The organism is Streptomyces sp. NPDC002573, from assembly GCF_042889625.1.
Lineage (GTDB): Bacteria > Actinomycetota > Actinomycetes > Streptomycetales > Streptomycetaceae > Streptomyces > Streptomyces gibsoniae.
The window spans coordinates 57672-115342 of sequence record NZ_JBIARC010000030.1; the positions used below are offsets into that span (position 1 = coordinate 57672).

Consider the following 57671-nt stretch of genomic DNA (forward strand, 5'->3'; position numbering starts at 1 on the left):
TCTTCTTGGCCGTCCAGTAGTAGACGTGGCCGTCGGTCTGCGACGTGTTCCCGTACGTGCCGTTCTCGTCGTACTTCTGGGTGGTCAGCCGCACCGGCTGCCGCATCAGCACATGCGCGCCCTTGAGCGTGGCCTTGCCGGGCTCGGCGGCCTCCTTGCCGTGCGGGAGGTCCGGGGGCGTGAGGGTGCGGGTCGGGACGCCGGGCTTGCGGGTCACCGGCGAACTGCTCTCGAACGTCTGGTCGCGGTCCACCTTCAGCGCGCTCGTCGGGAGGGGGACGACGACGGCCGGGTTCTTGGTGATCACGGGGACGGCCAGGGGCGTCAGGCTCGCGTTGAGGCCGTTGCTCGCGGTCGCGGACGACTCGTGCTCCGTGGAGACGGTGATCTCGTCGCTGCCCTTGTCCCGCGTGGAGATCTCCTGCGCCTCCCCGGTGGGCTGCAGATGGACTTCCAGGCCGGTCTTGCCGTCGGCGCCGAACGGGACCGTGCGGTAGCCGTTCGCGGCGTCCTTGAGCTGGTGGAACACCGTGGGCAGGGTGGACGAGGAGAGTGCCTGGCGCAGCGACACCTGCTGCTCCAGCGGCAGGCGCTGCTCCCTGACCAGGGCGTTGTCGGTGCCGTCCAGCCGGGGGTCGGAGATGAAGGAGTTGACCAGCTTGTGCGCGGCGTCGGGGGTCATGGCTCCGGCCCAGCGGCCGACCGTCGAGGCGGCCGAGCCCAGTCCCCAGGAGATGGCGGACCCTGCCTTGCCGAGTGCGCTGTCGGACCAGGGACGGGGCGTGGTGAGCACCGTCTGCGCATGGTCGAGCAGTGCGTCGGGGTGGTCGAAGCCCACGAGGTCGTGGGCGGAGTCCAGCGATGCCTGCCAGCGGTCCCGATCGGCCTGCGAGGCAGTGATCGGCTGCATCTCCATGGTGTTGCCGCCGTCGTGGACCTGGGGCGGCTGCGGCGGCTGCTGGGGCTGCTGCTCGTGTGCGGCGGCCTGTTCGGCGGTCTCGGTGAGTGACTTGGGGACGTAGGCGTGGACCGGCCACGACGGGTCGACGGGCCGGGGCTTGCCGAGGTTGACGAAGCGTCCGTACTCGGTGCGCTGGGTCACGGTGACCTCGAAGCGCATCCGGTTGGAGAACTTCACCGTGTCGCCGAACTTCGACGTCTTGTGCTCGACCTTGGTGGTGACACCGCTGTCGGCGCTCTTGGTCCGGCTGCCCTCTGCACCGCCGGACGGGGCCCACGCGATGCTGCCCAGGCCGGACTTCTTCTCCTCGGCCTTGACCTCGGCCGCGTCCTGGCCGGGCTTGGGCTTGACCACCGGGGCGTAGGACACACGGAAGTTGCCGTCGGCGCCCAGCGACCAGTTGTGACCCGCGCCGCCCTTGACCGTCTGCGCGATGCTGACCTTGCGGGTGGTGTCGCCGGTGGAGTGGTCGCCCTCGTCGGTCCATTTGCCCTGCGGGATGCCGCGTACCAGCACCTCGGTGATCACGCGCTGGGTGCGGGACTCGTGGACGTGGTAGTCGAGGATGCCCCGGCCCACCAGGTCCTCGTAGTTGGCCGAGAGGTTCTCCGGCGAGAACGTCCCCGCGAAGGGCAGCGCCGTCTCCGGTACGTCGGCGGGCGTGTCCAGCCGGCGGATCTGCCGGTCGATCTCGCCGAGGATCTCGTCGGACTTCGGGATGTCGGCGATGGCCCCGCCGAGCAGCCCGGAGGTCAGCAGCGGCGCCTGCCGTGTGCCCGAGGGGGCCGGGCTCGTGGTGTCGCTGGTCCCGTCGGTGCCGAGCTCGCGTACGTCGTCGTCGGAGAGCAGCACCACCACCCGGTGTTTGCTGGTCTGCGGGTTTCCGAGGGTGACGTTGCCCTTCGCGTCGGTGATGCGGCCCTGGACGGTGAGGTCCGCGTCCGCCTCGTAGACGTGCCAGGTGCCCTTGTACGCCGCCTTCCGCGACGTGGTCATCTTCTGCTTGACGTTCTCGCTGCTGTTGTAGCCGGCGCCGCCCTTGCCCTTGAAACCGCCGCGCACCTGAAGGGACGCGTCGGGGCTGTCCTTGGACGGGAATCGCCCGGCGTCGAAGCCGAGTCCCGCCTTGAAGGCCCGGGAGGACTTGTCCGCCACGGCGGTGGACCCGCTGGACTTGGTCTCGATCTCCAGCTTGCCCTCGCCGGGCAGCGTCTCGTGGAACCTGAAGTTGCTCAGACGGGTCCGGGCCGAAAGTCCGATGGTGTCGCGGTTGCGGCCCGAACCGACCTGCTCGTCGCCGCTGTTGGCCCACCCGCCGTGCGACGCGGAGACCATGGACCGCAGATGGTCCTCATCGGTGATGCCATCGAGCGCCTCCTTCAGGTCGGGCGTCGACGCGTCGTTCTTCTTCTCGAAGGCGCTGGTCAGCGACCGCTTCGCCGTGTCGCGGAAGTCGTCGGAGCCGGTGACATGGCGGATCGCGTGGCGCTGCGGCAGCACGTCCAGCTTGGGGATGGTCCGCGGCGGCGCGGTGTCGGTGCCGGTGGTCTCCGGTTTCCGCGCGACCTCGACCGTGAGGTGGCCGTCCGGCTTCACCTGCTTGGTGTGCTGCATGTGGGGCGAGGGCGCGTCGGTGGACAGATGTGTGATGGGCTGCTTCGGGTTCTCGACGCCGACCATGACGTGGTACGTCACCGGGTGGGCGTAGACGTCGGTGTCCGCCTCCAGGGAGAACTGCCGCTTGACCTCGGTCTCGGCACCCATGGTCAGACCGTGCGAGGGGTTGTGCGCGGTGATGTCGAGGCTGCCGATGCCGAAGCCGCGCGTCACATCCGGGTGGTCCAGTGAACTGCGCACGCTGCCCGCCAGGTTGACGACGTGCTTCGCGCTGCGTGTGACGGTCTTGTCGGCTCCGGTCGTCCGGGTGGTCACGGCCTTCGTCGTCGACTTGCCCGAGCGCACATAGTCGCCCTTGGACGGCTCGGCCTTGATCACGATCTCGTGGGTCCGGCCGTCGCGCAGTGGCAGATGCGAGCCTTTCAGCGTGATCCGGTAGGAGCCGTCGAGCAGCTTCGGACCGGAGTCGCGCAGCCGTGAGGGGGCGAGCTGCTGACGCAGCGAACGCAGGTTCTCCCAGGCCTCGGGGGTGATCCGGGGACGGTTCGTGGTGCTCGCACCGTCGTGTGCCGTGGTGGTGCTGGGGTGGATCGCCTCGGGCGGCGGCAGCACACCGGGCGAGCTCTTCCACATCTCGCGCACGATGTGGTCCTCCAGCTCCGACGAACCGGGGAAGTCCAGGAACGTCGTGCGCTGGGCCGTGACCGGGCCGGTCAGCCGGCCGGCGTCGAGCGGCGGGTGGTCTCCGGTGGTGGCAGGCGTGGACCCCTCGTGCGGGACGGCGCGGAGCACCTCGCCGTTCTGCGGGTTGATGGTGATGGCGACGTGGCCGGCGGCGTCCGTCGGACGCTGCTCGGAGGGCGGCGGGGTGTGGTCCCCGATCTTCGTGGTGCTGGTGCCGCGCAGCCCGTCGAGCCCCGGCCGCAACTGGTGCCGTATCAGCTGGACACGCAGCCGCACGTTGGTCGCGACCAGGTCGGCCTTGCCGGAGTGCTCATGGCTGGACTCGGTGCCGATGGCGTTCTTGCCCTTGGCGCCGTGGGTGAGGTTGCTGGAGCCCGTGTAGCCGGCGGTACCGGTCAGCCACGTGGACTCGGAGCTGTCCTTCGCCTTCCACACCTGGCCGGTGGCACCGCCGCTGAGGCCCAGTGACCAGGAACTGTTCTCCGTACGGTTCTGGCCGTGCTCGCCCGTCGACTTCGACCCCAGGGTGGCCTTGTCGTCCACGGTGTGCAGGGCCTGGGAGTCGTCCGGCTCCACCGTCAGATGCAGATGAGCCTTGCTGCCGTCGCTGAGCGTCAGCGGCTTCGACAGCAGACCCCAACCCGAGGCGTGCTCGAACTCGTTGATGACATTGGACGGCTGGAAGAAGTCCTCGATGTCCCGGTGCGCGGTGCCGTCCGGGCGCGCCTCGCGCGGCAGTGCCTCGTAGACCGCGTTCCGTGCCGTGTCGAGACCGGTGATCGACACCGGGTGGCCGGAGGCGGGCTTGGGGGTCCGGGAGGCCGGCGCGGCGGAGGTGTTCGGCCGGTCCGTGCGAGCGTGGTCCCAGCCCTGCCAGGTGCGCGGCCGGCCGTTGGCCAGGTCCTCCGGCCGGGGCACGTCCGCGCGGACCTTGCCGATGACGGCGTCATGGGTGCCCGTGGCGCCGAGCTGGGTGCCCTGATGGTCCGTGACCTTCACCTGGTACGTGAAGTCGGACGTGTAGCTGTCGGTCTTGCCGGTGAAGGCGATCTGGTTCGCCGTCTGGACCGACGACTTGACCGTGGTCTCACGGCCGTGCGTGGCGCCGCCCAGCTTCCCGGAGGGGGTGACGAGGACCGACAGCTCGCTGTTGACGGGACGGATGATGGTCGGCCCGAACTCCAGGCCCGCCTCCGAGGAGGTCATCTCCGTCTTGCGCGGGTCGGAGTCGCGCGTCGACTCGGACGGTACGCCGAAGCCCTCGCCGTCGTTGTCCTTGGCGGCATCGGTCGTGGCGTCGAGGCGCCAGGGGGAGGCGGTGGCCTTCACCTCGACCTCGTAGGGCCTGCCGTCCACATGGACGGTGAAGCGCCAGCCGCCGTTGACCATCGCGCCGTGCTGCTTGCGGAAGTTTGCGGGATCGAGGGCGGCGTCCAGGCGCTGCACGACGGACGTGTCCTTGCCGTGGCCGCCGAGCAGCGTCTCGACCCGGGTACGCACGCCCTCCGGACCCGGGTCCTCGGTGATCTTCTTGCCGGCGAGGGACTCCGTGTGCCGACCGTCGAGGACCGGGGCGGGGTCCTTCTGCGGGGGCGCGGGCGGCTTCTCCTGCTGTTCGTCGCCGGGGGTGCTGTCGTCCTTGGCGGGAGTGTGTTCCTTCGTGGGTGTGTGGTCCTTGTCGGACGAGTGGTCCTTGTCGGACGAGTGGTCCTTGGCGGAGGTGTGGTCCTTGGAGGAAGTCTCGTCCTTGTCGGACGCGTGGTCCTTGGCCGGGGAGTGGTCCTTCTCCGGCTCGGCCTTGGGAGCCTCCTTGGCGGGGTCCTCGGGCTCATGCAGGGTGTGCGCCTCGGGCGGCTCCTGGTCGAGGGGCTCCTGCTGCGGCTTCTCGCGGGGCTCTTCCTTGGTGAGGGTCCGACCCTGGTCCCCGTCCTTGTGCTCGTCACCTCGGCCCTTGCGCTCGTCACCCCGGTCCTGGTGGTCGCCGTGGTCCTGCCGGCCCTCGTGGCCCTCGTGGTCTTTGGGGTCCTGCTGGTCGCGTCCGCCGCCGGTGTCCTTGTCCGTGCCGCCGTCCGACGGGGCCTCGTCCTCGTGCGACTCCTCCGGACGCCGGGTCCAGGTGAGTTCGGCGTGGTCGTTCTCGGGGCGGAAGCGCAGCAGAGGTTCGCCGTCGGGACCGTGGTGGGAGCCGACGATCTTGTCGAAAATGGACTTGCTGAAGGGGGAGGGCGGGTTCCAGAACATATGGGCGCCGTGCATGACGGCGATGTCCTTGGCCTGCATCTCCTGGATCAGCGCGTCGTGCTCCTCCAGCGGGATGCGGGTGCCGCCCGGGGTGGAGATGTCGAACAGGTCGTGGTCGCCGGTGATGGGACGCTGGGTGCCGCCCTCACCGACGCCGTGGACCACGCCGTCCACGACGGTGAACTTGTTCTTCTTGTCCAGCAGCGCCATCTTCGCGGCGAGTTCGCGGTACTCGGTCGAGCGCTGGTTGTAGCGGGAGACGACCTTGTCCCAGTCGCCCGGGGGGACGGTGCTCTCGTCGGGCGTCCTGGGCTTGAAGTAGCCGACGAGTCCGATGTTCTTGGGGTTGGCGCCGAGGTGGACGTCGGCCTCGTTGATGGTCTTGGCCTTGATGTCCTGCGGTTTGGCCATGGCTCCGGCGTCGAGCCATTTGGGTGCGGTGGGGTTGGTCGGGCGGACGTCGATGACCAGGCCCTTGTCCCGCGCGATCTGGCGGAACCCCTTGAAGTTCTTCTCCGGGATGCCATAGGTCTGGCGCGCGGTGTACGAGTTGACCTCACCGGTCTTGAGCGGTTCGGTCCAGGTGAGTTCGGCGTGGTCGTTCTCGGGGCGGAAGCGCAGCAGAGGTTCGCCGTCGGGGCCCTGGTGGGAGCCGACGATCTTGTCGAAGACGGACTTGCTGAAGGGGGAGGGCGGGTTCCAGAACATATGGGCGCCGTGCATGACGGCGATGTCCTTGGCCTGCATCTCCTTGATCAGCTTGTCGTGCTCGGGATGCGGGATCCGCGTGCCGCCCGGGGTGGAGATGTCGAACAGGTCGTGGTCGCCGGTGATGGGGCGCTGGGTGCCGCCCTCGTCGATGCCGTAGACCACGCCGTCCTTGACGGTGAACTTGTTGTCCGTCTCGTACGCCGTCATCTTCGCGGCGAGTTCGCGGTACTCGGTCGAGCGCTGGTTGTAGCGGGAGACGACCTTGTCCCAGTCGCCGGGGGGAACGCTGGCCTGGTCGGGTGTCTTGGGCTTGAAGTAGCCGACGAGTCCGATGTTCTTGGGGTCGGCGCCGAGGTGGACGTCGGCCTCGTTGATGGTCTTGGCCTTGACGGCCTGTGGCTTGGCCATGGCTCCGGCGTCGAGCCATTTGGGTGCGGTGGGGTTGGTCGGGCGGACGTCGATGACCAGGCCCTTGTCCCGCGCGATCTGGCGGAACCCCTTGAAGTTCTTCTCCGGCATGCCGTAGGTCTGACGTGCCGTGTGTGCGTCGACCTCGCCGGGCTTCGGCGTATGGGACGTCGCCTGTTCCTCGTGCGGCGATGCCTGTTCCTTGTGCGGCGTCGTCTGTTCCTGGTGCGGTGCGGGCTGGTCCTCGTGCGGTGTGGTCGCCGGTTCGTGCTGCCGTGTGGGGTCGGAGACCGGGTCCACCCAGGTGTGCTGCCGTGGGACGGCGGGCGCCTGGTCACGCGAGTGCTGCCAGGCGGGGTCGTCAGCCGGATCGTCGTGCTGCTGCTGGTGCTGTCCGTGCCCCTGGCCGTCGGACAGCACCGGAGGCAGGTGCTGGGTGCCGTCGTGCACGCCGGCGCCATCGGTGGAGGAGCCGGGGAGCTTCGGCGCGACCTGGTCCGAGGCGCCCTGGTCGCCGGACAGGTGCGGCCGGCCGGTGTCCAGAGCGCCGTTGCGCACCAGGGAGTCGACCATCTCGTTCACCGAACGGCCGCCCTGGAACAGGCTGTACATGTCGTCCGGCACGATCGGCCGGTAGCCCTGCTCCAGCAGCAGCTTCGGCAGCAGGATCTGGACGTTGGAACGGAGGTTGCCGTCCTCGAAGGGGTGGATCACATGCAGTGAGCGGACCGTACGGGCGATCGAGGCGAGCTTCGTCCTGTCGTCGACGCCGGGCTCGTCGACCCGCTCGTAGTGCTGGTGGAACACCGTGTCGACGAGACCGGGCGCCTCGCCCTTGCGGTAGTTGGTCGACAACGCCGGGTTGTTGTGCAGGAAGCGCGTGAGGATGGTGGCCGGCTGCGGCTTGGGCAGGCCCTTGGACCAGTCGTGCGTCGTCATGTCGTAGACGAGGGCCCGGTCCCCGACCTTCTCGTCGAAGATGTCGGGAGCCAGCGTCTCGCCGCGCAACGGGAAGTGCGTCGGACGGCCACCGGACCAGTCGAGCTCGCGGCCGAGGTGGCTCGTCGCCAGACCGTGCAACGTCCGGTACGACGACGAGTCCATCGGCGTCTTGACGGTCTCGGGATCACCCAGGAACTTCGTGTAGGCCGCGACCATGCCCTTCTGGAACCCGGGAGAGCGGTCGTGGTCGTAGTACGAGCCGGGGTCGTGCGGGAAGGCGGCCTGTGCCTCGCCGTGGTTCTTGGGGTCGATGTAGAACTTCCACCACTCGTTCTGGGGCAGGTAGTCGTGCAGAGTGCCCTGCTGCGGACCCCTCGGCGCGACCGACTCGCCGGTGTGGTCCTGCGGGTGGTCCGTCCGGTGGTCGCCGGTGTGGCCCTGGTGGGAGAGCAGATCGTCGTGGCCCGCGGTGAGGGCGCCGAGGAGGTGGAGATGGCGGTCGCGCAGGCCGCCGTGGGTGAGTTCCTGGTGCTCGGGGCGCTGGTGGACGTCGCCCAGCAGACTGCCCGGGATGTGGGGGCGCTGAGGTGCGGTCTCGTCCGCGTACTCGTCGCGCAGCCCGAGCTGGTGGGAGATCTCGTGCGCGTACTCGACGGGCTTCGCCCCGGGCGTCCAGCTGCGCTGGTCCATGCCGTGGCCCGTGCCCACCAGGTCGACGGTCAGGTGCGGCTTGTCGCCGGGTCCGACGCGCTCGATGGTGACATGCAGCCGGTCGCCGTTGGGCAGCGTGTACTTCGGATCGTTGAAGTACTGCTTGACGCCCTGCTGCGCCCTGTTCCAGGTGTCGTCGGCGTCGTGCAGGCCCGAGCCGTCGTCGCGCAGTGCCACGCGCACCGTCAGATCGGTGTACGGGGTGTCGCCGACGGCGAACCGCCGCTGGTCGAAGCCGGAGCGCACCACATAGCGCGGGGTGCGGTTCAGCCTCATACGGGGCGGCGGGCCGGGGCGGCGCAGTTCGTCCAGCCCCTTGGTGCTGGGCACCGGATGGTGACGGGGATCGGTCGAGTCCTCGTGCGACCGGCCGGACTCGGAGCCGTCCTCGGAGGGGCGGTGGGCCACGAGTTGCTCGTTCCCCTGGTCCTGGCGGTGCGGCCTTTCCTCGTGCGGCGGCCGCGAGCCGGTGCCCGGCTTCGCTCCCTGCTCTCCAGGGGAGTGCTGGTCGCGGGCGGGGGAGTGGTTCGAGGGGACCTTGACCGCGTTCCCCTCCGCGGAGGTCCCGCCGTGCGCGGGCGTGGTGTGTTCGTCGGCCGGTGGGTGCTCCTCGGCCGGTGTGTGCGCGTCGGTGCCGCCGTGCTGGTCGGTTCCGGTGGTGATGCGGTCGAGGTGGCCCGGGGCCTCGGGGCTCCCGGTCTGCTGCGCCAGCTCCTGCCGTAGCGTGCTGGTGCGTTCGTCGTACGTCCGGTGCGAGGACAACTCCTCGCGCACCTCGTCGATTCGGCGCCCGGTGTCCTCGGCATCGCGGGTGTTGCCCCCGAGCAGCTGCTCGGTGCGCTGGTCCCGCAACTGCTCCAGCCGGTCCGTCAGTTCGCGCACCTGGTCCTGGCGGTCCTGCTCGCGCCGGCTCAGGTGCTGGTCCAGCTTGTCGAGGGCGTCCTTGGCCTCCCGCTCGGTGGTCGCCTCCTGCGCCTGCCGGCGCAGCTCGGCGGCGCGGGGATCCCCCTCGCCGTCGTGGAGCGCGTCGAGGCGGTCGCGCAGCTCCCGCTCGGTGGGGTGGTCCTCGGAAATGTCCGACTTGAGCCGCTCCAGTCGCTGCTGGAGCTGCTGCTCCTCGCGGTGGTCGTGGAGTTCGCGCAGCGCGCGGCCGGCCCCGTCGGCGGTGGCCGCCCGGTCCACCTGCTCGCGCAGTTCGCGCTCGCGGTCGTCCACACCGTCGTTGAGCGCGCCGAGACGGCGGCGCAGGTCCTCCTCGCTGCCCCGCGCCGGGGTGCGCCCCGGCGTCGGCTCGTCCGACTTGAGGTGATCGAGGCGCTGCTGCAACTCCTGCAGTTCCCGGTGTTCCTCCAGGTCCCGAAGCGCACGGTCGGCCTCGTCCGGCGTCCTGGCGTTGTCGAGCCGCTCGTGCAGCGCCGCGGTCTCGGGATCGGGCTCGGCGGTGGAACGCAACCGGGCCAGCCGGTCGTGCAGTTCGGCGTCCCTGCGCAGCTCGTCCAGCTGAGAGCGCAGTCGGTCGGCGGTGGGCCCGTCGGTGGTCATGGCGAGGCGCTGGCGTACGTCCTCGACGTCCTGGTGGAACGGGCGCGGCGTGTCCTGACCGGTCAGTGTCCCGGAGGGCACGTGGCTCTCGACGTACGCGGAGTACTCGTTGAGCCTGCTGTCGAGCAGGTCCGGGGCGCCGGAGCGCCGCGCCTGCTCGACCGAGTCGACCTTGCTCTGCCACTCCTCCTTGGAGCCGGTGAGGTTGGTCAGGCGCTCGAAGCCGCCCTGCGCGTGCGTGTGGAACGCCTCGTAGCGCTGGTTGGTGGTGCGCGTCTCCACATGGGCCCGGAAATCGGCGAGGTGCTCTCCGGCGCGATCCCAGTCGCCGGATGCGGTGGCCTCCTGGATGGCGCGGGCGTACGCGTCACGGTCGTCCTTGGACATCCCGGCGGTACGCGCGGCGCGGTCGAGATCGGCGGTGCGCTGCCTGATCCCGGCGTCGGGCGAGACGGGCCGGTTCGTCGGCGGCGACGGGGCCTGGTGCAACGGAGTCGGCGGGTCCGGGTCGTGCGTGGGCACGACCAGGGTGTCGAGCTGCCGGAGCTGCTCGTCCGTGATGACCGGGGAGTGGTCGCCGGGAGTGCCGTCCTGGTGGTCCTGCGGGTGACGTGTCGTACCGGGCTCGTGCTGCGGGACGTCCGGCAGGACGGGCGTGTGTCCGTGGCCGGTGGACAGCCGCACCGGAGGCGTCGACGGCTGGTGCTGCGGGGTGGTCGTCCCGCTCTCGGGGTCCGGGCGCGGACGGGGCGCCCGGGGTGCGACCTCGTCCGCGCGCGTGCCGTTGTTCGTGGCGGGGAAGTGGCTGGTGGCGGTGGACGGACGCGGCTGTGTGGCCGCGGTGGACTCCTGGTGCGGTGCGGACTCCGTCCCGGGACGTGGGGCGGACGACGACTCCACGCTCACGGTCGGGCGCGGGGTGCCCCCGGACTCGGTGGACGGACGGTTCGTCCCTGTCAGCGGGGCCTGCGGCCGGTTGGTTCCGGTGGTGGGCGTGTCCGGCTGGTTGGTTCCGGTGGTCGGCGTGTCCGGCTGGCCGGAGACGGGGCCGGGAGTCCGTTGGGTGTCCGTCGCGTTGCCGGAGGTCTGCGGACGGTCGGCCACGGTGCTCGGGGTCTGCGACTGGTCGACCACGGAGGCCGGGGGCTGCTGACGGCCCGTCACCGTATTGCTCGGCATCTGCTGATGGTCCGTCACGGAGCTTGGACCCTGGTGTCCTTGGGTCACCGTGTCGGGCGTCGGCGTGTGGTGCGTCGCGTTGCCCGGGGCCAGAGGCTCGTTCAGGCCGGTGCCCGGTTCCTGCGGGCGGTTCGGCACGGTGGTGGGCGTGTTCGTGTGCTGCGTGGGTGTGTTCTCGTGCGGAGTGGGCGCGCCCTCGTGTTGTACGGGCGTCACGGTGTCGGGCCGACCGCCGTGAACGGGCGCGGGCGCTCCCTCGTCGGGCGGCGTGACGGTGTGATCGGCCCCGCCGTGGCCGTTGAGCGTGGTCTCGAAACCGGGCAGCCCGCCGGAGGGCCCTGTCTGCTCCGGCACACCGGAGGACGTGTGCGGCGCGGGCGCGGACTCGGTGGGGGTGTGTGGCGTCGAGGTGGTCTCCCGGCTGCCGCCGGTGACGGGCCCCTCGGACTCGGTCGTGGGGATGTGCGGGGCGGTGTCGCCCGTGCCGCGCGTGGCGCCCTCGGTCGTGCTCGGGCCCCTCGACTCGGTCGTCGGCCGGGTGGTCCCGTGTTCGGTCGTCCCGCCGCGGTTGCCGCCGGTGGTGCTGCCGGTCGTGCCGGTGGTCCCGCGCGGTGTGCCGTTGCTCGCCGGGGTGCCGCGGCCCGAACCGGCCCCGGCGTCCCCGCGGGTCCCTCCCGTACGCGCACCGCCCGTACCCGTGTTGACGGTGCCCGTGTCGACCGCGCCGGTGCCACCGGTTCCGGTTCCTCGCGTGCCGCCCGTGCCCGAACTGTGGGGCCCGTCCGTGCCCAGGCCCTTGTCGAGGCCGGTCGTGCCGAGACCGTTGCCCTTGCCGAGACCGTCGCCCTTGCCCAGGCCGCCGGTGTCGAAGTTCTCCGCCCCGGAGAAGCCGGACCCGCCCTCGGAGGGGACCTTCGGGAGGCGGATGTCGGGCGTGGACGGCAGATGGATGTCCGGGGTGTGGATCTCGTTGTGCTCGCCGCCGCCGAACCGGCGACGGCCTCCGCCGCCGCCCATCGCGCCGATGATGCCCGAGGTCACGGCGGCGCCCATGTCGTTCTCGCCGCCGAAGATCTGTTCCATGACCTCGGTGGTGACGACGCTGGAGGCGCCGCCGATGATGCCCTTGCCGATCAGCGAGGCCGCGAACTTCGGCGCGAACGCCGAGCCGGCACCGGAGAAGATGCCGCCGATCGCGCCGCCGATCGCGCCGCCCTCCACGGCCTGCAGCGTGGCCGCGGTGTCCCACTTGGTGCGGTCGCCCTTGAGGAACTGGATCCCCTGGATCACCGCGTCCATGCCGACCATGAACCCGACACCGGTGGCGATCGAGATCAGCAGCCGTTTCAGCAGCATCTTGACGATCGCCCGCACGCCGGTGACCAGCGCCGGGATCACCTCGGGCGCCCAGAAAGCGAGTTCGGCGATCTCGACCGCCAGCCAGACCAGCTGCGCCAGGATCATGTACTTCGCATACTCGACCTGCAGCCCGGTGTTCTTGCCCAGCTGGCCCAGCTGACCGGCCGCGTCGGCCATGTCGGGGAGATTGGACTTCAGCTGCTGCGTGAAGTTGGAGAACTCGTCGGCGACCTGTCCGCCGATGCTGTGCAGCACACCGCTGGTCGCGGGATCGATCTCGCGACTGATGGCGGTCAGCTGCCGGGCAGCGTCCTCCCACGCCTCACCGAGGCTGCGCAGCTTGTCCTCGTCGCCCTTGGGCCAGTCCTGGCCGACGGCCAGCTTGGCGACCCAGCCGAGTTCCGGGGGCAGGTTGATGCTCATGACTTGGTGTTCTTCACCCGGGGCTCGGCAGGGTGGACCTCGGAGGTTCCCAGGCGCTTGGTCGCCTCGATGTTCTGGTCCTCCATGCGTTCGAGGTTGACGGCCATCGTCCGGATGCCGTCGTGCATGCTGTCGACCAGCTCGCCCATCTGCCCGGTGCTGTCGATGATCTGCTTCCTGGGCGTGGCGTACTGCTCGTAGAACTGCCGACCGGAGGCGTCGTCGCCCCAGCAGTCGCCCAGTTCGCCGAGCCGGCCTTCCAGGCTCTTGCCGATGTCACGGAACCGCGCCGCCAGCTGCTGCACATACGGCAGCTGGTTGCGCAGCCCGTCGGTGTCGACGTAGAACTCGCCGTCAGCCATGTGTTCCTCCCGAGGTCGTGTGGTCGTGTCGGGGTGTGGCGCCCGGGGTCACCGGGCGTTGTCGCGCCGTACGTCCGGCCGCCCGCCCGCGATGTACTCGCGCACCGACTCGGGCATACCCGGCTCGTCCTCCAGCACCGCCGTGGCGTCGACCCTGCCCTCCACCAGGTCGGTGATCTTCACCCCGGCCGGCAGCCCGAGCGAGCTGACCTCCGCGACCGCCTCCAGCGCATTGGCGCGGGCCTGCCGGATGGTCGTCAGCAACGCCTCGGACAGCTCCTTCGGCGTCATACGGTGGTAGGCGCCGGTGGGGAACTCGATCGCGGTGACCTCGCCCTGCGCGTTCACGGTCGCCTTGACGGTCTGCCGGGGGGCGGTCGCCGTGCCGGTCACCTCGTTGATCCGGCGCCGGGCCTCGACGGCCTCCGCGCGCTGCCTGCGGTACAGCGCGAGCAGGTCCTCGATCTCCTCGTCGTAGGGGCTGGTCACATGAGTCTCCTTGCGTGCGGCGATGGTGCGCAGTCGTACGGGCGCCACGGGGCGGGCGGCGTCACAGGACCGCTCCGGCCCCGTCCGAGGCCGCCGAACCCCAGGTGTCGCCCTCCTGGACCAGCAGGTCCGCGATGCCGCGGCTCGGCTGCTCCTGCTCCTGCTCGGTCTCCGCCTCGTCCTCCACCGGTTCCTGCGCGGGCAGTTCCGCGATGAGTTCCGAAGGGTCGCCGGAGAACGAGCGCAGCGGCACGGCGGGGATGACGGTCTCCCCGGGGGCGGTGGTCGCCGACCGGTTGGGTCGCCACGTGGACAGCCGGGGGCCGTCCGCCTCCTCCTCCAGCGGGGCGACCGCCTGGCCGGTCCAGGTCTGCTCGTCCTCCGTGGTGTAGCCGGGCGCCTGGACCTCCTTCTCCTCCTCGGTCGGCACGGACCACAGCAGCGGTACGAACGACGACCCGGCGCTGTCCCAGGCCTCGGTGTCCTCCGACTCCGGGTCGCCGGACGGTGCCGGCGCCACATGGTCGTCCGGCAGCTCCTGCTGGTAGGGGTCCCCGGAGACCAACTGCTGCGGCGGTACCGGACCCCTCGCCTCCGAGTTCCCGTCCTCGTCCGTCGGCTGCGGCGGTACGGGCTCCGTCGCCTCCCCGTCGCCGTCCCCGTCCGCCGGGTCCTCGGGGCCGGAGTCCGCGGACGCGGACGCCCCCTGGCCCCGGCCGCCACCCAGCGGCAGCAGGAGCACGGCCGCTCCGTCGTCGTCCCGGTGCCGGTGCCGCCGCTCGGCGGGCTCCGCACCGGAGTCCGCCGAGCCCGCGCCGACGGCGGTCCCGGCCGCCGCCACCGCTGCCGCGCCCAGCAGTGCGGCGGGCAACGCGCTCTCGCCCAGACCGTCGTGGGCGCCGACGACCGGACGGTCACCGTCGGGGTCCGCCTCCGGCGACCAGGGCAGCGTGTCGGGAGCGAGCAGGCCCGAGGCGTCGGACCGCTCCTCCTGCGGACCGGTGGAGGCGGCGGCCGTGGCCGGCATCATGCCGGGCACGGCGGTTTCGCCCACCGCGGGGGCGGCCGGCTCCTCGACCTCGGCGGCGGGCGCCACCGGGTCCGCCGTCGACTGCGGTGTGATGGGCAGCCCGTCCGAGCCGATCATCACGCCCTCGGGGAACGCCTGCGCCGCGACCGCGCCCGGCAGCACGAGGCCCTCGCCGCCCGCCTCGGCACCGCTGTCGATCTCGTCGGGTGCGTCGGGCTCGCCGGTCCATGGTTCGGCGTCCGGTTCGAGCAGTCCGGAGGCGTCGCTCGGGTCGGTGGTCCCCGCGTTGGCGGCGGGATTGCCCCCGGCCATGCCCGGCATCATCGGCATGCCGCCCGCGCCGAGGGTCTCGCCCTCCGCGGCGCCCAGTGCGCCGGGCAGCGCCTCGGCCTCCTCGTCGAGAGGCAGTCCCAGTCCCTCGCCGCCCGCCAGTGCACCGCGCCCGCCGATCTCCTCGGGGGTCTCGGGGTCGCCGGTCCAGGGCTCGGCCTCGGCGTCGAGGAGGCCGCTGGCGTCGCTCGGATCGACGGTGCCGTTGCCCTGAGGCATGCCGCCGGCGCCCATACCGGGCATCATCGGCATACCGTCGGCGCCCAGTCCCGTACCGGTGCCCTCGTCGGTGCCGAGGCCGCCGGGGAACGCCTCGGCCTGTTCGTCGAGGGGCAGCCCGAGTCCGTCGCCGCCGGCTTCGGCGCCCTTGCCACCGATCTCGTCGGCCACGCTGGGGTCGCCGGACCAGGGCTTGGCGTCGGCGTCGAGGAGACCGCTGGCGTCGCTGGGATCGGCGGTGGCGTTGCCGTGAGGCATGCCGCCGGCGCCCATGCCGGGCAACATCGGCATGCCGCCCGCGCCGGCGGCGGGGAGGCCCTCCGAGGATCCGGCGAGGTTCGGCGACTCCAACGCGTTGTTCAGCGACGGCATGTTGAGCCCGCCCGGCAGACCCGACTCCGTACCGAGGCCGCCGGGGAACGCCTCGGGGGAGACCGCACCGAGGCCGTCGCCCGCGCCCAGGCCGCCGGTGCCGCCGACGCCCGTGTCGCCGGGGAACCCCTCGGGAGTCACGCCGTCGGCCCAGCTGGAGGGGTCCTCGGCGAGGTTGCTGCCCAGCGGCAGTTTGCTCCCCGCGTCGGTGTTCAGACCGCCCGGGAAGGGGCTGGCCGCGAAGTTCGCAAGGCCGGGACCGCCGCCGAGGCCGAGGCCGGGGGCGCCGCCGAGGTTGCTGCCGCCCGGGAACGCGGTCGGGTTGAGCGCCTGGTCCAGCGCGCTGGGATCGAGGGTGCTGTTGCCCAGGCCGCCGTCTCCGAGACCGCCCAGATCGGGCGTGTTGCCGTCGACTCCGGTGCCACCGGCGAACGGGGCGGGGGTGGCGAGCGCCTCGTTCGGGTCCAGGCCCGGCAGGGTGGGTGCCTCGGTGCTCGGGGTGTTGGGGGCGGAGAACTGCTGCGGGTCCAGCGGATTGACGTTGGGCAGGTTGCCGGGGTCGGTCAGGTCCGGGTTGCCGACGTCCGGGATGTTGTCCGGCACATTGGGGTTGTTCGTGGGGCTGGTGACCGGCGGCGGGGTGTGCACCGAGTCGACGGTGACCTGGTACTCGCCCGCCAGGCTCTTGAGGACCGCGCGCATGTCGCTGGTCATCATCTCGACCAGCTCGGGCTTCTCGTGGATCGGGATCAGACCGTTGCTCATGGGCTTGACGCCCATCCGCACGGCCTGGTTGGCGTACCAGTTGTCGATGTCGGAGATCTTGACCTGGGCGTTGTACAGGTTGACCGAGTTGTCCGCGAGCTGCTGGGGAACGGAGTTGCCCGCCTCGCCGCCGGACAGCACGTCGGACGTCGCCTTCACCTGGCGGGAGAAGGTGTTGATCATGTCCAGGAAGGCGTCCGCGGCGTCGCCCTTCCAGGGGCCGTTGTCCCCGGCCAGCGCCTTCGCCTGCTCGGCGATGGCCTTGGCGATGCCGGAGAGCACCACCTGCGCGTTCAGGAAGTGGCCCGCCGCGTCCATCAGGGACTGCGGGTCGGAGATGCCCTTGGCGCGCTCCTCGTTCGAGGCGGAGCCGGTTCCGGCGGACATGCCGTTGATGGCCGCCATGATCTGCTTCCAGTCCCACGAGTTGTAGTCGTTGATCGAGCCCGGATCGGTTCCGGGATCGCCGAAGACGCCGTCGCCGCTGTCATTGAACCCGCCGGTGTTGTAATCCGGGCTGCCCATGTGTTCCCCAGTCTCCTGCTCACGCCTCTGTCAGTGGCCCCCGCCGTCCCCCGGTGCCCGAGGGCACCGGGGGACGGGAGGACCGCCGGTCAACTTGCTCCGCCGCCGGACCCGCCGGCGTCGGTCACCAGGCTGGTGAAGTCACTGGTCGTGGTCTGCATGGCGTTCTGCAGATCCGTGGCCTTCATCCGCCCGGCGTCTTCCAGAGTGGTGTACTGCTGCGCCAACGCCTTCACGCCGTCGCGCAGATCGCCCAGGCCCTGGGCGAGGTCCTGGAAGACCTTGATGTACTGCTCCTTGAGGCCGGCATCGGCGTTCGGACCGTTGACCTTGGTCCGGATCTGGTTCGCGTGGTAGAACGCGCCGGGTTCGACCTGCACCTTCTGCAGGACGCTGGCGGCGTCCCGCGTCGGCTGGATCAGCTTGTCGATGTTGTCGGCGAACAACAGCATCGACGGCGTGTCCACGCTGGTGCCACTGCCGGGGTTGCCCGAACCACCGGGCACATTCGGCGGGTTGAAGGTCGAGGCCGGGGGCACGGTGCCGTGCCCGGCCGCGATCGTCGTACCGCCGTCGTAGTGCTGGGGTGTCGGAGTGGGCGTCTGCTGATGATGGTCATCAGTGCTGGGGTCGTACGCTGGGCGGTCTGCCATCTCGGATCAGCCCCAGAGCTGAACGCCCTGGCGCTCACCGTTCGAGTAGTACTCGTTGATGGTGCCGAGCATCTGGGTGGCGGCGGCGGCCTTCTGGGTCATGTCCGCGGCGGCCGCGTCCCACTGCGCCTTCACCTGCGCGTAGGTCTGCTGGGCGTCGCTGGTCCACTCGCTCAGGTGCACCTTCGCCTGGTTGTCGAGGTCGGCGAGGGTCTGGTTGATGCGCTGGGTGATGGAGTTCATCTCGCCGACGATGTAGTCGACCTGCTCCATCTGGACGGTGTAAGTGGCCATCTTCTGTCCGGCTCCTTCGTGGGGGCGGCTGGTATGTCGGTCGGTGACGCTACGTCAGGAGGGGAAGCCCGGCAGGCCGATGTTGCCGGAGCCCATCTGCTGCGCGACCTGCTGCGCCTGCTGCTGGGTGTTCTCGTGGGTGTTGGCGTAGACGTTGGTGTTCTGCGCCAGCTTCTCCAGCATGGTGCGCAGCGCCTGGTTCACCTTGTCGAAGTCGTTCAGCCACTCCTGCATGGCGTTGTGGTAGATGTTCGCGGCGTCGCCGCTCCAGCTCGCCCGCAGGCCCTCGATCTGGCCGTCCATCTGCGCGTAGGAGCTGGTGGTCTCGTCCAGGGCGGTCTGGAAGCTGCCCTGGGCAGCGGTCATTCCCTGTAGTTCGACTGACGTCAGTGCCATGGTGTGGTCCTCTCTCGTCCTGCGGCGCCGGCCGGAGCCGATGACAGCGATGTCGCCCCCATGTCGGGAGCGCATCCGCGCCGGATGGTGGGGGGTTCACCCGCCGGCCGCCGAATCGCGCGGAAGGATCGCGCGACACGGCAGTGGCGGACGTTTCTCATGTCCGCACCAGAGACTCCGTTTGCTGATGCGGTGGTTCCGTCTGCTCCGGTGCCGACTTCGTCACTTCCGAGGTGGAGGCGGGCGGAGCCGGGGCGGCGGGCGCCTGGCCGGGCGCCGCATCGGGTGTCGCCGGAGGCTGGGGGAGATCCGAGGCGGAGACGGTACGGGTACGGGCGGACGCCGCGAGCCGCTCCGCCAGGCGGTGCGCCTCCCAGGCGCCCCCGCGCGGCGGCGAGGCCTCGAAGGAGGCGGCCAGCACCTTGGCCGCCTCTTCGGACAACTTGAAGCCGAATCCGAACAGTTGACGCCTCATCAAAGCGATGGCCTGGTCGGCGGTGTAGGGGTCGAGCCGGAGGTATTCGGCGAACTCGTGGACGATCTCGCCGCGTTCGCGTGTCAGCTCCCGCAGCTCGGCGGGCGAGCCGCACAGCGCCAGCACCGTGCCACCCGGGGTGGCGGCCAGCCGGGCCAGCCCGTCGAGTACCGCCGCACGCTCGGCCTGGGGGCGGCGGCCGAAGGCGTCGTCGAGGTTCAGCACCAGCAGTCCGCCCTCCGCCTCCTCCAGGGCTGTGGCCAGCCGATAGGCGGGCTGCTCCGGCCAGCGCGCCGGGAGGGCCGACAGCCGCACCTCGTGGACGGTGCCCGTGGTCAGCAGCCCGGCCTCCGTGAGGCAGCGCCCGTACACCCGGGCCAGCGCCCGCCGGCCGCTGCCCAGCGGGCCCTCCAGCACCACATTGGCCTGTGCCGAGATCGGCCGGCCCGGCTGCGTCCGCGCCTCGACGAGCGCCTCCAGCCGGGTGCGCAGCGCGGCCCGGGCCGTGTCCAGGCCGGTCATGGCCGCCAGCTTCCGCGGTCCCACGGACGGGCCGGCCGCCCCGGTGGGCCCCGGCTGCCGTGCCGGGGCGGCGGCCTCCCCGGTACGTGCGGACGGGGCTCCCGTGCCGCCCCTCGGAGCGGCCTGGTCGGCGGGCACCGTGATCACGTCGGCGCCGGTCAGCCTGGACAACTCGCCGTCTTCCTCGGGTGGTTCGGCGGCGAGACGGGACGCCTGCTTGCTGATCATCTCCTCGAAGACCTGCCGGGCGACACGCCCGTTGCCGAAGGTCTCGCTCTTCGGCACGTCCTCGAAGTAGCGGTCGAGCGCCTCCAGCGCCGATTCCGACAGCTCGTAGTAGTGCTTGGCGCACAACCCCCGGACGATGGTGACCAGTTCCTCGGGGCTGTAGTTGGGGAACTCCACGGTGCGCGCGAACCGGGAGGCCATGCCGGGGTTCGAGGCGAGGAACTGGTCCATCTGGGCGGAGTATCCGGCGACGATCACGACGACCTCGTCGCGGTGGTCCTCCATCAGCTTCATCAGCGTCTCGACGGCCTCCTGACCGAAGTCCGGGCCGGTGCCACGGGACTGGTTGGTCAGCGTGTACGCCTCGTCGATGAACAGGACACCGCCGAGCGCCTTGTTGAAGACCTCGGTCGTCTTGATGGCGGTACCGCCGATGATCTGCGCCACCAGGTCGGCGCGGGCCACCTCCACGATGTGGCCCTGGCTGAGGATGCCCAGTTCCGCGAGGACCGCACCGTAGAGGCGGGCCACGGTCGTCTTGCCGGTGCCGGGCGGCCCCGCGAAGACCAGATGCCGGCTCATGGGCGGCATCGGCAGGCCCATCTCCTGGCGGCGCTGCGTCATCTTGTTGAGGTTGATCAGGCCGGTGACCTCGCGCTTGACGCTCTCCAGGCCGACCAGCGCCTCCAGTTCCGCCAGCGGGCCGGTGCCGGTGTGACGAGCCCCCTGCGGCTGCCGACCGCTCTCCGGGCCGCTCGCACCGCCGAGGGCGTCCGCGCTGGTGACCGTACGGCCGGACGGGGCACCGCCGGTGTCCACCCGCTCCACCGACACCCGGCCGGACTTGAGCTGGTGCACCGGCACGCCGCCGTTGTCGCGCACCTCGCAGTCGTGCACGCGTACCGGCTCGTCGGTGTTGCAGCGCACACCGTCCCCGCCGTTGTCGAAGACGGCACAGTTGGTCAACTCGGCCCGTGAGGAGGCCTGGACGTGGACGCCATGGCCACGTGCGCCGTTGATACGGCAGCCCACCGCGGTGACCGCGCCGCCCCCGGTGACCCGCAGACCGTCGCCGTCGGAGCCGGTGAACTCGCTGTCCCGTACGGTCAGTTCGGCCTCGGCGCCGACGACCGTGGTGCAGCCGGAGAACGCCGAGCCGTCCACCTCGGCGCGCGAGCCCGAGGCGAGGGCGAGCCCCGTGCCGCCGCCGGAGCGCAGCCGCACCGCCGACAGCGTCGCGGAAGCGCTCTCCTCCAGCTCGACGGCGACCGGTCCGCCGACGGCCAGATCGGCGTCCCGCACGGTCAGCCTGGCCTTGGGGCCCGCCGCACGCAGTGCGGCACCATTGCCGCCGTCGGTCTTCAGCCGCTCCAGCACCACCTCGCCGCCCTGCGCGTGCACGGCCACCGTCCCGGCGCCCTCCACGGTCAGATCGGCGCCCTCGGCGCGCCCGTCGGCCTCCACCAGCAGACCGGTCGGCGTACCGCCGATACGGCAGCCCTCCAGCCGGGGACGGCCGCCGGGTGCCACATGGACGCCTTCGCGGCCGGCACCGGAGATCACACAGCCGCGCAGCACCGGCGCACTGCCGCCGCCGACATGCACCGCCTGTCCCCCCGAACCGGAGAACGAGCAGCGTGTGAGCACCACTTCGGCCGTGCTCGTCAGATAAGCGTCCAGCGCCGCGCTGCCGGTGACCTCGACCTCGGTCAGGTCGGCGCGGGCGTTCTGCTCCACGGCCAGCGCGGGCTTGCCGCTGCCGGAGATCCGGGTGGCCTCCACCGCCGCCGTGGCCTGTCCGTTCACACAGACGCCGTTGCCGCGGGCCCGCTCCAACTGGCATTCACGCAGCGTCAGACGGCCGTGCTCGGCCACCACGACCGCGGACGAAGCGACCTCCTGTATACGCGAGCGCTCCACGACGTTGCCGCCGCCGGAGGTGACCACGATGCCGGCGCCCTGGGCGTTGGTGATGTGGCAGTCGCGCAGGGCGACCACGCCGTCCTGCCAGGCCAGCACGGCCGCCCACGCCTCGCCGGAGATCTGGCACCCGTCGAGCGCGGCCTGCCCGCGCCGTACGTCGAGGACCGGGGCCTCCCGGTCGGTGCCGGACAGCTTCAGACCGGTGAGCTGCACGGCCTCCGCCTCCAGCACCACGGTGCTGCCCGAGGCCGAGGAGATCTCCACCGTGCCGCCGGTGCCCTCGGCGGCCAGTGTCACCGCGCGGGTGATGTAGAGCGTCTCGTCGTACCGGCCGGGGGAGACGGTGATGAGCGCGCCGTCGGTGGCGTCCGCCAGGGCTTCGGCGATGGCGCGGTAGGCCCCGGGACGGTCCGGGGACACCAGTAGCACGGGCCGGGTCACAGCTTCGCTCCCTTGTCAGACGCACTCATGTCGCCGCCATTGCCGCGCGGACGCCGCGGCTGCGCCGCACCGATCAGGCCCGGGGGCGTTCCGAAGCGTTCCTCCGGCCGGGTGCCGGCCTGATCGCCGCCTCCGGCCGCTGCGGAGCCGCTCGCGTCGTTCGCACTCAGCGCGCCGGCCGCACGTTCCAGCCCGTCGAGGGCGATCTCGTCCAGCGGCACGCGCTGGACGTCCACCTTGCCGTCGGAGGCGATCTCCGACGGCGACAACTCCCGCATCAGGACCGGCCCTTCACCGTCCGAGGGACGCAGCACCTTGAAAGTGGTGCCGGGCAGGAACACCACCCGGTACGGCTCGGAGGGGTCGATCAGGCTGGTACGGCGGGCCGTCATCGACCAGATGAGGAAGTCGGTGCCGTTCTCGGGACCGGGGTGCGGCGCGCTGTACGCGGTGCAGAACGCCCACTCGGTCGTCAGCCGGCCCTCCCCGTACCACGCGCGCTCCATGGCGGTCGCGGGTGCCCGCAGCAGCGCCGCGCCACGGTAGGACGGCAGCCTGCGCAGCCCGGCCGCCACACAGCGCGCCAGGGGGACATGCGGGCCGACCTGCGCGGACCGCACCGCGTCGTCCACCTGCCGGCTGTCGCCGGACAGATAGAGCCGTACGGCGACCAGATCGGTGAGGGCGTCAGCCGCCTCGCCACGACCGCCGCCGCGCAGCCCGGGGGACTCCGACATCACCCGTGAGACCGTGCCCGCGACCGCGTTGTACTGCGTGCTGAAGGTGCGCCGCACCCAGTCACGTTCCTTGCTCGTGCCGCGCTCCGGCAGCACGGCACAGGCCGAGCCCTTGGGCACCGGTTGGACCCGTACCCCCGCTCCCGCCGCCGGGGCGGCGGGCGTCACGGCGCTCCCGGGGCCGTCGGAGGCGGCCGGTGCGAGGGAGGGCGTGACCGGACCGTCGGAGCCCTCGGGCACCGGCGCGGGACCGGGATCGGCGGGCTGCGTGGGTGCGGCGGCCGGGGCGTCGGACTCCAGCCGGATCATCCGTGCCGGGGCCGGGACGGCCCTGGCCGTCGGCTTGGGTGCGGCGGGCACGGGCGTTTCGGACGCCTGAGGGACCGAGGGCGGCGGCGTCTGCGGCGCTTCCGGGGCTGGCGGCACGGCGGCTTCCGGCTCGTCCGGGGCCGACGGCGGGGTCTGTTGGGGCTGCGTGCCGGGTGCGTCCGGTGCCTGAGGGGCGCCCTGCTCGGCGTTTGGTGCATCCGGTGCGGCCTTCGGGGTGTTCGCGGGCACGGCAGCCGGACCGGCCTCCGGGGCGGGCGCGGGCGGCTCCGGCGGGAGGGCGGGTGTCCGCTGCTCGCCGGAGCCGTCCGTGTCGGCACGATCGGGCGCGGCGGCGGGGCGCGGGTCGGTCCGCGGCGGCTCGACCGGAGCCTGCGGCTCACCCGCGGGCGTCGGCTCGGACACGGTGGGCAGGTCGGGCAGCTTGGGGCGGCCCGGCGTGACCTGACCGTTCGGGGCAGGCGCGGGCGCAGGGGCAGGGGCAGGGGCAGGGGCAGGCGGTACAGGACCCCGTGCGGCGTCCGGCGCGGGTGGGGGCAGCGGGAGCGGCTCGCCGGTGGGCGGCGGCTCGGGCGCGGGGTTCGGCCCGCCGTGCGGGACGGCCGGTCGGCCGTGCGGGGCGTCCGGGCGCAGGCCGTGCGCGATGCTCCCGGCCTCCGTGGCCGCCGTCGCCACGCGGGCGGTCTCAGCGCTCGCCTCGGCCTCGTCCGCCGCGGACCGACCGGCGTCGGACTCCGTGCGGGGCAGCACGGCTGACGGTACGTCGGATTCGGTACGGGCGGCCTGGGGCGCCGGGGCAGGTGCGACGGCCGAGGCCGTGTCGTTCCTGCCGGCGACGCGAACGGACGGTGACTCGTCCGGATCGAGCGGGTTCAGTGCGGACGCCCGTCCGGGGACGCCGGCCGGCACAGCGGCGCGCTCCCGTCCCTCCTGCGGCCGGCCCGTGGAGGCCGGGGACCAGGGCGCGATATCGGCCGGGCGGCGCTGCCTGGTGAGGGGCGGCGCGACCATCTGCGGGCCGTAGGTCGCGGGGTCCTGCGGCGACCACAGATAGGCGTCGTCCGGCACACCGGCCGCCACGCCCGGCTCGTCGGCCGGTACGACCGTGAAGCCCTCGCGACGGTCCGGGTCGAGCTTCCACAGCATGTCCTCGGCGAGCGCGCGCATGCGCTCTTCCGCGCCGGGGGTGCTGCGGTCGTAGAGGATGGCCGCGTAGCCGGGCGCCGCGGGTATCCGCCGTACCGCGTCACTGCCCACGGGTTCGACGGACGGGCGCATCCACAGTCCGCTCTGCACGACCTCCAGCACCGCGTCGTGGGCGTACTCGTAGACACCGGTGGAGATCTCAGGCACCTCGACGAGCGGCCGGCGCAGGCCGAAGAGGGCCGGCGGGGCAGGGGTATCGCCCGTACGCGGGAAGTACATCAACTCGCTGACGAACGGCCGGTGGCCGAGCGTGCCGTCCGGCCGCAGCGAGGCCACCTCGGGGGAGTCCAGACCGACGCGCGCCTTGACGGGCACGCCCGTGTACAGCACCACCTGCTGGCCGAGGGCGTCGGCGAGTTCCTGGCCCAGAGCTTCGGCGCCCTCGGGCAGCGCGACCGGCCCGAGGTGCAGAAAACGCACCCAGGAGCGCGCGGACGGCAGGACGGTGTCCCACAGCCGGGCTACGTCCGACAGCGTGACGGGCGGTCCGCCGGGGCTGCCGAGGACCACGGTGAGGATCTCGGGGTGACTCGGCAGGCGGTCCACCAGCCGCTGGCCGCTCTCCGGGGAGTCGGGGAGGTGCGGGCTGCGTACCCACACGCCGCTGGGGACGGGTTCGACGAGGCCATGGCCGCTGGTCGCCCAGGGGCGGTCGAAGGTGGAGAACTCCCAGCGGGGCTTGGGGAAGCGCCGTGAGTCGCGCTCCGCCGCGCGGCCCGGACGGAAGCGCAGCCAGCCCGCGCCGTGCTCGCTGGGGACGAACAGGCCCCCGCCGTCGGTCGGCAGCACCTCGCCGTCCGGGGCCAGCACCAGCCGGTCCAGCCGGTCCGCGATCCGCTGGGCGGTGCGCTGCGACTCCTGCGGCGTGGCGCGACCGAAGACCAGGCGCAGGCTGTGGCCGCGATGGGCCAGCAGGCGTGCCACCGCGTCCGCCGAGTCCTCCAGCGTGCCGAACGGCAGGTCCACCACTGCCACGGTGTGCTGGGGATCCGGTGCCAGCCCCGCGGCGAACGCGGCGGCCTGCGGATCGGGTTCGCCCTTGGGATGGATCAGCAGTGCGTGCCCCACGGCACGGCACTGCAGAGCTGTCCCCGCCGCCCGCACGGCGCCCAGTCGGATACGCATCCGCTCACCCCACCCGCGCCGAGTGGCCGGAGGGTGACGGGTCCGCGCTCACCGAGGGAACAGGAGCGGTGCCCGCAGCGTGTCCGACGCCCTTCGCCGGCGAGCCCTGCGCGCTGCCGGTACCGCCCGCGGACGACGGCGAGTCCGCCGAACTCCCGTCCTGCGCCGTCGCCTTCACCGTCAGCGCCGCCACCGAACGGCCCAGCACCGGCCCGCGCGGCAGCACGGCCAGCAGAGTCTCCGGCAGGGGCACCGCGCTCGCGCCGCCGATGCCGAGGTCCTGCGCGGCGGCGGAGTCGCCCAGCGGATAGGCGATGCCCCGGTCGGTGACGAGGTAGGTCAGCGGATGCGGCGCTCGCGCCGCCACCTGCTGCTGGTCGACCGCGTACACACCGTGCGACGGCGGCACCAGCACCTGTCCGCTGCCGGTCGCCGCGGCACCGCCCTCGACCACCACGGTGGCCGTCAGCTGGGTGCCCCGGGTCGTCTCGCGCAGGCACACCGCCTGCGCGGAGGTGTCGGCCGCCGGGGCGTTGAGGACGTCCGGCAGCGCGTTGGTGAGCGACTGGTCGGCGGACACATGGGCGGCGGCGATGTCGGTCGCCGACACCTCACGCGGCGCGGGAGCGCCGTGCTGCGCCGCGAGCAGCGCGGCCTCCGTGGCGCTCACCGGGGCCACGCCGTCACCCGTCATCACGTACGAGCGTTTGGCGCCGGCCGCGGACGTGGTGAACAACTGCCCCACGGCGGCCGGTTGCCCGGCGACCTTCCCGCCGGCCCTGCCCGCCCCGTCGAGCTTCGCCGGGGCGAGTACGGCGCCGGTCGGCACGGCGGCCAGCCAGGCGGCGGGCGAGGCGATGGGCCGGTCGCCGTCGAGTCCGAGCGCGATGAGCGTGGCGTCCGACGGCACCGGGTACTTGGTGCCCTGCCACAGCACGTACCGCTTGCCGTCCGGCGCCTTCAGCAGCAGCTGACGGCTGGAGGGGAAGGCGGCGGCCCGGTCGCCCGGCGCGAAGTCGATGACCCGGCCGGACGTCAGATCCGGCCGCAGGCAGTCGGTCCAGGTCGACGGCAGCAGGGTCGCCGGGGTGGGCAGGGAGTCGGGGGCGCCGCCGATGCCGACCGGCGCGCCGTGCGCCACGTCGGCCAGTGCCTTGGCCTGCACGGTGCGTACGGTGCCGTGGCCCGTCAGCAGCAGGGCGGACGCGTAGTTGCGTACGGGACGCAGCTGTCCGTCCAGGTAGAGGTAGCGGTTTCCGGTCTCCTTCTCCACGACGATGGAGCCCGGCTCCCGCCATGCCTCCGTGGTCACCGGCGACAGCTTCCCGTAGATGAGGAATCCCGCGCACAGCAGGACCACGATGCCGGCGCCGAAGAAGGTGCCGAGCGCCGCACGTTTGGTGGGGCTGTCGCCGCGGCCTGGGTCGCCGCTGACGAGGGCGGTGGCGAGGCGGCCCATGGCGAACTGGTACGCCTGCATGTGATCACGTCGTGTCTGCACGCTCCGGCCCCCCTCAGCTCGCCAGGGAGCGGAAGTAGGAGTACGCGTGCAGGGCCTGGAGCAGCAGCGGCAGCAACGCGATGGCAGTGATCGTCTCCAGCAGGTCGCCGCTGTGGCCCCACACCGGGAGCAGCCGTCCGCGCGGCAGCCGCCAGGCCGCCGTCAGCAGGGCGGCGACCGCCGCGAGCAGCACGGCCACCACGGTCACCCGGGCTCCGCTGCCCGCCGGGGCGAACCGGGTCAGCAGCACCGTGATCAGTCCGATCGCTCCGGCCACCACCATGGGCACCCGCTGCGCGGACCGGTTAAGGCCGCGCGACCGCAGCAGCACCGCACCGGCGAACACCAGCGGCAGCAGCCAGCCGATCCAGCCGTCGCCGCGCGTCATGTACCAGAAGGCACCGGCGTAGACCAGCGCGGAGGACAGGCTGAGGGTGTCGAGGTAGGCGCTGGCCAGCCTGACCCGGCTCTCCACCCGTTCCTGCGGCTCCGGCTCGATGTCCTCCTGCAACTCCTCCGCGTTGTGCGGCAGTCGGGGGACGCGCAGCCGGGCCATGCGCAGGGTCAGCCGGGGCCCGAAGTGGCCCAGCACGAACATCGCGACCGCCACCACGGACACCGCTTGGGCGCCGTGCCAGTCGGCCGCCCGCATCAGCCCGATGCCCACGGCCGCGGCGAGCGCGGTCAGAAGTACGGTGCCGGGGACCACCAGCGGCAGCGGACGCAGCGCCAGCAGGCTGACGGCGAGCACCACCACACACACCGCCGCGGCCAGCACCCCGGGCATCCCCGGCGCGTAGCCGCCGTGCGGGCCCTGACGGACCGCCAGTCCGGCGAGCGCGCCGAACGCCATCGAGCCGAGGCCCGCCACCAGCACGGTGCCCCGGTCGGCGCCGAGCCGGGCGGCGGCCACGCATCCGGCGGCCAGCAGTACGGCGATCACCCCGGTACCGACCGCGGTCGGCACACCCGGGCCCAGCCCGGACAGGGCGGCGGCCAGCGCGGGCAGGGCCAGCACCGCCATGGCCAGCGCGAGCCCCCGGGTCAGCTCCGGGCGCCAGCGGCCCGGCATCGCGTCCACCGCCTGCGCCACACCGTCGGCGACGTCGTCGAAGTGCAGCGCGGGCAACGGCTCCTCGGCGGGCCGCAGATGGAGGACGTCGCCGTGGCGCAGGCCCAGCGTGGCCGGGGTGCCGTCGACATCGAGGGGTTCCTCGCCGAGCCGTTGCAGCACCCAGGGCGTGCCCCGGTCGGCGGGGTCCTTGGTGACGTGACGCACCAGCACCGGCAGCAGCGCGGAGACCGGCGTGGTGAGCGGGATCGCCAGGTCGGACCGGCCGGTGGGACCCACCACCGTCACCCGGCAGACCTCCGAGGCCGGTGCGGTGACCGCATGCGGTGAGGTCATCGTGCTGCTCCTGGGGTGCGGTGGTGGGGGCGGGACGGAAGCGGCGAGAGGCCGTGGGGGGCGGAGGGGGACCGGCGCGGTCCCGGGTGTCGCATCACGGGGTCACCAGTCCGGTCTGGACGAGCTTGACCGAGCGGCGGGTGACGAGCTGGGCCCGGCCCGAGGGGAGGGTGCGCGGCTTGGCCTCGCCGAGGAACTTGCCCTCCTCCTTGGGATACGAGAACAGCAGGGCGGGGTTGCCCAGTTCCCACAGCCGGCGCAGCACCGGGTCCATCATGGCGCGGACGGCGCCGGAGGTGCTGCGGGCGACCACCAGGTGCATGCCGATGTGCAGACCCTGCGCGAGCAGGGGCACCAGCGGTGTCATGGGCGAGGGCGCGCCCGGGGTGCCGGAGAAGAGGTCGTAGTCGTCGAGGAGGACGAACAGCCGCGGCCCCTCCCACCAGTCGCGCCGGGCCAGCTGCTCGGGGCTGATGTCCGGCCCCGGCACCCGCTTGCCCACCGAGACCGAGGCGCTGTTGGCGAGTTGGGCGAGGGCGTCGCCGTCGACGACGTAACCGACCCGGTACTCCTCGGGCACCGAGGAGAGCAGTCCCCGGCCGGGGTCCGCGACCATGATGCGGGCCTGGTCGGGGGTGTAACGGGAGGTGATGGAACGGATCATCAGACGCAGCGCGTTGGTCTTGCCGGTCTCCCCGTCGCCGAACACCATCAGATGCGGGGTGGCCGAGAAGTCGTGCCAGACCGGCTCCAGCCGCTGTTCGTCCCAGCCCAGGCAGACCCGCAGATCGCCCTCAGCCGCCGGGAGCTGGTTCACCGGGAGGCGGGTCGGCAGCAGGCGCACGCCGGGTGCGGAACGGCCGGTCCAGAAGGTGTCGATCTCCGCCACCGCCGCCTTGGTGGCGGCCGTGAGGTCGGCGGTCTCGCCGGAGCTGTCCAGCCGGGGCAGGGCGGACAGGAAGTGGTGACCGCCCGCGGTCAGACCGCGGCCCGGCTGGTGCGGGACGGTCGCGGCGGTGCGGGAGCCGACCTCCGACTCCATGGAGTCACCGAGTCGCAGTTCGAGCTTGGTGCCCAGCAGGTCGCGCAGGCGGGGACGGATCTCCGACCAGCGCACGGCGGAGCCGATCACATGCAGACCGAACGACAGTCCGCGCGCGGCCATGTCGATGACACGCGGCTCCAGGTCCTCGTAGTCCTGGCGCAGGGTGCCCCAGCCGTCGACCACCAGGAACACATCACCGTAGGGATCGTCGATCTCGCCCGTGGCCCTGAGCGCGCGGTAGGCCGCCATCGACTCCAGGCCGCGCGAGGTGAACTCCTCCTCGCGCTTCTCCAGCAACTGCGTCAGCTCCGCCACCGTACGCAGGACGCGGTCCCGCTCCAGACGGGTGGCGACCGAGCCGACATGAGGCAGACCGGCCGTGGAGACCAGGCCGCCGCCGCCGAAGTCGAGGCAGTAGAACTGCACTTCCTCCGGAGTGTGGGTCAGCGCGAGGGACATCATCAGCGTGCGCAGCATGGTCGACTTGCCGGTCTGCGGGGCGCCGACCAGACCGATGTGGCCGTCGGCGCCGGACAGGTCGGCGACCAGCAGCTCACGCAGCTGCTCGAAGGGCCGGTCGACGATGCCCAGCGGCACCCGCAGCGAGCCCAGCGACGGATAGTCCGCCGCGCTCATGCCGCGCACCGGGTCGGGGACGATACCGGGCAGGAGCTGGTCGAGGCTCGGGGACTCGGTCAGCGGAGGCAGCCACACCTGGCGCGCCGGCGGGCCGCTCTCCTCCAGCCGGCCGATCAGCACCTCCAGCAGGCTCTCCTCGCTCTGCTCGGTGCCCGAGGACGGCCCGGCGGCCTCTTCGCGCTCGGCGGCCCGCAGCGGCCGCAGCTCGGTGAGGTGCTCCTCGGTGCGTTCCGACAGCAGAGTGCCCTGCTGCTCCAGGCCGAACACGGTGATCTCCTGGGCGGCCCTGGCCTGTTCGGCGCTCTGCTCCGCCTCGCTCACCGGCTCCGGCGCTGCGCCGGACACATACGCGGCCTTGAAGCGGACCAGGTTGGTCGTGTCCACCTTCAGATAGCCGTTGCCCGGTGCTGACGGCAGCTCGTAGGCGCTGGAGACGCCGATGACACTGCGCGACTCCATCGAGGAGAACGTACGCAGGGCGATCCGGTAGGACAGATGGCCCTCCACCTTGTGGATGCGGCTTTCGTCCAGGCGCTGGGAGGCGAGGAGCAGATGCACACCGAGGCTGCGTCCGAGGCGGCCGATGGAGACGAAGAGGTCCACGAACTCCGGCTTGCTGGCCAGCAGTTCGGAGAACTCGTCGACGATGATCAGCAGCGACGGCAGCGGGGTGAGGTTCGCCCCGGCGCCGCGCGCCTTCTCGTAGTCGAACAGCGAGGAGTACCCGGAGTCACGCAGCAGCTCCTGACGGCGGATCATCTCGCCGTTGATGGAGTCACGCATCCGGTCCACGAGATGGATCTCGTCGGCGAGGTTGGTGATGACCGCCGAGGTGTGCGGCAGCCGGTCCATCCCCAGGAACGTCGCGCCGCCCTTGAAGTCGACCAGTACCAGGTTGAGGACCTGGGAGGAGTGGGTGGCGACCAGACCCATCACCAGCGTACGCAGCAGCTCGCTCTTGCCGGAACCGGTCGCGCCGATGAGCAGGCCGTGCGGGCCCATGCCACCCTGCGCCGACTCCTTGATGTCCAGCTCGACGACCTCGCCCTCCTCCGTGACACCCAGCGGCACCAGCAGGCGTGCCGACTGGGCCTGCCGCGGGCGCCACTTGGCGGCCACGTCGAAGGTGCGCGGGTCGCGGATGCCCAGCAGGGCGGTCAGGTCGAAGTCCGAGTCCAGCGCCTGGTCCGTCAGGTCGACGCTGCCGCTGGTGCGCATCGGCGCCAGGGTGCGGGCCAGGCTCTCGGCGTGGGTACGGCTGAGTGCGTCGGCCTCGGCGGTGACCGTGTCGTCACCGGACGGGAAGGCGACGCTCGTGCCGTGCGTCGTGAGCCGCAGCACCTTCGGGCCACCGGTCATCGCGCCGGTCGCGTCCAGCAGAACCACATTGCGCAGCCCGCCGTGCAGCAGCCGTGAGGTCTCCGGCAGCCGCACCCCCTGCGCCACGATCACCACGAACGGCTCGGCCACGCTGGGGGAGGCGTCCGGGTCGTGGTCGGGACGGTCACGGACGTCCGTGCCCAGCAGATCCAGCAGCGTGTCGTGATCCTCGGCTGCCAGCCGGACCGGGCCCGCGTCGTCGGCCTCGGTCGGATGGGCGTTGTGCGGAAGCCACTTGAGCCAGTCCCACTCGTCCCGCGCCGACGCACCGCCCAGCACGGCGATCCGCAACTCGTCGGGGGAGTGGAAGACAGCAAGTTGCCCGATCATCGCGCGTAGCAGTGCGAGCGCGGGTTCCGGTTCTCCCGCGAGCTCCACACTGGTGAAGCGGCGCAGTGCGACCGGGATCGGCAGCCGTGGCACCGTCTGATGCGCCTTGGTGAACCGCCGCAACGAGATGGCCGTCAGCGGCTCCAGATCCTCCACCGGTTTCGTCTGCGGGGGCAGGAACTCCAACGCCGCCCGCCGGATGCCCTGTCCGATGCGGATACGGGAGAAGTCCTCATGAGCGGGGCGGCGTTCCCACAGCCGGGCGCCCATCGCCAGTGCCCACAGCTGTCCCGGATCGGGGTTGTCCCACAGCAGGGCGGACCGCTGCTGGGCGGCGGCCTGACGGGCCTGACGACGCTTCTGTGCCAGATAACGCAGGTAGTCACGGCGTTCCGCGCGCATTCTGCGTCGGCGCTCGGCACTGGACCGGCCGATCTGAGTCAGCGTCATGCTGATCATGGCGACGCCCATCATTCCGGACATCAGGTACGTCGTCGGCCCGGCACTGCGCATGGAGAACATCAGGACCATGGCACCCGTGCCCAGTCCCATCGGCAGGTACATCAGCGCCGACCCGAAGTCGGCGCTGGCCGGCTCCCCCAGAACAGGTGGCTCTGCCAGCTCGACCTGTCCCTCGGGCAGCTGCGGACCCTCGGCGCGCGGGGATCGCTTGGCCACCACGGTGCTCAATATGTGACCTCTCTGGCGCGTGCAAGCCCATCGATCCCGGGCAACCCGAGGTGTTTCGACAGGTGTTGGTCGGTTCCACGGATGGAGGTGGCGGCCTCCGTTGATCTGATCTTAGGTCAAAGAAATCGTTGTCTGGTGAACCTTCCTTGATGCTATGAACGCCTCCTGAGGAAATTTTGCTTCGTTTTTTGATCCTTTGTGGTCATGGGGAGTTGGGGGACTTGGCCGAAATGCGACAGGTGAAATCAGCCCAACTCGGACTGGGGATCGGGTGAGTGACTCACTCCGTCACGGGGGCGGCACGAGGCTCCAGGCGTACGAACCAGCCACCGGACGAATTGCGGTCCTAACCGACCAGACGGCGGCGCCAGTCGAGGGGAGTCACGATGATCGCCCGGTCGGGGTCGTGGTCCCATTCGGTGCCGAGGCCGACCGATTGGAGGGCCGCCACGATCTCGTGCCCGACGGCCGTGGTGGTCTCGGGCGAGTCGTCGAAGCCGCCGTAGAGGAGCATCAGTCCGTGACCGGACGCGGCGGAGTCGGTGCACTGGGAGCGGAAGTAGACGAAGCCGCGGGCGTCGGGACCGCCTTCGCCGCCGATGTCGGCCTGGCCGCAGGTGCGGCAGCAGGTGAAGTTCTCATGGGCGGTGATACCGGCCTTCTGCAGCGCGGTGAAGGCGCGGGTGAGTCGCTCGGGGTCGGTCTCGCCCTGCCAGGTGGCCTGTTCCACCACGCGCTCCAGCCACATCCGATCGGCCGGCGCCGAGGCCTGCTCGTGTGAGACGGGCCGGCGGTCAGCGGTGACCAGGTACGCCTCGGCGAGCTCGGCCAGTTCGTCCCGCGAGGCAAAGCCACCGACCAGCACCTCACGAACACGCCGCTCCAATTCCCGGCGGTCGTCTTCGTCGAGATCGAGCGGTGGCACCTCCTGGGTGGGGCCCATGTCCAGCAGCGACCAGGCGTGACCGGCGTCCCAACCGTCCTCCTGGCGTGCCCAGCCGGTCAGTGCGTCGATCACCGCCTCGGTTCGTCGGCCATGGTCTGGAAATGCGGGTCGGCGGCACCGTCGCGGTGCTCCAGCGTGTAGTTCCCGCCGTCCTCGTGCCAGACCTGAGCGAAGACATCAGGCAGGTCGGGAACTCGTTGGACGACCAGGAACCGGTCATTCTCACCGCCGATGCGCCGCGCCAGCGCGGCCGGTTCGTCGGCGGACACCCGTACATGCCGCTGCCGGTTCTCCGTCTTCACCGCGATCTCGAGCATGCCCAGACCCTGACACACCCCACTGACAACCGCTCCCACGGAACCCAAGCCGCAACCAGACGAAGCCCATTGCCCGCTGCCCGCTGCCCGCTGCCGTCGGCCCGAGAACCGCCTTCCGGTCGGTCTACGACGACCGAGGCGCCGCCGGATCCTTTCGCGGCGGCGCCTCGGGGCCCTGCGGCGCCGGTTCGACGACCGCCCGGCGCCGACCCGGACTGTCACCCCCTGAACTGGGAGTGACACGACGTCAGGCCGAGAAGTAATGGCCCTCGTCGAGGTCCGCAAGCAGACCGGGGTGGCTGGGGTGCCAGTCCAGCTGCTTCCGGGTCAGGGCGCTGGACGCGGGGACGTCGAGAGCGACGAACGGGGCGAGCCAGCCGAAGTGGGCGGCGACCTCGTCGCCGGAGAGGCTGGTGACCGGGAGGCCGAGGTGGCGGCCGATGACGTCGGCGATGTCACGGAAGGGGACACCCTCGTCGGCGACGGCGTGCAGACGGGTGCCGGCGGGCGCGGACTCCAGGGCCAGCCGGAACAAGGGGGCCGCGTCCAGCCGGTGCACGGCGGGCCAGCGGTGGGCACCATCGCCGACATGGGCCGACACGCCATGGGTCCGGGCGAAGCCGATGAGGGCCGGGACGAAGCCGAGGTCGCCCTGGCCGTGCACGGTAGGGGGAAGACGGACGACACTGGCGCGGACTCCGTGCTCGGCCAGGGCGATCACCGCCTTCTCCGCCGGGCTCCGGTGGGTCTCCTCGACGGGTGTGTCCTCCTCCGTGGAGGGACGGCCGGAGGGCTGGACGAGCGCCGTGCCGGAGGCGTAGACGAAGGGCTTGCCGGAGCCGTCGAGGGCGGCGGCGAGGGTCTCGATGGCGCGCAGGTCGACGGCGCCGGCGGCGGTGAGGTCCCCGCTGTGGAGAAGGTCGTGCCGGTACGCGAGGTGGATGACGCCGTCCGAGGCGGCAGCGGGGCCGCGCAGGCTGTCCGGGTCGTCGAGATCGCCGCGGTGCACCTCGGCCCCGGCTGCTTTCAGGGCCGTGGCGCCCTGTTCCGAGCGGGCGAGCCCGACGACCTGGTGTCCGGCGTCGAGGAGATCCCGGACGACGGCGGAGCCGATGAATCCGGTGGCGCCGGTGACGAAGACATGCATGGTGACTCCAGCGTTGAGAAGAGTCGAGAGGAAACGGACGGTCCGGTGCCCGCGCCGACGCCGCGCGAAGCGGGGCAACGCCGGGGGCCCGGGCCGGTGCTTCCATCCTCCGAGCGGGAGGCGGGGCAGGTCCAAAGCCTGTTTCGTATGGAGCGATGCGATCGAGGCATCACCGCAGGTGAGGAGGCATTTCCGGTGGTACTGCCAGTCTGCCGGAGGTACGCTTCAGGCATGGCAGAACCCACCACGGCAGCCGACCTCGACCTGCGGCTGGTCCGGTACTTCGCGGCCGTAGCGGAGCATCGGCACTTCGGCCGGGCCGCCGAGGCGCTGCACATCACCCAGCCGTCACTGAGCCGTCAGATCCGCCGCCTGGAACAGCAGTTGGACGCGCGGCTGCTGGACCGTACGCCGCAGGGCACCCGGTTGACCGGCGCGGGGGAGGTCTTTCTGCCGCTCGCCAGATCGCTGCTGCGGTCCGCCGCACAGGCGGCGGCGCGCACCCGGGCCGCCGCCGAGCCCAGCCGGATCACTGTCGGCTACCTCACGCAGCTGATCGTCACCCCGGCCGTGCGTGAGCTGCGGCGCCGCCACCAGGAGGCCGACGTACAGACCGTGCACCTGGAGTGGAATGACGCGCGCGCCGCACTGCTCGACCACCGGGTGGACGCGGTGGTGGCCCGGCTGCCGTTCCCGACCGAGGGGCTGCACATCACGGTCCTGTACTCCGAGCCCCGGGTGCTCGTGGTGCCGCGCGACCACCGTCTGGCGGGCAAGGAGTCGGTGACCCTGGACGACGTCGCCGACGAACCCCTGCCGCAGGTGCGGGGTTCTGATCCGGCGTGGAGCGCGTACTGGCGCATCGATCCCCGGCCGGACGGCCGCCCGGCGCCCGGCGGTCCGTTCATCGAGGCCATGGAGGACAAGTTCGAGGTCGTCGCGGCCGGTGAGGCGGTGGCCATCTCGGTCGGCGGCGGCATCAACCGCCTGCGCCCCGATCTCCTCGCGATCCCACTGGAGGGCGTCGAGCCGAGCCATGTGGTGCTGGCGACCCGCGCGGGTGAGCGCAGCCGCCTGGTGGCGGACTTCAGCACCTGCGCCCGAGCCCTGCTCACCGGCCCGCTCCCTGTCGGGGTGCCGGACAGCGCCTAGGACTGGGGTCCGACTCCTACGCTGACTGATCGTCAAGAACCGGGCTGTGCAAGCGATGTGGTACCCGTCGGCCGACTGATAGGAGCGGTGTCGGCGTCCTGTAGGCGTGGTGCCGGTGTCTCGTCGGTGCCCCCGGCAAGGATGGCCGCAGGGCACCGAACCTGGGAGGTCCACCATGGCCGACACCATCCGATCGCAGCACTCACGCACCACCTCGGTCCTGATCTCCGGCGCGGGCATCGCCGGGTGCGCTCTCGCCCACTGGCTGGAGCGCTACGGCTTCCGTGTCACCGTCGTCGAGCGCGCCCCGGACTTACGCGCCGGCGGCCAAGCGGTAGACGTGCGCGGCAGCGCCCCCAAGGGCGCGGTCGAAGGGAGTCATCTCGCCGGCGTCGACGGCCGCGGGCCGCTCCGGGGGCGGGCCGGTCAGCTGGGCGCGCTGGTCGGGGCCAGGGCGGCGATACGCCAGCGGCCGCCCTCGGTGAACATGTGGGTGACGATCACCAGATTGTCGGTCGGCCCGCAGGCGGACAGCGCCGCCTTGTGCGGCGCGCGGACCGCGGCCGGATCGGAGACGTCGGCGGTCAACGGCACGCAGCTGCCGTCGGCCGCCTCGATCTCCTGTCTTGTCTGCTCGGCCGCGGCGGGTCGACCGCGACGACGGTCGCGCCGCAGCGCGCCGGCCCACGGACGATGGCCGCTCCTAGCCCGCGCGCCGCGCCGGTGACCACCGCGACACGTCCCCGATGGGTTACCCACGGAGCGGTCTCAGTCGCAACTAAGTCTTCTGGCATGTGAGTTCTCCTCGGAACGGCAGGCGGCGACACATGCCGGCCAGTTGAATCTTCAAGTCGAACTCTGGACCTCATGAACTTGAATTTTCAAGTCAGCTGGCTGTGCTGACTCATCAATGGCTGGATATGCGGACCGCTGCGGCCGCTCCGCTCAGCGGGCGGGGGAGTCGATATGTTCGAGGATGCGCTCGGCGTCCGGCCCCAGTCGGCGCAGCCGTTCGCCGGAGAGGTTGTCGACGACCAGATGGCGCACATACGCCACATGGCCCGGTGCGGCCGACTCCAGTTTGCTCATCCCGGCGGACAGAAGGATCGCATTGGTGAAGCGGCCGTCCGTCGGGTCCGGCTCACGTCGTACGTACCGCGGCCTTCGAGCCGCTTCACCAGGTGCGACAACCGGGACAGGGAGGTGCTGGTGTGCTCCGCGAGGGTGCTCATCCGCAAGGTCCACTCGGGTGCGTCGGCGAGCATGGCGAGCGTCATGTACTCGACCATGCTCAGCTCCGCCTCCCGCTGCAGCTGGGCGTCGATCGCCCAAGGGAGGCGCGTGATCAGCCGGACCAGGGACATCCACGACGACAGCTCCGCGGGGGCCAACCGCGGGGTGGCGTGCTCGCCAGCGGGCGGTGACGTGTCCGAGGAGCTCATTTCGCGAGCGTATCAGTGCTGCACACCCGGCGGGCGGGCAGCACTCGCCGCTGCCGACCGCCATGAACGGACGTACATTCCGACGTGTGAACGGGACGCCCCAGTGCATCGCCCCGGCGACGGACCGTACCGGCGCTGAGTGTCTGCTGGAGTATGCCCACCCGGGTCTGTCCGATAGTCAGTCGTCGGCGTGGGAAGAGCTCTAGTGTCCTCGCTTGTGACTGAGCTTTCATCGCATCACCGTGCGACAGCTGATGCCTACGATGTCGTCGCCGTGCGCTACGCGGAATTGTTCCGCGACGCGCTCGACGATCTTCCGTTGGATCGAGCGATGCTCGCCGCGTTCGCCGAGACCGTGCGGGCCGCCGGCCCCGGGCCGGTCGCCGAACTGGGCTGCGGCCCTGGACGTACGACTGCACATCTGCGGGATCTGGGGCTGGACGTCTTCGGTGTCGACCTGTCACCCGTGATGATCGATCTTGCCCGCGAGGCGTACCCGGACCTGCGGTTCGAGGTCGGTTCCATGGACGCCCTGGAGTTGGCTGATGACCGGCTGCAAGGCGTTGTGTCCTGGTATTCGGTCATTCACACCCCACCGCAGAACCTGCCTGCGTACTTCGCCGAGTTCAGGCGGGTGCTCGCGCCCGGTGGTCGGCTCCTGCTCGCTTTCTTCGAGTCGGAAGGCGAGCCGACCACGGCGTTCGACCACAAGGTGACGACGGCCTACCGGTGGCCGATCGACAACCTCGCGGGACTGGCCGGCGAAGCCGGCTTCATCGAGGTCGGCCGGATGCTGCGTGAACCAGGTGAGGGGGAACGGTTCCGCCGTGGTCATCTGCTGATGCGCCTGGAGAAGTGACTCAGGTGAGCTCGGATGCCGCCGTCGATGGCAAGGAGCGCGGCGGCCTCCGCACCGTGGGAGCGGCGCAGCTCCTGTGACTCCTGAGCCATGGACGGTGGTGCGGTGAGCGGGCGGAGCTCTCCAAGGTGTGCATCGCGAAGGTCCACTGATCGGCCCGGAGGTGCCATGACCCCGCGGATGAGGTTGTGCACGATCACGCTCGACTGCGCCGATCCGTCGGCTCTGGCGGCGTTCTACCAGCAGGCCACCGGCCTTGAACCGCACCCGAAATCAGGCGACGACTTCGCCTGGCTCGACCGTGGGGACGGGTTCTTCATCGGTTTCCAGCGAGTCGACGACTACCGCGCTCCTCGCTGGCCGGATCAGACCGTGCCCCAGCAGGTCCATCTCGACTTCGCGGTCGACGACCTGGACGAGGCGGAGGCCCGACTGCTGGAACTGGGCGCGGGCAAACCGGAGCACCAGCCGAACGAGGCCAGGTGGCGGGTCCTCACGGATCCGGCCGGACATCCCTTCTGCCTCGTCAGGGAATGACGCGACACCGACTCCGTAGGCCCCCTGCATGCGGCTGCTGGTGGCCTCCGTAGGCCCCCTGCATGCGGCTGCTGGTGGGCCCTCGTCAAGTGATCGCGTTGCCCACGCGAAGATCATCACAGCCGAGGCCACGCCGGCCGGTGGGAGCGGGCTGCGATGAAGCGGCCATCTCTACAGGGGACTTCGTGAGCCGACGACCATTGCTGTTCCTGGACATCGACGGGCCGCTCAACCCGTACGCGACGCCGTCCGGTAGGTGTCCCGAGGACCACGTCACCGTCCACGCCCCGACCGAGGCACGCCCCTCCAGCGCGGTCGGAGGCCCGCGGTCCTCCATGCGCCCGCAGGTGGTGTGGCTCAATCCCACCCACGGCCGGGCTCTGTCGGCACTCGGGTTCGAGCTGTGCTGGGCCAGCGCCTGGATGAGCGACGCGAACCGGTGGATCGGCCCGGTCCTCGGCCTTCCGCCCTTGCCGTTCGTCGACTTCGGTGACGCCCTGATGCGCGAGCGCCCCGACGGAGTCCATTGGAAGTCCGCACCGCTTGTCGCCTACGCCGACGGCCGGCCCTTCGTCTGGGTGGACGACGAGCAGACCGATGCGGACCACGCCCACATCACCGCCACTCATCGAGCCCAAGCCGTACTCCACCACGTCGACCCACGCACGGGCCTACGGCAGGAGGACTTCACCGCCCTGGCCGGCGTCGCCGCCGCCCTCAGCGACCCTGCCGCATCGTCGTGAGCCCAGGCCTGCCTGCATGGCTCGGCCCAGGGACAGCCTTCAGGCGGGACGGCGGAACAGGGCCGTCCAGAGGAAGGGTTCCCCGAAGCACGGGGACTCAGGTGCTTCGTCGTGCATGCGGCGCAGTTCGAGCTCGGTCAGGTCGGAGAAGATCCGGCGCAGGGACTCCGGCGTGTAGGCGAGGCCGCCGTGGAGGCGGGACTCGCGATAGAAAGCCGCGTCGGGGAGTTCGGAGCCCATCTCTCCGGAGGCGAAGCAGGTGAGCACGAAATGGCCGCCGGGGGCCAGCGTGCGATCGAGGAGGGTGAGATAGCTGACGCGGCGGTGCGGCGGCAGGTGGTGGAAGCAGCCGGAGTCGTAGATCAGGTCGTAGGGGCCGCCAAGACCGTCCGCCGTGAGGTCGAAGGCGTTGCCGCAGTGGAAGCGGACATCGGCCCCCGCCTCGCGGGCGCGTTCCTCGGCCCAGGCGATGGCCGTCGGAGAGAGGTCGACGGCGTCCACCTCGAAGCCCAGGGAAGCGAGATGGAGGGCGTTGCGGCCCGGACCGCAGCCCACGTCGAGGGCACGGCCCGGAGTGATCAGGCCACGGTCGAGGTACGACACCAGGTTCTCGTCCGGCTTCGCCACGAAGAACGGCACAGACTTCGAGCGGTCGGTGTAGAAGTAGTCCCACCAGGAGGCCGCGTCGGTCGTCCAGCGGTCGGCCTCCGGTGCGAACAGGCCGTCCATGAGCCTCAAGACGTCGTCCACCGTGCGTATGTCGCGGTCCATTCCGCCCCCCTTTTCAGAGGCGAAAGCTTAGGGAGGCGCGACGCAAAAGACCAGATCGGACGGCATGAGGGGATGGCCTCGGTGGCGGTCTGAAGAGCTCCGGAGTGGGAGGGCGGCAACTCCTCCGCGGGGGCAGGGGGCTGCGCGCACAGACCCCGCAGCAGGCCGTCAGAGGGCCATTCCCTGCGCGGCCGAGGGGACTTTCTTGAATCAGCTGATCACCTGGCCGCGCAGGATGATGCGACTGGGGTGGGCCAGAACCGAGCCGTCGAGAGTCGGGTCGGTGTCATAGGCGACGAGGTCGGCGGGGCCTCCGTCGACCAGTCCGGGCAGCCCCAGCCAGGCTCGGGCCGCCCATGACGCCGCCCCCAGCGCTGTCTCGGCCGGCAGGCCGGCGCGAACAAGCCATTCGACCTCCGATGTGACCCTGCCGCACGGGAAGCTGTCAGTGCCTGCGAGCACGGTGACTCCGGCCTCGTGGGCGGCCCTCACATTGGGCAGCATGCCCTCCCAACCGCTCAACCACCAGTCGCGACGGGCGCTCGGCTCTTCGGCGCGCTTTCGATCGGCCCCGGCGCCGAAGACGCTGAGCGTCGGTACGAACGCAGTGCCCTGGGAGGCCATCCGGTCGATCAGTTCGGGAGCGAGGTGCATGCCGTGCTCCAGGCTGTCGACGCCTGCCTCGACGGCATGGCGACTGCCCTCGGCGGTCTGGCAGTGGGCGGCCACGCGACCGCCGGCCGCGTGCACCGCTTGCACGACGGCGGAGAGAACGTCCTGAGGCAATGCCGGTTCGTCATACTTCCAGTCCGCGATGACCTTGCACCAGCCGGAGGACGCCTTCGCCTCCTCGACGGCTGCCTGCACCAGGTCCGCTTCGCTCACATCACGCCCGAAACCGGGGAAGAAACGGCCGGGAGTGGCCAGCCAACGCCCGGCTGAGCGAACCCGCGGCATCCCCGGATCCTCGTCCACCCAGCTCGGTATGCGCGCGGCAGACCCGGGCGTCCGCACCAGCAGTACGCCGGCGTCGCGATGGTCGGTCAGATGCCGGCGGAGCGTCTCATCGCTGAACGGGTCGTCCAGTTCCTCAGTGCCCGGGTGCGTGTGCACGTCCACCAGGCCGGGCAGCAGCCACCCGCCGTCGACGACGAGATCCGCGCCGGGGACCGGTTCGGTCCGTAGCCGGTCGCCGTCGATCCAGAAGGAGCGCTCTCCCCGCTCCGGCAACACGATGCCGCGCACCTGGAGTACCACCCGCGAGCGCCCCCCTCGCATCCCGATGAGCCGATTCGCCGATCGTACTGGTGCGTCGCCAAAGCGGAACTGATCTTCGCATTCGGCGTGTTGGCGACCCAGCGCTGGATCGGCTGCGTGCTGGACCGGCTGACCTTCGCCCCGCCCATGACGGCCGAAACCCACCCGCATCGCTCCGATAGCATGATCGGATCACGATGAGCGCCCTCATCGCCCGTCCTTCACCGGAAAACCAGGCTATACGGCACGAAGAGTGACCTGAAAAACTAACAACTAACAAATCGGCCAAACAATTGATACCTAGAGCATCGCGGGTGTTTTCGCGAATAAATTTCAGAACTGCGTTCGCCGCGTGGCGTCAACCACGGGTCATGCTGTGGACCGCGGCAGGTGTGGTGACCCTCGGGTTCCTCATCGCGCTGGAGATCGCAGCGCGTCACTACGGCCTGCCGGGACCGATCGCCAGCCAGGTGCGAGAGGTGGTGTTCCCGCCCAAATCCGGCTTTCTGCTGTACGGCAGTCTGGCGTTGATGATGGTCGCGCTCACCTGGCGGCAGCGGTTCATCGCGGCAGGTGCCGCGGTCGGCATCGACGTCGTCATCCTCCTGGCGCGATGGGTGGCCGGCATCAAGGTGACCGAAGGCCACCCCTTCGGCAACGGCGCGCTGTGGGTGATGTTGGGCTGTGCGGTCATCGCTGTCACCCGTCGCACCGGCCAGGAACGTGTCCTGCTGCTGAAGGGTGTCGGGCTGGGCCTGCTGCTGGTGGCGGGCCGTAAGACCGGCGACACCTGGCTCCTCATCACGTCGAAGACCCGCCCGGCGGTGCTCGACCAGTACGTGGCAACCGCCGATCACGCGCTGGGCAACCCGTCGTGGGTGGTGGGCCGGATGGTCGCGGCCACCGGCCCGATCGGCGCCCACCTTCTCCACATCGTCTACGGCCAGCTCGCGGTGGCCGCGGTCGTCGTCGCGATGTACCAGCTGCGCAACGTGGCGACCGAACGCCGCTTTCCGCGCCATCACCTGGTGCGCACCTTTCTGGTCATCGGCCTCCTCGGGCCGGGCATCTACATGATCTTCCCGGTGGTCGGACCGGTCTTCGCCTACGGCGCCGACGGCGGACACTGGGCGGTGGCCGACGTGTGGCCGCACACGCCGCCGCACATCGGCACCCCGCACCACATGCCGTTCGACGGGATCACCCCACGCAACTGCATGCCCAGCCTGCACACGGCATGGGCTACCGCGATTTTCATTCATTCCCGCAAGGGCCCACGGTTTCTGCGGTTCGCAGGCGCCTTCTGGCTGATTGCCACGCTCGGCGCGACGCTGGGATTCGGCTACCACTACGGCGCCGACATCGTTGCCGGAGTGGTGTTCGCGGTCACGATCGAGGCAGGGCTGCGGTCGCTCGAACGTGGCTGGGATCGCTCGGGAATCCAGCTCGTCGCCTACGGTGCAACGGTCTTCACCGCGCTCCTGGTGTCCTATCGCTGTCTGCCCGTGGAGCTGGCCGAACATCCCTGGGTGTTCGGACCACTCCTCATCCTGGCGATGACTTCTGTGGTCAACGGCTACCTACGGACCATCAAACTGTGGGAGCCGAAGGCTGTACCGGCGCTGCCGTCGGAGCCGCAACCCGAACTACGAGCTGTCCAGTGATGATCCGACTCTTGGCCGGCGTCAGCTTTCCGTCTCGTGTTCGGGTGGCGGACCGTCGCGGGTGGAGGCGCGAGCGAAAGCGGCGATGTCCCGGAGGCTCGGCCGGTATCCGTTCGAGGTGTCCACGGTCAGGGTCGGGACGTCCAGGGAGATCGGCACGAAGGACTGGAGCGAGTGCTCTCCGGCGGCGATGGCTTCGAGCAGATCGTGGTCGCCGTGAGCGGCACGGTGAGCGTCTTCCCGGGTGCGCCGGACGATACGGTCGTGAGCGACGCCGGCGGCGGTGGTGCACCGGATGACGCGGAGGTGCGCGAGGCCGGTGAGCGGCTCGAGGCCGGGCCGCCACAGCCGGTCCTGGAAGGCCGCTTCGGCGACCAGCGTGACCCGGGCCTCCAGAAGCACCTTCAGCGTGGCGAAGAAGGCGCCGAAGGTGGGACGGTTGAGCGGGTCGTCGCCGCCACCGCGGTAGCCGGGGTGGGACATGACCATGCCCTGCTTGATCTCGTCGCGGATGACGGCGGGGCAGCCGAGGGCACCGGCGAGTTCGTGAGCGAGTGTCGTCTTCCCCGTCCCGGGACCGCCGCTCACGACGATCAGGGTCGGCGTGCTCATGGAGCCTTCTCGCACGTCAACACGGGGCTCCCGTTCGTGGCGTCGTCCTGTCAGGGTGGGGCGGAGGGCGGTGAATCCGGTCTCGCGGGACGGCGACCGGGTGCGAACAGTGTACGAGGGGGACCGTCATGACGTACACGCCATCATTCTGGCCTGTGTCCGTGAAAGGGGCGGTTCCGGACACTCACGGCCGGGTTTTGCCGCTGAAGAACGAACGGGACGAGTGGGAGCTTCCTGGTGGACGACTGGAAATCGGGGCATTCGGAGGGTCCGTGGCAGCCGATGAGAGTCCTGAAGCCGGCTTGGAGCGGGAGATCCGGAGGAGAGCGGCTGGGAGGTGCAAGCCGGGCCGCTGATCGAGGGCGGCGTCTGGATCTACGAGCCGATTCCCGCACGCAAGATTCTGATCGTCACCTACGGCTGCACAGTCCGCACTCCAGACCGAGCGCCGGTCGTCAGCCACGAACACCGGCAGCTCGGCCTGTTCACCCCCGACCAAGGCGATCAGCCGGATGCGGCCGCCCCGACCGGAGCTCTCCCTGCCGCGGGCCGCCCCGTTCGGCTCCGGCGGCCGAGACCCGCGGCTGCGGCAAGCCGAACGCGGTCGGCGGGAGGCACCCCCTCGGCGTCACAGGTCCGCACCCCCGCGCGACGCGATGTGGAAGTCGAACGCGAGGGTCTCGGGGTCGAGGGCCGTCGCCCCGCCGTCGACGGTAGGAGCGGATCCGGGCGAAGCGCCTGGCGCCGGTCAGGGTGTGCCAGGATTCGGCGATCTTCTGTTGCGCCTTGACCATCCGCAGGTCGCGTTCGACAGCGTTGTTGTCGAACGGGACCGCGAAGTCGGTCATGTATCGCTGGTACTCGGCGGTGCGGTCTCGCAGCCGTTCGGCCAGTGCTCTGGCCTTGGGTTTCGGTTCTGTGCCGGGGTGCGGGTTGGCGGCGGTGCCGCACAGCGCAGCCTGCCGGTAACGGTCTTGGAAGTCTGTGAGGGCGGCGGGAGCCAGAGCGTGCTGCCCGGTGGCGAGGGCCTCGGCGACCGCGTCCTCGGCCTCGAGGAGTACGTCGATCATGGCCTGGGCCCATGCTGGGTCGCGGCGGGTGTCCTCGGTGACGGCGATCAGTTCGCGCAGGACGTGCGCGCTGCACAGCGCCTGGGCATCGCCGTAGATCGTGTAGGAGGCCAGGGCGTCGGTGACCAGGGTGCCGGTGAAGGCGGGCAGGATCGCGAAGTCGTCCATCGCCGCCGGCCGCGCTGGGCGTGGATGCCGTAGAAGGTGACCAGGTGGGTGCACATCACGTGCAGCCAGTGCAGACGGCCGGTCACCCGCACCCCGGACTCGTCCGCGTGCGCCATCGGGAGCGGCGGCCAGATGCTCCTTGACCTGGGTCTCGAAGTCTGCGAGCCCGTCGTGGGCGCGCTGCAGGACGGAGATGACATTCCCGGTGGAGACCGGTAGGCCGAACAGGCGTCCATCGCCTCGGCCAGGCGTTTGGCCGGCAGGTGCTGATAGGCCGACAGATAGCAGACCGCCGCCCGCACCCCGGCCCCGTACACCGTGGCCGCGCTGACCCGTTCGGGCGCCGTCGCGGTGGTGGTGTGTCCGCAACCGCACACCCTCTGGTGCAACCGGTGCTCGGTCACCTCACGGCGGATCTCGGGCAGGTCGAAGGCCTGACGGGCCCGATAGCCCGCGCTCTGTGCGCGGTCGAGTCCGGTCCCGCAGCCGCCGCACACGACCGGATGGTGATCGACGACCTGGTCCGGGTCGGCGACCTGCTCCAACCGTCCGCCCGGATCCCCTGGGGCCCGGCCCGGCTTGCGGCCCGACCGCCGACGCAGCGACTTCGGCGCCGGCTTCTTGCCCAGCCCGTCGCTGGACGGCGGCTTGGAGGAGTTGTGCGAGTCCGCCGCGACTGCCGTTCCAGCTCCGCGATCCGCTCTGCCTGAGCGGACACCAGCAGTTTCAACTCCACAACCAGCGACGCCAACTCCTCGTACGAGTGCTGCGGCGGCGGGGCGGAGGACACAAGATCAACCTACCTGACCGGAGTGAGCATCCGGCCAGCATCGACGCAGCTCAGCGGCTTCTGTAAACAGCCACCCAGGAAGACACCTACCTGGGAATTCTCGATCCGCCCGGCCGTTCCCGAATACTGCCGGGCCACGCCCGCCGACCGGACACCCTTTTTGAGGAATCCCGTCTCATCGAGAATAAGGATTCCCCGCTCGGGGTCCCCGAGGTGCTCCACCACTGCGTTGCGGACGTCATCACGCACGGCGTCCGCGTCCCACAGGTAGTGGTTCAACAGCCGCTGCATGCCCTGAGGACCGTCGTCCCCGGCCGCCTCCGCCAGGGTCCAGCCGTTCTTCCGCTCTGTCTCACTGAGCAGTCCTCGCAGGTAGGACACCATCCGTCGTCGGGGCTCCACCCCGCCGAACCGGCCCGCGAACCTCGCCGCGAAGTCATCAAAGGCATCTGACCAGCCGTCAGTTATCTCTTCCCCCACGCAGCAATCAACGACGCCGCACCCACAACGTCACGGAGTGTCGTTGCAGTATTAGAACTCCTAACAGAATGGATCGAAGATGGGGTGAGCCGGGTGGCGGTCACTCGACGCCGTTGCCACGGTGGACGGCTGCCGCCCTCCGATCCGGCCAAAGGGAGGACTTGGCAGCCCAGGTCCGCCTGGCCCCGGGCCGGCTGTGGCTCGGAGTGCCTAGGCTGTCACCGCTACGGAAGGGCGGTGCTATGGATGCTGACTCCCGGACCAGGGCCGCGATCGAGGAGCATTGGCGGGCTTCGGAACACGGGGACACCGAAGCCGAGCACGCCATCTACGCCACGGACGCGATCCTGGACTACCCGCAGTCAGGTGAGCGGTTCCAGGGCCGGGGGACGATCTCAGCGCAACGCGGCGGGCACCCGGCCGACCGACACTTCACCGTCCACCGGATCACCGGCCATGCGAATCTGTGGGTGAGCGAATGCCTCATCACCTACGACGGTGTGCCTTCGTGCTCGGTGAGCATCATGGAATTCGCTGACCAGCACGTGGTGCACGAGACGCAGTACTTCGCCGACCCCTTCGGTGCGCCGGCCTGGCGGTCCGCGCTCGCGGAGCCGATGCCGGGCCGGACCATCGCCGGAGCCTGATTCTTGGCCTCGCTCGGGTCAGCCGGGCGACCAGCCCGTCACTTTGTTGAAGTTCCAAGAACTCCTATTGCGATGGCTTCAAGCGCCTCCAGCAGATGAGCGCGCATGCGAGGGTGAGGAAGGCCTCGTGGATGTCGTCGCGGATCTCCCAGCGGATCCGCAGGCGGCGGAACCAGTGCAGGTGGGCGAACGCACGCTCCACGACCCAGCGTTGAGTGCCGAGTCCGGAACCGTGCTCGGTGCCGCGCCGGGCGATCAGCGGCTTCACGCCGAGGTCCCAGACCAGCCGGCGGTACTTGTCGTGGTCGTAGCCACGGTCACCTAGCACCATGTCCGGGCGACGCCTGGGCCGACCGCGCTTGCCACGCACGGGCGGCACGGCTTGGAGGAGCGGGATGAGTTGAGTGACGTCGTTGCGGTTGCCCCCGGTCAGGGTGGCGGCGAGCGGGATACCGGTGGCGTCGGTGATCAGGTGGTGTTTGCTGCCCGTCCTGCCCCGGTCGACGGGGCTTCGTCCGGTCTTGGGGCCCCCTTTAGCGCGCGGATGTGGGAGCCGTCGACGGCAGCTCGGGAGAAGTCCAGGGCGTTCGCGTTGCGGAGCTTGGCGAGGGGGACCTCGTGGAGCCGGGCCAAACACCGGCTTCGGTCCACTCGGCCAGGCGGCGCCAGCAGGTCATGCCCGAGCCGAAGCCGAGTTCTTGCGGCAGGTGTTCCCAGGCGATCCCGGTGTGCAGGACGAACAGGATGCCCTGGAACACCAAACGGTCTGGATGCCGCTTGCGGCCTGCGTGCCGCATCCGACGTTCGACCTTGGGCAGCAGCGGCTCGATCACCACCCATAGCTCGTCGTCGACTTCCCACGGCTTCGGTCGAGCCACCCAGCACCCCCGGATCATCAGTCCCGGAATGATCAAACAACCTTGAAGATCGTTTCGTTAGGAGTTCTTACACCCGAGGATGCCCTGAGGAGCAAGAGGTCGGTACCGCCTCCACCATCAGCTTCACGACGTCGAACTCTGGTACCACCACAGCACGTATGACCGTCACTTCATGGAACGCTCTGCAGTCCCCATCGGGCCATGCGCCTCGACACATGCTGGCGAGGCCTCGCGGGCGCCGCACGAAGCGTCATGTCGGAGGCATTCCCCGTCCTTCGCGCAATGCTGCAAGCCGGGCCATTTGCTCACCCATGCCGCGTGCTCCGGCCAACGGCGTGTGGACGTGCGGCCAGACGGAGTGCACGAGGCTGATGTGTCGTGCACCGCCGAGGGCCACCACCGGGTCAAGGCCCACGATGTCACGCACGGTTGCCTGTTCCAGAAGGACCTGGCTCGTTACCGCGTCGGCTGCGCCATGAGGTGTGTCGTACGGCTCGATGACGTCGTCGAGGTCGAGGAGCCCGTGGCGTGCGGAGAGAATGAGCAGCAGGTCAGGTTGCAGTGCGTCGGCCGCCTTGCGGCATGCCCGGTGGTAGGAGCCTACGTACATGTCTGCGGAGCGCGCGGGCGAGCCCAGTTTGCGGCTGCCGCACGGGATGACGACGAGTCGTGGCTTGAAGTAGTCGAGATGGTCGTTTGTGGTCATGTCTGTTGTCCTGCCTGTGCGTGTGATGTGAGCACTACTGGTCGTGTGCCCACCCGGCGTGTTCTGGATGAGACCCGCCTGCGGGGCGGCCGAGCCGGGGGGAATGACGATGTCGGAGTGGAATTTCGAGAAGAACAAGGTCATGCCGGATGACGGGCTTGAGGCGTCCACGGGAGGGAACAGGGGAGGCAGCCGATGGAAGCTCAGACCCGGCAATGCCGCCGTCGCACGAACAGCTGGCGCACACTCGGCCTCTTCGAGCGGGGCCCGCTATGTCCCCTGACACGCAGCGGCAGCACCATTCCGCCAGGCCCGCCGCGGCCGCAGACTCTCGCTTTCGCCGCCGGCGGCACGTCAGACCACGCGCTCCTTGGCGTTGGTCCTCACCGTCGGAGTCTCGGCCGGTGTCGGGCGGATTCCGGCGAAGCCCAGGAACGCACCGAAGGCCGTCATGCCGGCGGCGATGGTGAAGCTGAAGGCGTAACCGTGCGCGGCGGCGGTCAACGGGTCGGCGCCCGCACGCCTCAGCACGGCGGCGTGGCCGGTGCCCAGTGAGACCAGGGCAGCCAGACCGATGGCGCTGCCGATCTGCATGGACGCATTGTTCATGCTTGCGGCGATGCCCGCGTCCTCACCGGTGGCGCCGTCCACTCCGGCGACAGTGGATCCGACGAGGACGAGTCCGCCTCCCAGCGGCACGAGGATCAGTCCGGGCAGTACGTCGGCCACATAGGTGCCGTGGCTGCTCAGCCCGGCAAGGAGGAGGTAGCCGACGGTGGTGACCGCAAGCCCTCCTCCGTTCAGGGCCCGCAGACCGAACCGGGGAAGGAGGCGTGGTGCCATCACGGTGGCGCTGAAGAGAATGACCAACCCGAACGGTACAAAGGCAAATCCGGTCGCCAGCGCGGAAAAGTGCAGTATGCGCTGGACATACAGGCTCAGTGAGAAGAAGAGGGTGGCGAAGCCGACGTAATAGCAGATGCGAACGATGTTGGCGATGCTCCGGTTACGTGAGCGCAGGAATGCGAGGGGCACCAGAGGCTGGGCCACGCGGGCCTCCACCAGCACGAAACCGATCAAGCAGAGCACACCGAGCCCGACGCAGCCCACGACGGAGAACGAGAGCCATGCGTGGCTGTCCTTCTCCAGGAGGCCGAACACGACCAGGAGCAGACCGAGGGTGACCGTCACGGCGCCGAGGACGTCAGGCCGACCGCGCTTGGTGGCCCGGCTTTCGGAGACGAGCTTGAAGGTGGCGAGAAAGGCGAACGCGGCGATGGGCAGATTGATGAAGAAGATCCAACGCCAGGAGGCGACGGTGGTCAGGACGCCCGAGAGCACGACGCCCAGGGCCACACCAACTCCGGCCAGGCCACTCCAGATGGCCATGGCCCGTGCCCTTTCCTGCCGCTGTGTGAACAGCAGCGTCACCAGGGACAGTGCCGCCGGGCTCACGAGTGCCGCACCGACGCCCTGTACGAAGCGGCTGGCGATCAGTACACCGGCCTGCTGGGCCGCTCCGGCGCTTGCCGACGACAGCGCGAAGATCGCCAAGCCGGTCAGGAAGAGGCGTCTGCGGCCGAGCAGATCGCCCAGGCGCCCGCCGAGCATCAGCAGCCCACCGTAGGTGACGGTGTAGCCGTTGACGACCCATGCCAGGCCAGTGGTCGTGAAGCCGAGATCGTGCTGGATGGGGGGCAGCGCCACATTGACCACGGTCACATCGAGGAGCAGCATCACCTGCACCAGGCAGATGATCCCGAGCGCGCGCCACCTGCGCGGATCCGGTTCGGGAGTGGGACTGATCGCAGTCATCACTGATCGCCTTCTGTTCGGTCGGGCCGCCGCCGTGCCCCCGGACGCCGTCTCAGGAGGCGAGGGCGCGAGCCGGCCCGGCCCACGGACATTTCCTGAGCTGTTCAACTCGCAGGCGCCGGGTGTGCGTGGCCGCGGATAAGGACAGCGAAGGCGCACATTCGGTCTTCGCTGCGGGATCGGTACCGGAGCGAGCCTGAAACACCTTCGGGTGCCGCCGCCTCCGAGGAACGGCGTCGGCACCTGCGGTGTCCCGCGAGGGACGGAGGGGTCAGCCCTGCGCCCTCATCCCTCGGCGATACCCCGGGTGCGCCCGATAGGGGCTGACACTCGACTCGCCCAGCATCCAGAAGCGCCAGGGGTACAAAGCAGCAGGACCGCCCACCCCCGTACGCGGCCCTCGACCGACCCGCGCGGACGAGATGCCCCCGGCGGGTTCCGCGAGGAACAACTCCGCCGCTCCGTCGCATGCTGACTGTCCGTCATGACACAGATCGGCGATGCCCAACGCTCGCGCGAGGTTGGCCGGGCCGCGCGCCAGATCGCGCGCCCGTACCCCAGGCCCCCGGCGTTCTTGCGCGACGTCTGCTCCCTCCACGACGGTGCCGGCGCGGAGCAGCACCGAAGCGGGACGCCGCCCGGGTCCGCAGACGGCGTTCAGGCACCGATGCACCGCGTGCGTCCGGTACACATAGAAGGTCCCCGGGGCCCCGAACTCCGCTCGATTGGTCCGGTTCGGGCCCCGGAACGCGTGCGAGGCAGGATCGTCCGGCCCCTCGTACGCCTCCACCTCGGTGATACGCACCGCCGTCACGCCGCGCTGCGAGCGCGAGACCACGAGAGCACCCAGGAGTTCGGGAGCCACTTCAAGGGCGGGCCGGTCGAAGAAGTGCTCGCGCAAAGCGGGCCGTCCTGCCGACGACGCCCCTGGCTCTTCGAACGCCCGCAATTGCTCGTGATCGGCCCCGCCCGCGCCCGGGACCGTCAGGTTCTCTGTCAAGCCGCTGCCTCCTGTCGAGATTCCGGGTCGCCGGATCCGGTGACCCCTCCGTCCCAGCGCTCTCCTTGCGTTGCTCCATGGCCGTAGAAGCTGCCGTGGGGCGCTCGGATACGGACTTTCGAGCCCAACGCCCACCATGCCGTTGGAAGAAGGAACACGCTTCCGAACGAGGTGACTTCGAGGCCGAGCATGCGATCTACGCTGCGGACGCGGTGCTGGACTATCCGCAGTCGGGTGAGCGTTTCCGGGGCCGCGAGAAGATCGCGGCGCAACGCGGCGGGCATCCGGCCGACCGGCACTTCACCGTCCTGCGCATCACCGGCCAGGCGCATGTATGGGTGAGCGAATGCGTCATCACCTACGACGGTGCGCCTTCGTACTCGGTGAGCGTCATGGAATTCGCCGACCAGCAGGTCGTCCACGAGACGCAGTACTTCGCCGCTCCTCTCGGCACGCCCGCGTGGCGGGCCGCGCTCGCGGAGCCGATGCCGGGGCGAACCATTGAGGATGCCTGATCGGCCTCGTCCGGCACGGCCGACGTGCCGGATCTCGGCGATTGCCCATGCGCGCCGGACACCTCCAGGGCATCAGGCAGGTTTGTCGTCGCCTGCGGTGTGCGTGGTGCGGAAGCGTGCTCGGTAGGCCCCCGGCGTGATGCCCAGGTTGCGCGTGAAGGCGCGGCGCAGCGACTCCGGTGACCCGAAGCCGGTGCGCCGGGCCACCGTGGCCATGGGGTCGTCGCTGTCCTCCAGCATCGCCTGGGCGGCCTCTATGCGGACCTGCTCGACATAGCGGGCAGGGGTCGTGCTCATCTCGTCGTGGAACAGGCGTGTCATGTGGCGGGTGCTCACACCCGCCCGGCGCGCCATGGCGGCAAGGGTGTGCGGGGCGGACGGGTCCTCGGCGACCGCGTCCAGGACCCGGCGCAGCATCTCCTGTCTCGCGCGCGGGGTGTGGGTGCGGACACTGAACTGGGACTGGCCGCCCGGCCGCTGCATGAACACGACCATGTCCTTGGCCACGGCGCGGGCGACGTCGGCGCCGAGGTGCTCCTCGACCAGGGCGAGCGAGAGATCGATGCCCGAGGTGACGCCTGCGGAGGTCATGATGTGGCCGTCGCGTACGAACAGGGCGTCCGCTTCCACGCTCACCTTCGGGTAGCGCAGGGCGAGCTGGTCGGCGAAGCGCCAGTGCGTTGTCGCCTTGCGTCCGTCGAGCAGTCCGGCCGCGGCGATGAGGAAGGCTCCGGTGCAGATGGACGCGGTGCGGCAACCATGTGCGTCGAGCGCCCTGATGGCGTCCAGCAGGGCGTCGTCCTTGATGAGGGAGGGCCACTCGGGGCCGCCGGGGATGATGACCACATCGCTGGCCGCCTGTACCTGCGCGGCAGCGAGGTCGACGCGCAGACCGGTGCCGGCTGCGGTGACCACGTCGGCGCCGTCAGGGGAGACCGTGCGTACGCGGTAGCGGCCGCCGAATTCGTTGGCTGTCGTGAACACCTCGATCGGGCCGGTGACGTCGAGCAGCCGTACGCCGGGGAAGACCAGCACGGTCACCAGGAGCGGCTTCCTGCCTGACGGCCTGTCCTTCATCGTGCGCCTCCCGGACGGACTGGGGCCCACATCGGAGGACACCATCATCCGCCCGGCGATGCTCTGCCGCTCCCTTGCCGATTGTCGTCCGCGTCCCTGCGGCATGCTGCTGCCTTCCGTGGTGTGGAACGAGGCGTCGGGCTTCGGCGCCTCGCCCGTGTTCAGCGGTCGTTTGCCGTCTCGTCATGGCCACAGGTGTGGCCACAACACGCTCGGACAAGGACATCGGGGCATCCGGCCGGCGCCCGGCAACAGGCCTGCACGGTGCTCGATGTCCTGGTGTGAGGGCGTCATGGCGCGTGCTGTTCTGTGGCGGGAGCCGCGCTTCGCCATAGCGTCGAGGGCACCAACGGGCCGACGGTCTCGGCCGCGTCCCTGAGCTGCTGGGTGTGGCCCGGCCAGTCGGCCGGCCCGTCACCGTGGCTGGTCGTGGACGGTGACGAATCCGACACCCCAAGAGAAGGCACTCCGCGCCGTGACACCCCACCCCAGTACCAGCCGAGCGGTCCCGTCCCAGGTCGGCCCGGCCCCGAGAGCGTCCGCGGTCCGCTCGGCCCCGAGATCATCCGTGCATGTACGTGACCAGCCGGACGAGGGGAACGGCAGGGAGCGGGGCCGGCTCGGTCCCGGCTGGTTCGCGGCCGTCATGGGCAGCGGGATCGTCTCTGTCGCTGCGGCTACGCTGCCGCGTGGATTCCCCGGGCTCGGCGAGACCGCCACGGTGGTCTGGGCGGGGACCGCGCTGCTGCTGATCGTGCTCGCCGTCAGCTATACAGGGCAGCGGACGCTGCGGGTGCATGCCGGTGATCCGGTACTGGCCCAGTTCTTCGGGGCGCCGCCGATGGCTCTGCTCACCGTCGGGGCCGGGACGCTGCTGCTCGGCCGGCGGCTGATCGGGCAGCGTGCGGCGGTGGATGCGGACTGGGTGCTGTGGTCGGCCGGTACGGTGCTGGGTCTTGCCACCGCCTGCACGGTGCCGTATGTGATGGTCACGCGGCACCGTTTCACGCCGGACGCGGCGTTCGGCGGCTGGCTGCTACCGGTGGTGCCGCCGCTGGTCTCCGCCGCGACAGGCGCGCTGCTCATCCCGCGGGCGCCGGCCGGGCAGGTGCGGCTGGCCCTGCTGCTGTGCTGCTACTCGATGCTCGGGCTCGGGTTGGTCGCGGTCCTGCTGGTGCTGGCCATGGTCTACAGCCGCCTGGTGCATCATGACGCGCCCGGCGGTGCGGTGGTGCCCACGATGTGGATCGGTGTGGGGGCGCTGGATCAGGCGGTGACGGCGCTGGGGACGCTGGCCACGGCGTCGCCGAGCGCGCTCCCCGCCCCGTACGCGCGCGGGAGTGGTGTCGTAGCGCTCCTGGGTGGGCTCGGGATCTGGGGCTTCGCCCTGCTGTGGCTGGTACTGGCCACAGCGCTGACCATACGGGAATTCCGCAGAGGGCTTCCCTTCGCAGCCACCTGGTGGTCCTTCATCTTCCCCCTCGGTGCGTGCGTCACCGGCACCAGCGCACTCGCTGCTCGTACCGGCTCGCAGCTATTCGTCTGGATCGCCGTCGTCCTGTACGCCCTGCTCGTCGCCGCCTGGGCGGTGGTCGCCTGGCACTCCCTGCGCCATGCTGTCCGGCAGCGTGAGCGCGCCCGCCGCTGACAGGGCCCGCGTAACGCTCCGCATGACACGGACGCGCGCCAACCCGGCTGTCTGCCGACGGGCAGCCGGGTTCGCGCCACACCGCAACACGTGCCTATGGCAGCGCCCCGGGTGCCGTCGAGGCCGTGCTCTGCGGGCGGGCCGTCTGCCCCGCACCGGCGGATCCGTGCGCGGTCGTGGGGCGGGCCCGGAGTCTGGCGGCCACCATGGCGGCGAACACGACAGCCCAGAACACCACGGCGACCCAGACCTCCCAGCGGCCCACGCTCGTCATCCACGAGGTTGCGGTCGCGCGTCCCAGCTCATGCGTGGTGACCGCATACATGCCGACCGGGAAGACGAGGTTCCACCAGCCGAGCTCGTAGCGCAGCGGGATACGGCGCAGCGCGTGCCGCCAAACGCCCAGAGCCAGCAGGAGCGGAATCAGCCAGCTTGAGAACGCCCACGGGACAACGGACGTCCCGATGACGAGCGGGCGCGACACCATCGTGCTGCCTGGATGGAGTGCGATCAGCCGGACTCCGGCGAGCACGGCGATCGCCGCCGCCCCCATGAAGATCCATACGGACGTCATGAGGCCTTCCGGCTGCACCGGCCGGACCAGCAACCGGGCCAGGACCAGCGCGGCGGTCAGCAGGTACTGCATCAGGCCGACGGCCCAGCACACCACTGCCAGGACGGCCAGTGCGTGTCCCGGGGTCACCCGAGCCAGCGATGCCGCCGCGACCGCCACCGACTCCGATCCCACCGACCACAGGAACCAGGTGCCGTTCACCTGGTCGAGCGAGGGGCCCCGCTTCAGCATGAGATGAGCACGAGCGGAATGCCGTAGTCCAGCACCACCCACCCCAGCGTCCCGAACGCCAGGAACGCCCCGGCGACCGCGGTGTGTCCGGCCGGCACAAAGCGAGCAGCCAGCACGTTCGAGGAGATCGCGAGGGTGAGGAACGCGAAGGCACGCGGCCCGAAAAGATCCGCGACGAACCGCTCGCGCCGGCGCAGCAGCCGCCAGCCGTAGGCGGGCACCAGTACCGCATGACCGCCCAGGGCCACCACAGCAGTACGGCGGAGGCGGTGTCGGCGCCGCTGACGTACAGGGCCGTGGAGACGATGCCGGTGCCCATCACGAACGCAAGCGCGCCCGCGTTGAGATTGGCCACCGCGGCGGAGACGGCCGCGCGGTGTCCGGGCGACCGGGAACCGGGAGCAGTACGTCCGTGCTCAGGAAGGGCGGCATCCGGGCGCCGCTCATCGTGAGAGCCGGGTTCGGTGAGCCATTCGGCCAGGACCGCGGTATGGCTGTGGTCCATGTCCTGGGTGGCGGTCAGCAGGGTGAGGCTGCGGTGTTGGGCCAGGCCCCGAAGCCGGGCAGCTGCGTATTTGTGCCGTTGATCGCCCAGTTCGGTGAGATAGCGGCGGCGGAACTCACCGAACCGCTGGGGATGGTGGCGGTACAAGCGCTGCAGCGCGATGGATGGTGCGACCTCCCGCAGCCACTCGTCGAGCGGTGCGCCTTGCCGGCGCACACCTTCCGGCCAGACCCGGTCGACCAGCACGCGCTCGCCGACCTCGCCGTCCTCGCTTGGCGTCTGCTCGTCGATTCTGCGGCAGACGATCTCGGACATGACGCATCCTCCGGCCGCTTTCGCAGTAGAAGCATTTTACTGGTATGCGAAATTCATTGCCTTTTGGGTGCGGGGATGGTGCGGGGACCCGTGGGTACCGCGGTGACGGCCGCGCGGGCCAGGGTCTGGGTGACGGTGTACGCGATCGCCTGAGCGGTCAGGCCTGCTTCCGCGAGGATCTCGGCCCGGCTGGCCTGCCGGGGAAACCCGTCCGCCACGCCCACGGCACGTACCGGGGTGCGGATGCCGGCCTCCTGCAGGCCCTGGGCCACCGCTATGCCCACTCCTCCGGCGCGCAGCCCGTCCTCGACGGTGGCGACCAAGGCGTGCTCGGCGGCGAGCGCGGGCCGATCGCCGGGGAGCGGCTTGACCCACAGCGGGTCCACCACGGTGACCTCCACCCCCTGCTCGGCGCACAGCTCCGCCGCTTCGAGAGCGACCGAGGCCGTCGTTCCGACAGCGACCAGCAGGACGCCGCCGCCGGGGGCCTCGCGCAGGACGTCGACCACACCGGCGCGGCCGAGCGCCGGGATCGCCGGGCCGACCATGCCCCTCGGGTAGCGCAGGACCGTCGGCGCGTCGTTGATCGACACGGCCTGCCGCAACTGCCGCCGCAGCGTGCGCGCATCGCGGGGAGCCCCGATACGCAGGCCGGGGACAGCTTGGAGCATCGCAAGATCCCACAGCCCGTTGTGGCCGGGTCCGTCGTCACCGGTGACTCCGGACCGGTCGAGGACCAGGGTCGCACCGAGCCGGTGCAGTGCGAGGTCCATCAGCACTTGGTCGAGGGCGCGGTTCAGGAACGTGCCGTACAGGGCGATCACCGGATGCAGGCCCGCCATGGCCATCCCGGCGGCCGAGGCGACCGCATGCTGCTCGGCGATCCCGACGTCGAAGAACCGTGCCGGGTAGCGTGCGGCGAAGTCGTTGAGACCGACCGAGCCGGGCATGGCCGCGGTAATCGCGACGACGTCCGGGTGCGCGTCGGCCAGTTCGACCAGTTCCCGGCCGAACACTGCCGTCCAGGTCAGACCAGTGGGCCGCAGAGGGGGCCCGTCTGCGGATCGATGATGCCGTGCAGGTGGTCCTCCTCGTTCTGCTCGGCCGGCGCGTATCCGAGCCCCTTGCGCGTGATGCAGTGGACGACGACCGGCGCGCCTTGGGCCTTGGCCCGTTCCAGGGCTGCTTCCAGAGCGGTGATGTCGTGGCCGTCGACGGGCCCGAGGTAGTGCAGTCCCAGCTCGCAGAAGAGCGACTGCGGCATCACGGCCTCCGCGCTGCCCCCTGCGAGGCCCGCTTTCAGGCCCTCCTTGATGCCTTCCTTGGCCGCGTGCAGGGTGCGGTGCAGCGCCCGGCCCGGCGCTCCGGCACCGTCGAGCGCCTGTCTGCCCCAGCCGGCCAGACGCTCTCGCCGTGTCGTCGGCTTCTGTGGCGCAGCGTGTCGAATGGTGTTGCGACCTGGTGACCAGAATGGTCACCGAGGTGCTTGCCGAGCACTGGAACTCTGCGGACGTGGCCCAGTTGGCGTCTGGTGTGGATGCGGGCGGGCAAGCGTTGCTGTCGAATGCGTGGATGGCGCTGCGCCGCCTGGGCTGGACCGCCGCCCCGGCGCAGG

The 57671-nt window shown here is 70.8% G+C and carries 36 protein-coding genes and 6 pseudogenes (2 of these 42 cut by a window edge); 10 read left to right on the forward strand and 32 right to left on the reverse strand.

Annotation, left to right across the window (positions count from 1 at the left end; genetic code table 11):
- The 14 genes and pseudogenes from ACFYX0_RS26290 to ACFYX0_RS26355 all read right to left on the reverse strand — a co-directional run.
- Nucleotides 1-12778 carry the 5' portion of a hypothetical protein gene (locus ACFYX0_RS26290; protein WP_388973604.1) on the reverse strand. 6152 nt of this gene lie to the left of the window's left edge, so the window shows 12778 of its 18930 coding nt (coding positions 1-12778); the start codon lies at nucleotides 12776-12778; its stop codon lies beyond the left edge, outside the window.
- Complete coding sequence (locus ACFYX0_RS26295) at nucleotides 12775-13140, reverse strand: hypothetical protein (RefSeq protein WP_311695611.1); 366 nt, start codon at nucleotides 13138-13140, stop codon at nucleotides 12775-12777. Before ACFYX0_RS26295 ends, ACFYX0_RS26290 begins: the two co-directional genes overlap by 4 nt.
- A gap of 48 nt (nucleotides 13141-13188) precedes the next feature.
- Entirely contained in the window at nucleotides 13189-13629 is a 441-nt protein-coding gene (locus ACFYX0_RS26300) for a YbaB/EbfC family nucleoid-associated protein (protein WP_388973606.1), read from the reverse strand.
- A 61-nt stretch (nucleotides 13630-13690) separates the two neighbouring features.
- Nucleotides 13691-16870, reverse strand: a complete 3180-nt coding sequence (locus tag ACFYX0_RS26305; protein ID WP_388973608.1) for a hypothetical protein — start codon at nucleotides 16868-16870, stop codon at nucleotides 13691-13693.
- An 89-nt stretch (nucleotides 16871-16959) separates the two neighbouring features.
- On the reverse strand, nucleotides 16960-17523 hold the full coding sequence (locus ACFYX0_RS26310; protein ID WP_388973610.1) for a hypothetical protein: 564 nt from the start codon (nucleotides 17521-17523) through the stop codon (nucleotides 16960-16962).
- A 6-nt stretch (nucleotides 17524-17529) separates the two neighbouring features.
- The gene (locus tag ACFYX0_RS26315; protein WP_311695616.1) at nucleotides 17530-17817 is read right to left on the reverse strand and encodes a WXG100 family type VII secretion target; all 288 of its coding nucleotides are present in this window, start codon (nucleotides 17815-17817) and stop codon (nucleotides 17530-17532) included.
- Nucleotides 17818-17871: 54 nt separating this feature from the next.
- Nucleotides 17872-18213: a WXG100 family type VII secretion target gene (locus tag ACFYX0_RS26320; protein ID WP_311695618.1), complete on the reverse strand. Its 342-nt coding sequence runs from the start codon at nucleotides 18211-18213 to the stop codon at nucleotides 17872-17874.
- A gap of 157 nt (nucleotides 18214-18370) precedes the next feature.
- Nucleotides 18371-21802 carry a right-handed parallel beta-helix repeat-containing protein gene (locus ACFYX0_RS26325; RefSeq protein ID WP_388973612.1) on the reverse strand — a complete coding sequence of 1144 codons (3432 nt, stop codon included), beginning with the start codon at nucleotides 21800-21802 and terminating at the stop codon, nucleotides 18371-18373.
- A complete protein-coding gene (locus ACFYX0_RS26330) occupies nucleotides 21799-25197 on the reverse strand; it encodes a hypothetical protein (protein WP_388973614.1) in 3399 nt (1132 codons plus the stop codon). Before ACFYX0_RS26330 ends, ACFYX0_RS26325 begins: the two co-directional genes overlap by 4 nt.
- Nucleotides 25198-25201: 4 nt before the next feature.
- Complete coding sequence (gene eccB / locus ACFYX0_RS26335; RefSeq protein ID WP_388973616.1) at nucleotides 25202-26698, reverse strand: type VII secretion protein EccB; 1497 nt, start codon at nucleotides 26696-26698, stop codon at nucleotides 25202-25204.
- A gap of 13 nt (nucleotides 26699-26711) precedes the next feature.
- Nucleotides 26712-28106, reverse strand: a complete 1395-nt coding sequence (gene eccD, locus ACFYX0_RS26340) for a type VII secretion integral membrane protein EccD (protein WP_388973618.1) — start codon at nucleotides 28104-28106, stop codon at nucleotides 26712-26714.
- Between the two features lie 94 nt (nucleotides 28107-28200).
- Entirely contained in the window at nucleotides 28201-32190 is a 3990-nt protein-coding gene (gene eccCa / locus ACFYX0_RS26345; RefSeq protein ID WP_388973620.1) for a type VII secretion protein EccCa, read from the reverse strand.
- 346 nt (nucleotides 32191-32536) lie between these two features.
- A pseudogene (locus ACFYX0_RS26350) lies at nucleotides 32537-33453 on the reverse strand (DUF6891 domain-containing protein).
- Between the two features lie 247 nt (nucleotides 33454-33700).
- Complete coding sequence (locus ACFYX0_RS26355; protein WP_388973622.1) at nucleotides 33701-34600, reverse strand: SDR family oxidoreductase; 900 nt, start codon at nucleotides 34598-34600, stop codon at nucleotides 33701-33703.
- Nucleotides 34601-34831: 231 nt separating this feature from the next.
- On the opposite strand from ACFYX0_RS26355, the gene ACFYX0_RS26360 reads away from it, so the two are divergent.
- Both ACFYX0_RS26360 and ACFYX0_RS26365 read left to right on the forward strand, forming a co-directional pair.
- A complete protein-coding gene (locus ACFYX0_RS26360) occupies nucleotides 34832-35752 on the forward strand; it encodes a LysR family transcriptional regulator (protein ID WP_388973624.1) in 921 nt (306 codons plus the stop codon).
- A 175-nt stretch (nucleotides 35753-35927) separates the two neighbouring features.
- A pseudogene (locus ACFYX0_RS26365) lies at nucleotides 35928-36107 on the forward strand (FAD-dependent oxidoreductase); the annotation flags it as partial.
- A gap of 590 nt (nucleotides 36108-36697) precedes the next feature.
- Here ACFYX0_RS26365 and ACFYX0_RS26370 read toward each other — a convergent pair.
- Entirely contained in the window at nucleotides 36698-36841 is a 144-nt protein-coding gene (locus ACFYX0_RS26370) for a hypothetical protein (protein ID WP_388973626.1), read from the reverse strand.
- Nucleotides 36838-37194, reverse strand: a complete 357-nt coding sequence (locus ACFYX0_RS26375; protein WP_388973628.1) for a hypothetical protein — start codon at nucleotides 37192-37194, stop codon at nucleotides 36838-36840. Before ACFYX0_RS26375 ends, ACFYX0_RS26370 begins: the two co-directional genes overlap by 4 nt.
- 217 nt (nucleotides 37195-37411) lie before the next feature.
- Here ACFYX0_RS26375 and ACFYX0_RS26380 point away from each other — a divergent pair, with 217 nt between their 5' ends.
- From ACFYX0_RS26380 to ACFYX0_RS26390, 3 genes are all read left to right on the forward strand, one after another.
- Nucleotides 37412-38053, forward strand: a complete 642-nt coding sequence (locus ACFYX0_RS26380; protein WP_388973630.1) for a class I SAM-dependent methyltransferase — start codon at nucleotides 37412-37414, stop codon at nucleotides 38051-38053.
- Between the two features lie 168 nt (nucleotides 38054-38221).
- Complete coding sequence (locus tag ACFYX0_RS26385; protein WP_388973632.1) at nucleotides 38222-38590, forward strand: VOC family protein; 369 nt, start codon at nucleotides 38222-38224, stop codon at nucleotides 38588-38590.
- 185 nt (nucleotides 38591-38775) lie between these two features.
- Complete coding sequence (locus ACFYX0_RS26390) at nucleotides 38776-39333, forward strand: hypothetical protein (protein ID WP_388973634.1); 558 nt, start codon at nucleotides 38776-38778, stop codon at nucleotides 39331-39333.
- A gap of 39 nt (nucleotides 39334-39372) precedes the next feature.
- On the opposite strand, the gene ACFYX0_RS26395 is transcribed toward ACFYX0_RS26390, so the two are convergent.
- On the reverse strand, nucleotides 39373-40104 hold the full coding sequence (locus ACFYX0_RS26395) for a class I SAM-dependent methyltransferase (protein ID WP_388973636.1): 732 nt from the start codon (nucleotides 40102-40104) through the stop codon (nucleotides 39373-39375).
- 210 nt (nucleotides 40105-40314) lie between these two features.
- Nucleotides 40315-41532, reverse strand: a complete 1218-nt coding sequence (locus ACFYX0_RS26400; RefSeq protein WP_388973638.1) for an amidohydrolase family protein — start codon at nucleotides 41530-41532, stop codon at nucleotides 40315-40317.
- Nucleotides 41533-41732: 200 nt separating this feature from the next.
- On the opposite strand from ACFYX0_RS26400, the gene ACFYX0_RS26405 reads away from it, so the two are divergent.
- Complete coding sequence (locus tag ACFYX0_RS26405) at nucleotides 41733-43025, forward strand: phosphatase PAP2 family protein (protein WP_388973640.1); 1293 nt, start codon at nucleotides 41733-41735, stop codon at nucleotides 43023-43025.
- A 21-nt stretch (nucleotides 43026-43046) separates the two neighbouring features.
- Here ACFYX0_RS26405 and ACFYX0_RS26410 read toward each other — a convergent pair whose 3' ends face one another.
- From ACFYX0_RS26410 to ACFYX0_RS26425, 4 genes and pseudogenes are all read right to left on the reverse strand, one after another.
- Nucleotides 43047-43637, reverse strand: coding sequence for an AAA family ATPase (locus ACFYX0_RS26410; protein WP_388973642.1), 591 nt, complete (start codon nucleotides 43635-43637; stop codon nucleotides 43047-43049).
- A gap of 485 nt (nucleotides 43638-44122) precedes the next feature.
- Nucleotides 44123-44875: a transposase gene (locus tag ACFYX0_RS26415; RefSeq protein WP_388973644.1), complete on the reverse strand. Its 753-nt coding sequence runs from the start codon at nucleotides 44873-44875 to the stop codon at nucleotides 44123-44125.
- A 560-nt stretch (nucleotides 44876-45435) separates the two neighbouring features.
- Nucleotides 45436-45537 (reverse strand): annotated as a pseudogene (locus ACFYX0_RS26420) (hypothetical protein); the annotation flags it as partial.
- A 137-nt stretch (nucleotides 45538-45674) separates the two neighbouring features.
- A complete protein-coding gene (locus ACFYX0_RS26425) occupies nucleotides 45675-46133 on the reverse strand; it encodes a transposase (RefSeq protein WP_388973668.1) in 459 nt (152 codons plus the stop codon).
- 254 nt (nucleotides 46134-46387) lie between these two features.
- Here ACFYX0_RS26425 and ACFYX0_RS26430 point away from each other — a divergent pair, with 254 nt between their 5' ends.
- Nucleotides 46388-46792 carry a nuclear transport factor 2 family protein gene (locus ACFYX0_RS26430; RefSeq protein ID WP_388973646.1) on the forward strand — a complete coding sequence of 135 codons (405 nt, stop codon included), beginning with the start codon at nucleotides 46388-46390 and terminating at the stop codon, nucleotides 46790-46792.
- 64 nt (nucleotides 46793-46856) lie between these two features.
- On the opposite strand, the pseudogene ACFYX0_RS26435 reads toward ACFYX0_RS26430, so the two are convergent.
- The 4 genes and pseudogenes from ACFYX0_RS26435 to ACFYX0_RS26450 all read right to left on the reverse strand — a co-directional run bounded on the left by ACFYX0_RS26435 (nucleotide 46857) and on the right by ACFYX0_RS26450 (nucleotide 51191).
- Nucleotides 46857-47688, reverse strand: a pseudogene (locus ACFYX0_RS26435) (IS5 family transposase).
- Nucleotides 47689-47920: 232 nt separating this feature from the next.
- The gene (locus tag ACFYX0_RS26440) at nucleotides 47921-48520 is read right to left on the reverse strand and encodes a DUF6884 domain-containing protein (protein WP_388973648.1); all 600 of its coding nucleotides are present in this window, start codon (nucleotides 48518-48520) and stop codon (nucleotides 47921-47923) included.
- A gap of 210 nt (nucleotides 48521-48730) precedes the next feature.
- Nucleotides 48731-50191 (reverse strand): MFS transporter, encoded by a 1461-nt coding sequence (locus tag ACFYX0_RS26445; protein ID WP_388973650.1) that lies wholly within the window; start codon nucleotides 50189-50191, stop codon nucleotides 48731-48733.
- 271 nt (nucleotides 50192-50462) lie between these two features.
- On the reverse strand, nucleotides 50463-51191 hold the full coding sequence (locus tag ACFYX0_RS26450; protein WP_388973652.1) for a DNA-3-methyladenine glycosylase: 729 nt from the start codon (nucleotides 51189-51191) through the stop codon (nucleotides 50463-50465).
- Nucleotides 51192-51268: 77 nt separating this feature from the next.
- Here ACFYX0_RS26450 and ACFYX0_RS26455 point away from each other — a divergent pair, with 77 nt between their 5' ends.
- The gene (locus ACFYX0_RS26455) at nucleotides 51269-51706 is read left to right on the forward strand and encodes a nuclear transport factor 2 family protein (protein ID WP_388973654.1); all 438 of its coding nucleotides are present in this window, start codon (nucleotides 51269-51271) and stop codon (nucleotides 51704-51706) included.
- A 72-nt stretch (nucleotides 51707-51778) separates the two neighbouring features.
- On the opposite strand, the gene ACFYX0_RS26460 is transcribed toward ACFYX0_RS26455, so the two are convergent.
- Nucleotides 51779-52783 (reverse strand): GlxA family transcriptional regulator, encoded by a 1005-nt coding sequence (locus tag ACFYX0_RS26460; RefSeq protein ID WP_388973655.1) that lies wholly within the window; start codon nucleotides 52781-52783, stop codon nucleotides 51779-51781.
- 568 nt (nucleotides 52784-53351) lie between these two features.
- Here ACFYX0_RS26460 and ACFYX0_RS26465 point away from each other — a divergent pair.
- The gene (locus ACFYX0_RS26465) at nucleotides 53352-54431 is read left to right on the forward strand and encodes a TDT family transporter (protein ID WP_388973657.1); all 1080 of its coding nucleotides are present in this window, start codon (nucleotides 53352-53354) and stop codon (nucleotides 54429-54431) included.
- A gap of 94 nt (nucleotides 54432-54525) precedes the next feature.
- Here ACFYX0_RS26465 and ACFYX0_RS26470 read toward each other — a convergent pair whose 3' ends face one another.
- From ACFYX0_RS26470 to ACFYX0_RS26490, 5 genes and pseudogenes are all read right to left on the reverse strand, one after another.
- Nucleotides 54526-55236 carry a tellurite resistance/C4-dicarboxylate transporter family protein gene (locus tag ACFYX0_RS26470; protein WP_388973659.1) on the reverse strand — a complete coding sequence of 237 codons (711 nt, stop codon included), beginning with the start codon at nucleotides 55234-55236 and terminating at the stop codon, nucleotides 54526-54528.
- Entirely contained in the window at nucleotides 55230-55487 is a 258-nt protein-coding gene (locus ACFYX0_RS26475) for a hypothetical protein (RefSeq protein ID WP_388973661.1), read from the reverse strand. Before ACFYX0_RS26475 ends, ACFYX0_RS26470 begins: the two co-directional genes overlap by 7 nt.
- 251 nt (nucleotides 55488-55738) lie before the next feature.
- Nucleotides 55739-56056: pseudogene (locus tag ACFYX0_RS26480) on the reverse strand (DUF488 domain-containing protein); the annotation flags it as partial.
- 53 nt (nucleotides 56057-56109) lie between these two features.
- Nucleotides 56110-57072: a transketolase C-terminal domain-containing protein gene (locus tag ACFYX0_RS26485; RefSeq protein WP_388973663.1), complete on the reverse strand. Its 963-nt coding sequence runs from the start codon at nucleotides 57070-57072 to the stop codon at nucleotides 56110-56112.
- A gap of 11 nt (nucleotides 57073-57083) precedes the next feature.
- Nucleotides 57084-57320: a 1-deoxy-D-xylulose-5-phosphate synthase N-terminal domain-containing protein gene (locus tag ACFYX0_RS26490; protein WP_388973664.1), complete on the reverse strand. Its 237-nt coding sequence runs from the start codon at nucleotides 57318-57320 to the stop codon at nucleotides 57084-57086.
- A 206-nt stretch (nucleotides 57321-57526) separates the two neighbouring features.
- On the opposite strand from ACFYX0_RS26490, the pseudogene ACFYX0_RS26495 reads away from it, so the two are divergent.
- Nucleotides 57527-57671: pseudogene (locus tag ACFYX0_RS26495) on the forward strand (transposase) (its annotated part continues 98 nt past the right edge of the window); the annotation flags it as partial.

What these genes read in the sequence shown, in the direction of transcription:
- ACFYX0_RS26320 (WP_311695618.1), bottom strand. Translation starts at nt 18,213, where the DNA reads ATGGCACTGACGTCAGTCGAACTACAGGGAATGACCGCTGCCCAGGGC.
- ACFYX0_RS26370 (WP_388973626.1), bottom strand. Translation starts at nt 36,841, where the DNA reads ATGAGCAAACTGGAGTCGGCCGCACCGGGCCATGTGGCGTATGTGCGC.
- ACFYX0_RS26395 (WP_388973636.1), bottom strand. Translation starts at nt 40,104, where the DNA reads ATGGACCGCGACATACGCACGGTGGACGACGTCTTGAGGCTCATGGAC.
- ACFYX0_RS26430 (WP_388973646.1), top strand. Translation starts at nt 46,388, where the DNA reads ATGGATGCTGACTCCCGGACCAGGGCCGCGATCGAGGAGCATTGGCGG.
- ACFYX0_RS26460 (WP_388973655.1), bottom strand. Translation starts at nt 52,783, where the DNA reads ATGAAGGACAGGCCGTCAGGCAGGAAGCCGCTCCTGGTGACCGTGCTG.
- ACFYX0_RS26315 (WP_311695616.1), bottom strand. Translation starts at nt 17,817, where the DNA reads ATGGCCACTTACACCGTCCAGATGGAGCAGGTCGACTACATCGTCGGC.
- ACFYX0_RS26490 (WP_388973664.1), bottom strand. Translation starts at nt 57,320, where the DNA reads ATGCCGCAGTCGCTCTTCTGCGAGCTGGGACTGCACTACCTCGGGCCC.
- ACFYX0_RS26445 (WP_388973650.1), bottom strand. Translation starts at nt 50,191, where the DNA reads ATGACTGCGATCAGTCCCACTCCCGAACCGGATCCGCGCAGGTGGCGC.
- ACFYX0_RS26295 (WP_311695611.1), bottom strand. Translation starts at nt 13,140, where the DNA reads ATGGCTGACGGCGAGTTCTACGTCGACACCGACGGGCTGCGCAACCAG.
- ACFYX0_RS26375 (WP_388973628.1), bottom strand. Translation starts at nt 37,194, where the DNA reads ATGAGCTCCTCGGACACGTCACCGCCCGCTGGCGAGCACGCCACCCCG.
- ACFYX0_RS26385 (WP_388973632.1), top strand. Translation starts at nt 38,222, where the DNA reads ATGACCCCGCGGATGAGGTTGTGCACGATCACGCTCGACTGCGCCGAT.
- ACFYX0_RS26400 (WP_388973638.1), bottom strand. Translation starts at nt 41,532, where the DNA reads ATGCGGGTGGGTTTCGGCCGTCATGGGCGGGGCGAAGGTCAGCCGGTC.
- ACFYX0_RS26415 (WP_388973644.1), bottom strand. Translation starts at nt 44,875, where the DNA reads ATGGACGACTTCGCGATCCTGCCCGCCTTCACCGGCACCCTGGTCACC.
- ACFYX0_RS26470 (WP_388973659.1), bottom strand. Translation starts at nt 55,236, where the DNA reads ATGCTGAAGCGGGGCCCCTCGCTCGACCAGGTGAACGGCACCTGGTTC.
- eccD (WP_388973618.1), bottom strand. Translation starts at nt 28,106, where the DNA reads ATGACCTCACCGCATGCGGTCACCGCACCGGCCTCGGAGGTCTGCCGG.
- ACFYX0_RS26405 (WP_388973640.1), top strand. Translation starts at nt 41,733, where the DNA reads ATGCTGTGGACCGCGGCAGGTGTGGTGACCCTCGGGTTCCTCATCGCG.
- ACFYX0_RS26310 (WP_388973610.1), bottom strand. Translation starts at nt 17,523, where the DNA reads ATGGCAGACCGCCCAGCGTACGACCCCAGCACTGATGACCATCATCAG.
- ACFYX0_RS26455 (WP_388973654.1), top strand. Translation starts at nt 51,269, where the DNA reads ATGGCCGTAGAAGCTGCCGTGGGGCGCTCGGATACGGACTTTCGAGCC.
- ACFYX0_RS26440 (WP_388973648.1), bottom strand. Translation starts at nt 48,520, where the DNA reads ATGACCTTGTTCTTCTCGAAATTCCACTCCGACATCGTCATTCCCCCC.
- ACFYX0_RS26355 (WP_388973622.1), bottom strand. Translation starts at nt 34,600, where the DNA reads ATGCATGTCTTCGTCACCGGCGCCACCGGATTCATCGGCTCCGCCGTC.
- ACFYX0_RS26330 (WP_388973614.1), bottom strand. Translation starts at nt 25,197, where the DNA reads ATGCGTATCCGACTGGGCGCCGTGCGGGCGGCGGGGACAGCTCTGCAG.
- ACFYX0_RS26360 (WP_388973624.1), top strand. Translation starts at nt 34,832, where the DNA reads ATGGCAGAACCCACCACGGCAGCCGACCTCGACCTGCGGCTGGTCCGG.
- ACFYX0_RS26305 (WP_388973608.1), bottom strand. Translation starts at nt 16,870, where the DNA reads ATGGGCAGCCCGGATTACAACACCGGCGGGTTCAATGACAGCGGCGAC.
- ACFYX0_RS26410 (WP_388973642.1), bottom strand. Translation starts at nt 43,637, where the DNA reads ATGAGCACGCCGACCCTGATCGTCGTGAGCGGCGGTCCCGGGACGGGG.